Origin of the sequence: Streptomyces sp. CB01580 (genome assembly GCF_001905795.1) — a bacterium.
Lineage (GTDB): Bacteria > Actinomycetota > Actinomycetes > Streptomycetales > Streptomycetaceae > Streptomyces.
Window position 1 is genome coordinate 1 of sequence record NZ_LIXJ01000024.1, and the last position, 57150, is coordinate 57150.

The 57150-nt window shown below is 71.0% G+C and carries 49 protein-coding genes and 2 pseudogenes (1 of these 51 only partly in view); 28 read left to right on the forward strand and 23 right to left on the reverse strand.

What is annotated here, in order from left to right:
* The first annotated feature begins 340 nt into the window (after positions 1 to 340).
* The gene (locus AMK22_RS28025; RefSeq protein WP_073789564.1) at positions 341 to 1510 is read left to right on the forward strand and encodes a glutathione-independent formaldehyde dehydrogenase; all 1170 of its coding nucleotides are present in this window, start codon (positions 341 to 343) and stop codon (positions 1508 to 1510) included.
* A 178-nt stretch (positions 1511 to 1688) separates the two neighbouring features.
* Here the strand turns inward: AMK22_RS28025 and AMK22_RS28030 are convergent, their stop codons facing one another.
* The gene (locus AMK22_RS28030) at positions 1689 to 2504 is read right to left on the reverse strand and encodes a phosphotransferase (RefSeq protein ID WP_107430653.1); all 816 of its coding nucleotides are present in this window, start codon (positions 2502 to 2504) and stop codon (positions 1689 to 1691) included.
* A 127-nt stretch (positions 2505 to 2631) separates the two neighbouring features.
* Positions 2632 to 3687, reverse strand: a complete 1056-nt coding sequence (locus AMK22_RS28035; RefSeq protein WP_073789567.1) for a DUF2804 domain-containing protein — start codon at positions 3685 to 3687, stop codon at positions 2632 to 2634.
* Between the two features lie 406 nt (positions 3688 to 4093).
* Here AMK22_RS28035 and AMK22_RS28040 point away from each other — a divergent pair, with 406 nt between their 5' ends.
* The 3 genes from AMK22_RS28040 (at position 4094) to AMK22_RS28050 (ending at position 7312) form a co-directional block, all read left to right on the forward strand.
* Complete coding sequence (locus AMK22_RS28040; protein WP_199883330.1) at positions 4094 to 5461, forward strand: alpha-lytic protease prodomain-containing protein; 1368 nt, start codon at positions 4094 to 4096, stop codon at positions 5459 to 5461.
* A gap of 375 nt (positions 5462 to 5836) precedes the next feature.
* Positions 5837 to 6676: a dioxygenase family protein gene (locus tag AMK22_RS28045; protein ID WP_107430654.1), complete on the forward strand. Its 840-nt coding sequence runs from the start codon at positions 5837 to 5839 to the stop codon at positions 6674 to 6676.
* Between the two features lie 219 nt (positions 6677 to 6895).
* A complete protein-coding gene (locus AMK22_RS28050; protein ID WP_073789569.1) occupies positions 6896 to 7312 on the forward strand; it encodes a hypothetical protein in 417 nt (138 codons plus the stop codon).
* Positions 7313 to 7336: 24 nt separating this feature from the next.
* On the opposite strand, the gene AMK22_RS28055 is transcribed toward AMK22_RS28050, so the two are convergent.
* From AMK22_RS28055 to AMK22_RS28075, 5 genes and pseudogenes are all read right to left on the reverse strand, one after another.
* On the reverse strand, positions 7337 to 9088 hold the full coding sequence (locus AMK22_RS28055) for a bifunctional 3'-5' exonuclease/DNA polymerase (RefSeq protein WP_073789570.1): 1752 nt from the start codon (positions 9086 to 9088) through the stop codon (positions 7337 to 7339).
* A 172-nt stretch (positions 9089 to 9260) separates the two neighbouring features.
* Entirely contained in the window at positions 9261 to 10313 is a 1053-nt protein-coding gene (locus AMK22_RS28060) for a type III polyketide synthase (RefSeq protein WP_073789572.1), read from the reverse strand.
* Between the two features lie 816 nt (positions 10314 to 11129).
* Positions 11130 to 12335 carry a cytochrome P450 gene (locus tag AMK22_RS28065; protein ID WP_073789574.1) on the reverse strand — a complete coding sequence of 402 codons (1206 nt, stop codon included), beginning with the start codon at positions 12333 to 12335 and terminating at the stop codon, positions 11130 to 11132.
* A 350-nt stretch (positions 12336 to 12685) separates the two neighbouring features.
* Positions 12686 to 13732 (reverse strand): DUF1259 domain-containing protein, encoded by a 1047-nt coding sequence (locus AMK22_RS28070; RefSeq protein WP_073789576.1) that lies wholly within the window; start codon positions 13730 to 13732, stop codon positions 12686 to 12688.
* Between the two features lie 684 nt (positions 13733 to 14416).
* A pseudogene (locus AMK22_RS28075) lies at positions 14417 to 14551 on the reverse strand (DUF397 domain-containing protein); the annotation flags it as partial.
* A gap of 472 nt (positions 14552 to 15023) precedes the next feature.
* Between AMK22_RS28075 and AMK22_RS28080 the strand changes: the two are divergent.
* Positions 15024 to 16262 carry a DUF2786 domain-containing protein gene (locus AMK22_RS28080; protein ID WP_073789579.1) on the forward strand — a complete coding sequence of 413 codons (1239 nt, stop codon included), beginning with the start codon at positions 15024 to 15026 and terminating at the stop codon, positions 16260 to 16262.
* A 490-nt stretch (positions 16263 to 16752) separates the two neighbouring features.
* The gene (locus tag AMK22_RS28085; RefSeq protein WP_073789580.1) at positions 16753 to 18918 is read left to right on the forward strand and encodes an FUSC family protein; all 2166 of its coding nucleotides are present in this window, start codon (positions 16753 to 16755) and stop codon (positions 18916 to 18918) included.
* A 209-nt stretch (positions 18919 to 19127) separates the two neighbouring features.
* On the opposite strand, the gene AMK22_RS28090 is transcribed toward AMK22_RS28085, so the two are convergent.
* A complete protein-coding gene (locus AMK22_RS28090; RefSeq protein WP_073789675.1) occupies positions 19128 to 19679 on the reverse strand; it encodes a hypothetical protein in 552 nt (183 codons plus the stop codon).
* A 253-nt stretch (positions 19680 to 19932) separates the two neighbouring features.
* Between AMK22_RS28090 and AMK22_RS28095 the strand changes: the two genes are divergently transcribed.
* On the forward strand, positions 19933 to 20175 hold the full coding sequence (locus tag AMK22_RS28095) for a DUF397 domain-containing protein (protein WP_073789582.1): 243 nt from the start codon (positions 19933 to 19935) through the stop codon (positions 20173 to 20175).
* Between the two features lie 306 nt (positions 20176 to 20481).
* On the opposite strand, the gene AMK22_RS28100 is transcribed toward AMK22_RS28095, so the two are convergent.
* A complete protein-coding gene (locus AMK22_RS28100; RefSeq protein ID WP_073789584.1) occupies positions 20482 to 21066 on the reverse strand; it encodes an ATP-binding protein in 585 nt (194 codons plus the stop codon).
* Here AMK22_RS28100 and AMK22_RS40215 point away from each other — a divergent pair.
* The 6 genes from AMK22_RS40215 (at position 20981) to AMK22_RS28125 (ending at position 25288) form a co-directional block, all read left to right on the forward strand.
* Positions 20981 to 21298, forward strand: coding sequence for a hypothetical protein (locus tag AMK22_RS40215; RefSeq protein ID WP_199883334.1), 318 nt, complete (start codon positions 20981 to 20983; stop codon positions 21296 to 21298). The genes AMK22_RS28100 and AMK22_RS40215 overlap by 86 nt on opposite strands.
* A 73-nt stretch (positions 21299 to 21371) precedes the next feature.
* Positions 21372 to 22256, forward strand: a complete 885-nt coding sequence (locus AMK22_RS28105) for a helix-turn-helix domain-containing protein (RefSeq protein ID WP_073789585.1) — start codon at positions 21372 to 21374, stop codon at positions 22254 to 22256.
* A gap of 53 nt (positions 22257 to 22309) precedes the next feature.
* Positions 22310 to 23767, forward strand: a complete 1458-nt coding sequence (locus AMK22_RS28110; RefSeq protein WP_073789586.1) for an aldehyde dehydrogenase family protein — start codon at positions 22310 to 22312, stop codon at positions 23765 to 23767.
* A gap of 42 nt (positions 23768 to 23809) precedes the next feature.
* On the forward strand, positions 23810 to 23989 hold the full coding sequence (locus tag AMK22_RS28115; protein ID WP_073789587.1) for a hypothetical protein: 180 nt from the start codon (positions 23810 to 23812) through the stop codon (positions 23987 to 23989).
* An 87-nt stretch (positions 23990 to 24076) separates the two neighbouring features.
* Positions 24077 to 24628 (forward strand): DinB family protein, encoded by a 552-nt coding sequence (locus AMK22_RS28120; protein WP_073789677.1) that lies wholly within the window; start codon positions 24077 to 24079, stop codon positions 24626 to 24628.
* Between the two features lie 18 nt (positions 24629 to 24646).
* Positions 24647 to 25288, forward strand: coding sequence for a PadR family transcriptional regulator (locus AMK22_RS28125; RefSeq protein WP_073789588.1), 642 nt, complete (start codon positions 24647 to 24649; stop codon positions 25286 to 25288).
* Between the two features lie 96 nt (positions 25289 to 25384).
* On the opposite strand, the gene AMK22_RS28130 is transcribed toward AMK22_RS28125, so the two are convergent.
* The gene (locus tag AMK22_RS28130; RefSeq protein WP_073789589.1) at positions 25385 to 26809 is read right to left on the reverse strand and encodes a glutamate decarboxylase; all 1425 of its coding nucleotides are present in this window, start codon (positions 26807 to 26809) and stop codon (positions 25385 to 25387) included.
* A 143-nt stretch (positions 26810 to 26952) separates the two neighbouring features.
* Positions 26953 to 27165 (reverse strand): annotated as a pseudogene (locus AMK22_RS28135) (flavodoxin domain-containing protein); the annotation flags it as partial.
* Positions 27166 to 27425: 260 nt separating this feature from the next.
* On the opposite strand from AMK22_RS28135, the gene AMK22_RS28145 reads away from it, so the two are divergent.
* The gene (locus AMK22_RS28145; RefSeq protein WP_073789591.1) at positions 27426 to 28184 is read left to right on the forward strand and encodes a MerR family transcriptional regulator; all 759 of its coding nucleotides are present in this window, start codon (positions 27426 to 27428) and stop codon (positions 28182 to 28184) included.
* 197 nt (positions 28185 to 28381) lie between these two features.
* On the forward strand, positions 28382 to 29098 hold the full coding sequence (locus tag AMK22_RS28150; protein ID WP_073789592.1) for a DedA family protein: 717 nt from the start codon (positions 28382 to 28384) through the stop codon (positions 29096 to 29098).
* Between the two features lie 249 nt (positions 29099 to 29347).
* On the opposite strand, the gene AMK22_RS28155 is transcribed toward AMK22_RS28150, so the two are convergent.
* Together AMK22_RS28155 and AMK22_RS28160 are read right to left on the reverse strand one after the other, a co-directional pair.
* Entirely contained in the window at positions 29348 to 31069 is a 1722-nt protein-coding gene (locus AMK22_RS28155) for a threonine/serine ThrE exporter family protein (protein WP_073789593.1), read from the reverse strand.
* Between the two features lie 329 nt (positions 31070 to 31398).
* Positions 31399 to 31893: an inorganic diphosphatase gene (locus tag AMK22_RS28160; RefSeq protein WP_073789594.1), complete on the reverse strand. Its 495-nt coding sequence runs from the start codon at positions 31891 to 31893 to the stop codon at positions 31399 to 31401.
* 86 nt (positions 31894 to 31979) lie between these two features.
* Between AMK22_RS28160 and dacB the strand changes: the two genes are divergently transcribed.
* The 6 genes from dacB (at position 31980) to folE (ending at position 39759) form a co-directional block, all read left to right on the forward strand.
* Positions 31980 to 33503 (forward strand): D-alanyl-D-alanine carboxypeptidase/D-alanyl-D-alanine endopeptidase, encoded by a 1524-nt coding sequence (gene dacB, locus AMK22_RS28165; RefSeq protein ID WP_073789595.1) that lies wholly within the window; start codon positions 31980 to 31982, stop codon positions 33501 to 33503.
* A 126-nt stretch (positions 33504 to 33629) separates the two neighbouring features.
* Positions 33630 to 34757, forward strand: coding sequence for a zinc-dependent metalloprotease (locus tag AMK22_RS28170; protein WP_073789596.1), 1128 nt, complete (start codon positions 33630 to 33632; stop codon positions 34755 to 34757).
* Positions 34758 to 34982: 225 nt separating this feature from the next.
* Positions 34983 to 36122 (forward strand): tRNA lysidine(34) synthetase TilS, encoded by a 1140-nt coding sequence (tilS, locus tag AMK22_RS28175; protein WP_073789598.1) that lies wholly within the window; start codon positions 34983 to 34985, stop codon positions 36120 to 36122.
* Positions 36123 to 36223: 101 nt separating this feature from the next.
* A complete protein-coding gene (gene hpt, locus AMK22_RS28180; RefSeq protein WP_073789679.1) occupies positions 36224 to 36763 on the forward strand; it encodes a hypoxanthine phosphoribosyltransferase in 540 nt (179 codons plus the stop codon).
* Between the two features lie 214 nt (positions 36764 to 36977).
* Positions 36978 to 39008 (forward strand): ATP-dependent zinc metalloprotease FtsH, encoded by a 2031-nt coding sequence (ftsH, locus tag AMK22_RS28185; protein WP_073789599.1) that lies wholly within the window; start codon positions 36978 to 36980, stop codon positions 39006 to 39008.
* A gap of 145 nt (positions 39009 to 39153) precedes the next feature.
* The gene (folE, locus tag AMK22_RS28190; protein WP_073789601.1) at positions 39154 to 39759 is read left to right on the forward strand and encodes a GTP cyclohydrolase I FolE; all 606 of its coding nucleotides are present in this window, start codon (positions 39154 to 39156) and stop codon (positions 39757 to 39759) included.
* 110 nt (positions 39760 to 39869) lie between these two features.
* Here the strand turns inward: folE and AMK22_RS28195 are convergent, their stop codons facing one another.
* The 6 genes from AMK22_RS28195 to AMK22_RS28220 all read right to left on the reverse strand — a co-directional run bounded on the left by AMK22_RS28195 (position 39870) and on the right by AMK22_RS28220 (position 44891).
* Positions 39870 to 40352, reverse strand: a complete 483-nt coding sequence (locus AMK22_RS28195) for a DUF3180 domain-containing protein (protein WP_073789603.1) — start codon at positions 40350 to 40352, stop codon at positions 39870 to 39872.
* 89 nt (positions 40353 to 40441) lie between these two features.
* Entirely contained in the window at positions 40442 to 41053 is a 612-nt protein-coding gene (gene folK, locus AMK22_RS28200; protein WP_073789605.1) for a 2-amino-4-hydroxy-6-hydroxymethyldihydropteridine diphosphokinase, read from the reverse strand.
* The gene (gene folB, locus AMK22_RS28205) at positions 41050 to 41409 is read right to left on the reverse strand and encodes a dihydroneopterin aldolase (protein ID WP_073789606.1); all 360 of its coding nucleotides are present in this window, start codon (positions 41407 to 41409) and stop codon (positions 41050 to 41052) included. The genes folK and folB overlap by 4 nt, the downstream gene beginning before the upstream one ends.
* 259 nt (positions 41410 to 41668) lie before the next feature.
* A complete protein-coding gene (locus tag AMK22_RS28210; RefSeq protein WP_073789608.1) occupies positions 41669 to 42163 on the reverse strand; it encodes a nuclear transport factor 2 family protein in 495 nt (164 codons plus the stop codon).
* On the reverse strand, positions 42160 to 43017 hold the full coding sequence (folP, locus tag AMK22_RS28215) for a dihydropteroate synthase (RefSeq protein WP_073789610.1): 858 nt from the start codon (positions 43015 to 43017) through the stop codon (positions 42160 to 42162). The genes AMK22_RS28210 and folP overlap by 4 nt, the downstream gene beginning before the upstream one ends.
* 32 nt (positions 43018 to 43049) lie before the next feature.
* The gene (locus AMK22_RS28220) at positions 43050 to 44891 is read right to left on the reverse strand and encodes a phosphatidylglycerol lysyltransferase domain-containing protein (protein ID WP_073789612.1); all 1842 of its coding nucleotides are present in this window, start codon (positions 44889 to 44891) and stop codon (positions 43050 to 43052) included.
* Positions 44892 to 45038: 147 nt separating this feature from the next.
* Here AMK22_RS28220 and AMK22_RS28225 point away from each other — a divergent pair, with 147 nt between their 5' ends.
* Positions 45039 to 46160: an alpha/beta hydrolase gene (locus tag AMK22_RS28225; RefSeq protein WP_073789613.1), complete on the forward strand. Its 1122-nt coding sequence runs from the start codon at positions 45039 to 45041 to the stop codon at positions 46158 to 46160.
* On the opposite strand, the gene AMK22_RS28230 is transcribed toward AMK22_RS28225, so the two are convergent.
* Positions 46147 to 47436 (reverse strand): ABC transporter ATP-binding protein, encoded by a 1290-nt coding sequence (locus AMK22_RS28230; RefSeq protein ID WP_073789615.1) that lies wholly within the window; start codon positions 47434 to 47436, stop codon positions 46147 to 46149. The two genes, AMK22_RS28225 and AMK22_RS28230, sit on opposite strands and share 14 nt — an antisense overlap.
* A gap of 266 nt (positions 47437 to 47702) precedes the next feature.
* Between AMK22_RS28230 and AMK22_RS28235 the strand changes: the two genes are divergently transcribed.
* The 4 genes from AMK22_RS28235 to AMK22_RS28250 all read left to right on the forward strand — a co-directional run bounded on the left by AMK22_RS28235 (position 47703) and on the right by AMK22_RS28250 (position 51383).
* Positions 47703 to 48407, forward strand: a complete 705-nt coding sequence (locus tag AMK22_RS28235) for an ABC transporter permease (protein WP_073789616.1) — start codon at positions 47703 to 47705, stop codon at positions 48405 to 48407.
* 2 nt (positions 48408 to 48409) lie between these two features.
* Positions 48410 to 49084, forward strand: a complete 675-nt coding sequence (locus AMK22_RS28240; protein WP_073789618.1) for an ABC transporter permease — start codon at positions 48410 to 48412, stop codon at positions 49082 to 49084.
* Between the two features lie 172 nt (positions 49085 to 49256).
* On the forward strand, positions 49257 to 50240 hold the full coding sequence (locus AMK22_RS28245) for an ABC transporter substrate-binding protein (RefSeq protein WP_073789620.1): 984 nt from the start codon (positions 49257 to 49259) through the stop codon (positions 50238 to 50240).
* Positions 50241 to 50369: 129 nt separating this feature from the next.
* Positions 50370 to 51383 carry a hypothetical protein gene (locus AMK22_RS28250; protein WP_199883331.1) on the forward strand — a complete coding sequence of 338 codons (1014 nt, stop codon included), beginning with the start codon at positions 50370 to 50372 and terminating at the stop codon, positions 51381 to 51383.
* A 260-nt stretch (positions 51384 to 51643) separates the two neighbouring features.
* Here the strand turns inward: AMK22_RS28250 and AMK22_RS28255 are convergent, their stop codons facing one another.
* Positions 51644 to 52786, reverse strand: a complete 1143-nt coding sequence (locus AMK22_RS28255) for an NADH-quinone oxidoreductase subunit D (protein ID WP_073789622.1) — start codon at positions 52784 to 52786, stop codon at positions 51644 to 51646.
* A 225-nt stretch (positions 52787 to 53011) separates the two neighbouring features.
* The gene (locus tag AMK22_RS28260) at positions 53012 to 54067 is read right to left on the reverse strand and encodes an SAM-dependent methyltransferase (protein WP_073789683.1); all 1056 of its coding nucleotides are present in this window, start codon (positions 54065 to 54067) and stop codon (positions 53012 to 53014) included.
* A gap of 213 nt (positions 54068 to 54280) precedes the next feature.
* Between AMK22_RS28260 and AMK22_RS28265 the strand changes: the two genes are divergently transcribed.
* Positions 54281 to 55480: a sensor histidine kinase gene (locus AMK22_RS28265; RefSeq protein ID WP_073789623.1), complete on the forward strand. Its 1200-nt coding sequence runs from the start codon at positions 54281 to 54283 to the stop codon at positions 55478 to 55480.
* Between the two features lie 273 nt (positions 55481 to 55753).
* Positions 55754 to 56434 (forward strand): response regulator transcription factor, encoded by a 681-nt coding sequence (locus AMK22_RS28270; RefSeq protein ID WP_073789625.1) that lies wholly within the window; start codon positions 55754 to 55756, stop codon positions 56432 to 56434.
* Between the two features lie 47 nt (positions 56435 to 56481).
* On the opposite strand, the gene AMK22_RS28275 is transcribed toward AMK22_RS28270, so the two are convergent.
* Positions 56482 to 57150 carry the 3' portion of a DUF5937 family protein gene (locus AMK22_RS28275; protein ID WP_073789626.1) on the reverse strand. It continues 432 nt past the right edge of the window, so the window shows 669 of its 1101 coding nt (coding positions 433-1101); its start codon lies off the right edge, out of view — the gene reads right to left on this strand; it ends in the stop codon at positions 56482 to 56484.

Consider the following 57150-nt stretch of genomic DNA (forward strand, 5'->3'; position numbering starts at 1 on the left):
GCACGCCCTCCGTGCGCCGTGCGCCGTCCGGCGGGACACGATCATCGGCGGGGTCGCCGCCGTACCCGCCGGAGTCTTCCACGGCGTCGACTACGTGGCACGCCGATGCTCGCGCCGCGGTGTGGCGGGGCGGTGGTCGGGCACGGCGCGCCGGTCGCGGGACGGTGGTCACGGCCCACGTGGATCGTGCCGCGGTGGTTTCGCAAACGCCTCCGGTGCATGCCTTGTCATGGGCTGTTCCGGGAGCGCTCTGCGTTTGACATGCGGCGACCCGGTGGGACGGTTGAAGAGGCATTCCCGCCCGACGGCGTTCCCGCCCGACGAACGCGGAGGCAGTCCCATGAAGGCGTTGGTGTACGAAGGGCCACGTTCGGTGAGCGTCAAGGACGTACCGGACGCGAGGATCGAACGGCCCACGGACGTGCTCGTGAAGATCACCTCGGCGAACATCTGCGGCTCGGACCTGCACATGTACGAGGGGCGCACGGACATGGAGAAGGGGCGTGTCCTGGGCCACGAGAACATGGGCGAGGTGATCGAGGTCGGAGACGGCGTGGACCGGGTCAAGGTGGGCGACCTGGTGTGTCTGCCGTTCAACATCAGCTGCGGGTTCTGCCGCAACTGCGAGCAGGGGCTGACGGCGTTCTGCCTGACCACCCCGTCGGATCCGCGGATGGCGGGTGCCGCGTACGGGTTCGCGGGGATGGGCCCGTACAACGGCGGACAGGCGGAGTTCCTGCGGGTGCCGTACGGCGACTCCAATTGCCTGGTCCTGCCGGAGGAGGCGTGGGAGAAGCAGACCGACTACGTGATGCTGTCGGACGTCTTCCCGACCGGCTGGCACTGCACGGAACTCGCCGGGGTGCGTCCGGGCGAGACCGTGGTCATCTACGGTGCGGGTCCGGTCGGGTTGATGGCGGCGCTGTCCGCGACCCTCAAGAGCGCGGCGAAGGTCATGGTCGTCGACCGGCATCCGGACCGGCTGCGGCTGGCCGAGGAGATCGGTGCCGTCCCGATCGACGACTCCAAGGGTTCGCCGATCGACCGGGTCAACGACCTCACCGACGGACTGGGCGCGGACCGCGGCTGCGAATGCGTGGGCTACCAGGCACATGACGCCCAGGGCCACGAGCAGCCGAACCTGACTCTGAACAACCTGGTGCAGTCCGTGAAGTTCACCGGCACCATCGGCGTGGTCGGTGCCTTCGTGCCCCACGATCCCGGAAGTCCGGACAAGCTGTACAAGGACGAGGGAGAGATCGCCTTCGACTACGGCATGTACTGGTTCAAGGGCCAGTCGATGGGGACCGGTCAGGCCAACGTCAAGGCGTACAACCGCCAGTTGTGCAACCTCATCCAGCAAGGGAAGGCCAAGCCGTCCTGGATCGTCTCCCACGAACTGCCGCTGGCGGAGGCGGCGCAGGGGTACGAGCACTTCGACAACCGGGACGCGGGCTGGACGAATGTCGTCCTCCACCCCGACGGCGGGGGCCGGAGCGGCGGTCGGTAGGTGGACGGACAGACAGACAGCCGTGGTCGGTGGGTGGGGCGCGGGCGGTAGGCGGAGCCGAGCGGTGGATGGGGGCGGCGGGCAGGTGTGGCCGGGAGCCGGGGCCGGGGGCCGGGAGCGTCTGATGCGTCTCGGCTCCCGGTCCGGCGTACCGGTGTCGTGGTGTCGTGTCGTGGTGTCACATCACCTCGGTGACGAGAGCGACCGCACGGTCGAACAGGCCCGCCTCATCCCTGCTGTCGCTGTGCTCCTTGTGGCCCCTGACGTCCCCGCCCTCCTTGCCATTCCTGCCGTCCCCGCCGTCCTTGCCATCCTCGTTGTTGCTGTTGTTGCTGTTGTTGCTGTCGTGCCCCTTGTGCGCCGCACCGCCGCGCGTCGCGTCGGCGGTGCGGCGTGCGGCGGCCTCCGCGAGGTGGGCGGCGGGGATGCCGCCGGAGGCGGAGAAGTGCGGCACCAGGGCGTTCAGCAGGGCGAGGGCGCACGCCGATGCCGCGTCCCCGGCCCGGGGGTCGACCGCGGTCCGGGCCAGGATCAGAGCCGTCATGGCCCGGTCCAGGGCGGGCGCGCCCTCCGCCGTGTCGCTCCAGTCGATCACCACCGGTCCCCGGGGTGTCAGCATCACGTTGCCCGGGTGCAGGTCGAGGTGGAGGATCCGGTCCTCGGGCTGCGGGGAGAGCCGCGCCGGGACGGTGTGCAGTTCGGCGAGGAGCCCGGCCAGTACGGTGGCCGCATCGGACGCGGTGAGGTCGCCGGACTCCAGGGACGCCAGCATGGTCGGGCCGGTCAGGCGCCGCAGCACCAGGTCGCAGGGGGCCGTCGTGGCGTCGCGCGGACCGAGCCGGGGGACCGGGTAGCCGTGTGCGCTGAGGTAGGACATGACCGCCCACTCATGGGTGGCGTCCAGCCCGTCGCGATCGCGCCGCAGGACCCAGTTCTCGTCGAGCGCGTACACGTCGGCGGTGCGCCCGGCACCCAGTAGCTCACCTATTCGCATGGGACGAACCTATGGGTACGCGCGTGCGACGGGGAGTTCACCAGCGCATGCGAGTTCACCGGCGCATGTGAGTTCACCGGCGAGTGCGAGTCCATCAGGGCACGCGGCGTCACCAGTGCGTACGGCTTCACCAGCGCATGTGGACGTCCTCGGCCCAGCCCAGGAGTCGGTCCACGACGATCTCGCGCCCCTCGTCGTCGCGTACGCGGCCGGAGTAGTGACCGAAGCACTGGTCGGTGCGGTTGGCGATCAGGCCGACGTCCGTACGGGTGGAGCGGTTGTGGAACGGGACGAACGTGAGGTCCACCGCGGGCCGGTTGCCCGGCGATGTGATGGTCCACGGGGCCAGGAAGTCGTCGGACGACCAGTGCCACTCCAACTCCTCGCCGAGCTTGCTGAGCCGGCCGTCCACGCAGAGCGCGTTCTCCGTGGCGCCGGTGCCCCTGGTCCAGCGCCCGCCGAACTGCAGCCCCACCGTGTGGCCGTCGGTGCGGCCCGACGCGGCCCCCCAGTTCCAGTCGACCGAGCGCGGCCAGCGGCCCCGTCCGTGGTCGAGCACGGCCCAGGCGTCCGCGCCGAACTCCAGGTCCTCGTCCCCGATCCGGACCGTGCCGGAGGCGGGGCGGGCCGTGTGCTTCGACGTGTACTGGAAGCGGCGCTCGTCCCACGGCACGACGACGGACAGCGTCTCGTGGCCGACGGGCAGGGCGGCGAAGAGGTCGACCTCCACGGTCCGCTTCGGTGAGGACGGGGTCAGGCAACGGGCCCGCAGGCGGGTGCCTCCGTCCTCCTCGCCGATCTCGATCCTGACCTTGCCGCCCGTGGGGCGGGGCGGGCCGACCACCACGGCGGGGGAGCCGGGCGCGCCCGCGATCGTCTCCGGGAGGCGGACACCGCGACCGCCGGGCGTGATCGCCGTGCGCTCGAACTCCCGGCCACCCGGCCCGTACTCCAGCACGTACACCGTGTTCAGCGCCAGGAAGTCGAGGTCGCTCACGGTCAGTGCGACGAGATGGGTGGGCGTGGTCACGCACCAGTACTCCCAGCGCTTGGTCCGGCCCCAGCCCCGCAGATTCGACCGGTGCAGCGGCCTCCTGGACCATCCGCGGGCAGAGGGGTTCAGCCGACCGTCCGACAGGCACAGGTCGACGGGCTCGGTGATCTCATGTTCGTGGGTGGCCATGGACGGAGCCTAAGGGCTGTCCCGTAGCCCCAGACGGGCACACGACGACGGCTGCGGTACCTCGCGGTGTTGTCGGAGTCGTCCTCGTGCGTCCGGTACGAGGACGATCCTTCGCCTTGCTATCGGACGCACCGGACGGACGCCGCACGATCCGACCTCCGGCCGAACGAAGGCACTTCGACGGCACGTCCTCGCAGCGCCCCTTCTTACGACGCCTGTCCCGACGATGCCTCTCCCGACGACGCTTGCCCCGGTGACGGCGCCGGTCGTGGCGCCGACCCCGCGGCCCATGACCTCGCTGGTCACGGACCCCATAACACGAAGTGAGGGGGAGAACGGGATCTCCTTGGCCTGACGTGTACGCGGCTACCTTGGCGACAATTCCCCCGAAGTCAAGGAGAGTTCCGTGGAGAGATCCATCCTCCGCAGACGTGCTCTGGCCGCGTGTGCCGCCACCGTCGCCGTCGGCACGCTCGCGCTGGCCGGTCTGACCGGCAGCGCGTCCGCCGATCCCGCCCCCCAGGCCGCTACCCCCGCCACCGAGCAGCTTTCGCCGGGCCTGCTGAAGGCGATGCGCCGTGATCTCGGACTGACCGAGACCGAGGCGCGCGCCCGGATCGGCCAGGAGGCGCGGGCCGCGGCCGTCGCGGCCGGCCTGAAGCGTTCCCTCGGTGCGGATTTCGCCGGAGCGCGGGTGAGCGGTGACGACGCCGCCCTGACCGTCTCCACCACCGACGCCGGGCAGGCCGTCCGGATCGGCAAGGCCGGTGCGAAGGCCGTCGTCGTCGAGCACAGCCTGGCCGAACTGGACGCGGCGAAGCACGCGTTGGACCGGGTCGCACTGCGCGAGGCGCCCCGGGGCGTGCCCGTCTGGTACATCGACATCGCCACCAACCGTGTGGTCGTGCAGGCCGCCGACACCTCGGCCGCGAACACCTTCCTGGCCGCCGCCAGGATTGCACACGAGTTGGTGACGGTACGTCAGTCGACGGAACGGCCACGCACGTTCGCCGATCTGCGGGGCGGCGACGCGTACTACATGAACGGGCAGGGCCGCTGCTCCATCGGCTTCCCCGTGAAGCGCGGCACCCAGTCCGGCTTCGTCAGCGCCGGTCACTGCGGCACGCCCGGGGTGAGCACCAGCGGCTACAACCAGCAGGCCCAGGGCTCCTTCCAGGGCTCCACCTTCCCGGGACGCGACTACTCCTGGGTCGCCACCAACGCCAACTGGACGCCGCGCGCCCTGGTGAACGGGTACGGCAACGGCGACGTGACGGTCACCGGTTCCACCGAGGCCCTCGAAGGCTCCTCGGTCTGCCGCTCCGGTTCGACGACCGGCTGGCACTGCGGCACCGTCCAGCAGCGCAACACCAGCGTCACGTACCAGGAGGGCACCGTCTCCGGGGTCACCCGCACCAACGTGTGCGCCGAACCGGGCGACTCCGGCGGCTCTTTCATCTCCGGCAGCCAGGCGCAGGGGGTCACCTCCGGCGGCTCCGGCAACTGCTCCCAGGGCGGTACGACGTACTTCCAGCCGGTGAACCCGGCCCTCCAGGCGTACGGGGTCACCCTGGTCACCAGCGGCACCCCGACCGACCCGCCGGACCCGACGGACCCGCCGACCAACCCGGGCGGCACCTGGGCGGCCGGGACGAACTACGCGGCGGGCGATGTCGTGACCTACGGCTCCGACAGCTACCGCTGCCTCCAGCCCCACCTGGCCCAGTCCGGCTGGACGCCGCCGAACGTCCCGGCTCTCTGGCAGCGGATCTGACGACTCCGCAGGCTCCGGCGCGCGGGCCCCGGAGGGGCCCCGCCCGGCGGACTCCGGCAACGGGGCCGTCCGCCCGACGGATCGCGAAGCAGGGCACATCCCACGGCCGTGCCCCCGCGACGAGGTCCGTCACGGTTGCCGCGCCCGCCCGGCTCGCGCTCGCGCCTCCCTGCCGGGCGGGCGCGCGCCAGCCGTACTCACCCGCACCAGCTGCACTATCCGTGCTTCCCGCACCACCCGCGCTTCCCGCGCTTCCCGCACCAGCCGTACCGCCTGCACTTCCCGCACCACCCGCGCTTCCCGCGCTTCCCGCACTTTCCGCACTTTCCGCTCTATGTCATGCACTTGTCCTTCCCCCATACCGAGGAATCAGCCATGACTCCAGCTTCTGAGGTGCCCGAGGACTCCGGCGAGGACCGCCGGATCAGCCGCAAGTCCGTCCTCAAGGCCGCCCTGATCGCCGGCGCCGTCCCGCTGCTCGCCGGTGGTGGCGTGGCGCTGGCCCGCGACGCGGGCGGCAGCGGCAAGACCCTCGCCCCCACTCCGTACTGCGGCGACGGCGACGGCCCGACGCGCGAGCAGATCGAGGGTCCGTACTTCAAGCCCAACTCCCCGCTCCGCACCAGCCTGGTGACCTCCGGGACCCCCGGCACCCCCCTGACCGTCAGCGGCTATGTCTTCGGACGGTCCTGCAAGCCCATCCCGGGAGTGCTTCTCGACTTCTGGCAGGCCGACACCTACGGCGCGTACGACATGAACGGCTTCGCCTTCCGGGGTCACCAGTTCACCGACCAGTCCGGGGCCTTCTCCCTGACCACGATCGTGCCGGGGCTGTACCCGGGCCGTACGAGGCACATCCACGTCAAGGCACAGGCGCCCGGCTCGCGCATCCTGACGACGCAGCTCTACTTCCCGGGCGAGCCGCGCAACAACACCGACGCCATCTTCGACCCGGCGCTCCTGATGAACATCCGGAACGTCGGTTCCGGGCAACAGGGCACCTTCGACTTCGTGCTCAACGTCGACCAGGGCCCGTCCGTCCCGCCCACCGATCCGCCCACCGATCCGCCCGGCTCGACGTGGAAGGCCGGGACGTCCTACAACGCGGGTGACCGCGTCACGTACGGCGGGGTCGCGTACCGCTGTCTGCAGGCGCACTCGGCCGTGTCGGGCTGGGAACCGCCGAACGTCCCCGCATTGTGGGAACGCGGGTAGACGCGCAGCACGGCAGGGGCGTACCACCGTCCTGCGGCGTGTGCCGGGGTGTCCCTCGCGGGGTGCGCGCCGCACCCGGCCCGGACCGGAACCTCTTCCGGTCCGGGCCGTCGGCTGTCCGGGGGCGGCGGCGGGGCCGCGGAGTAGCCTGGGGATGTACGGCTTCCCGGTGAGGTGAGCCGGTCGTGTCGGCCCGCACGTCGAAGGAGGCCGTGACGCATGAACACCCTGATCAATGTCGTGGTCGTCCTGGCGATGATCGCGATCGCGGCGTTCGTCATCCACCTGCTCAACACCCGCCACCGGCATCAGCATCTGCGTCCCGCGCACTACGACCACGGCCTGGCCGGGTTCGGTGACGGCCCCGCATCGGGCCCGGCCGCCGGCACGGCTCCGGGGCGGCGGGACATGGCCGAAGGGCAGCACGTGGCCGAACGGCAGGACGTGGCCGAACGGCAGGAAGCCGACGCTTCCGGATCCGGGACAGACACCAGCACAAGTACCGGCACCGGCTTCGGTACCGGTGCCGACACCGGCCCAAGTACTGGTACCGACACCGGGCCCAGTACCGGTATCGACGCAGGGCCCAGCCCCAACCCCAATCCCAACCCGGGCCCCGGAGCAGGCTCCGGCTGATGCCGGCCGTCGGCTTGCGGGCCCCTACTTCGCGTCCGAGTAGCGCTCCACCACCGCCGTCGTGAACGGAAAACGCACCGGTGTCTCGCCGAAGACCGTTCGCCCTGCCGTGTGGCCGGCCGCCCGGATCGCCTCCACGACCGCCTCCGCCTCCTCGCGTGGACAGTGCACGATCACCTCGTCATGCTGGAAGAAGACGAGTTCGGCCCGGAGTCCGGCGGAACCGATCTCCCGGCGCAGGGCGGCCAGAAGCAGCAGCGCCCAGTCCGCGGCGCTGCCCTGCACCACGAAGTTGCGGGTGAAGCGGCCCCGCGCGCGGGCGCTGGACGACGCGTAGCCGGGCGTGAATCCGCTGCCGGCGGAACCGTCGGAGCCGTCGGCGGACCCGAGACCGGATCCGTTTCCGGCTCCGCTTGCGGAGAGGTGTGCGGGCTCCTCCTGGGGGATGCCGGCCTCGTCGTCCTCCGCCCCACCGACTGCGGGCGGGCTGGTCCGGCCCAGCCACGTCCGTACCAGGCGCCCTTCCTCGCCCGCCTTCGCGGCATCGTCGACATAGGCCACGGCCAGCGGGAACCTGCGACGCAGGGCGGCGAGGTTCTTCAGGCCATCGCCCGAGGTCTGGCCGTAGATGGCGCCGAGCAGGGCGAGCTTGGCGTGCTCCCGGTCGCCGTGGAACGCCCGGTCGGACAGGGTCGTGTAGAGATCGCCGCCGTGGCCCGCGACCTCCATCAGGCCCGGGTCGCGCGAGATCGCGGCCAGCACCCTGGGCTCCATCTGATCGGCGTCGGCCACGACGAGGCACCAGCCCTCGTCGGCGACGACCGCCCGGCGTATCACCCTGGGGATCTGCAGCGCGCCGCCGCCGTTGGTCGTCCAACGGCCGCTGACGGAGCCGCCCGGCTGGTACTCGGGGCGGAAACGGCCGTCGTGCACCCAGTCCTGGAGCCAGCTCCAGCCGTGCGCCGTCCAGACGCGGTACAGCTTCTTGTACGCGATGAGGGGTGCCACCGCCGGATGGTCCAGCTCCTCCAGCTCCCAGCGCCGCGTGGACTTCACTTTGATCCCGGCCTGCGCGAACGCCTTCACGACGTCGGCGGGGAGGTCGGGGCGGACGCGTCTGCCGAAGGCGGCCGAGACCTCGTCGGCCAGCTCGGCCAGTCTGCGGGGCTCCCCGCCGCCCGCGTAACGCTCGCCGAGCAGCTCCTGGAGCACCTCCCGGTGCACGTCGGCGCGCCAGGGCAGGCCGGCCCGGTTCATCTCGGCGGCCACCAGCATCCCGGCCGATTCGGCAGCCGTCAGCAGGCGCATCCGGCCCGGGTGCGCGGTGGCGTCGTGACGGCGGAGCTGGTCGGCGTAGACCTGGATCAGGTCCTCGAAGGGCAGGTCCGTGCCGGGGCGCGGCTCGAAGAGGGCGGACTGGGAGCCGGGCTCGGCGGCGCGGGGCGGCGGATCGGGAGGCACGGGGGCGTTGTGCAGGCGGGCGTGGGCGGCGGCAGCGGAGCGGGGTTCGCCCAGGCGGCCCTCATGGGCGAGGAGGAGGGATTCGGCGACCTCGATGTCGTAACAGCGGCCCACGGGCACGCCCGCCGCGAGCAGTCGCGGGTACGTTTCGGCGGTGGAACGCCAGACCCAGCGCGTGACCTCCGGCCGGGAGCGGACGGCCGTCACAAGGTCGGGCTCGGCCAGGACCGGTCCTGTGGGCACGCCGGAAGCGTCCAGCGGGGCGAGGAGCGCGCCGCCGTTCTCCGTGGTGGCCAGGGCCCAGCGTTCGGACATGCCGTCGAGTCTGGCACCCACCACTGACAACGGACACGGATAGTGAGCGCACTGGAAGCGTACGGTGACGGGACGGGGGTGAGGCCCAGGACCTCACCCCCGTCCCGTCACCGGCTTCCCGCACCGGAGAGGTCGACGGGGTCGGCCGACGTGGGCGGCCGACGGCGTACGGCTACGAGTCCGTCGTCCAGGTGCCCAGCGATATCTCGGCGGTGATGCCGGGCCCGAAGCCCGCCATCAGGCCGCGGTGGCCGTCCAGGGCCGATGCCTCGTCGAACATGCGACCGAGAGCGTCGATCACCACCGCGCTGGCTATGTTGCCGTACTCGGTGAGTGTCGCGCGGCTGAAGCGGAACGCCTCGGGCGGCACATCGAGGAAGCGGCTCAGGTCGTCCAGGATGCGCGGACCGCCCGCGTGGATGATGTAGAAGTCCATCTTCCCGGCGTTCCACTGGTGTTCCTCGGCGACCGCGTTCAGGGCCGGGGCGAGGGGTTCCATCGTTCCGGGCACCCGCTTGTCGAGCTGGAAGTGGAACCCGGTGGACCGCACCGCGTAGGAGATCCAGTCCTCGGTGTCCGGGATGACGTACGAGCCGTTGCGTTCCATCCGGACCCCGGTGCCGCCTCGGCCCCGGAGCACGACGGCGGCGATGCCGTCGCCGAACAGTCCGTTGGACAGCAGGGAGCCCACGCCCAGGTCGGTGGGCTGGTAGCAGAGCGAGCAGAACTCGCAGGCGACCACCAGGACGTTGCCGTCGGGGTACGCCCGGCAGAAGTCATGGGCGCGGTTGAGGGCAGCGCCGCCCGCGGCACAGCCGAGCTGGGCGATGGGCAGCTGACGCGTCTCCGGCCGGAAGCCCATCTCGCCGATGAGCCACGCCGTCGGCGGCGGCATCATGAACCCGGTGCAGGAGACGTAGACGATCAAGTCGATCTGCCGCGGCTCCAGTTCGGCCTGATCGAGCGCCCGGCGCACCACCGCCGGGACGCGTGCCTTGGTGTGCTGCTCGTACGTGACGCTGCGGGCGTCGAAGCCCGGGTGCTGGAGCACCTTGTCGATCGGCTGGATCAGGTGCCGTTTCTTCACCCCGGTGTGTTCGATCAGGCGCAGGACCAGGCCGAGCTGTGGGTGGTCGCCGTGCAGCCGTCGAGCCAGTTCGAGGGTTTCCTCGTTGGTGATGACGTACTCGGGGACCTCGATTGCCGGCTTGCAGAGAACCGCCATGGAACTCCTCCTAAGCGGACTTGGTCCACACGGCCGGGCCCGGAACGGTCGAGGAGTGTCCGCCGACGGCGGGAGACGGAGGGAGAGGACGGGATCCGCCCACCACGACCCGGCGCACCGCATCGTGCGAGGAGGACTGTGGGGGATTCCCGCGCCGGTCTCAATACCCCTGGAGCGGGCGCGGACGGGCCGACCGTCGAAGACTGGGTTCTCGCCGTTCGTGGGCGGATCCTGTGATCCGCCACGGCTTGGGTGGCCGTCGGGAACACGTTACGGCAGGCGGTTCGAAGCCGCACGTCGAGACGCCGAACGCCCTCGCCGCCCGCCGCCCGCCGTGCTGTGACGGGGCGAGGGCGGTGAGGACGAAGCCGATGGGGCGAACGGGCGGGGGCGGGGTGGGGCAGGCGCGACGGGATCGTGGAGTGGGCCCGGCATGGCTGGGGTGCTCGGCGCGGGCCCGACGTGGCTGATGCGCCTGATGTGCCCGGTGGTGCCTTGCGCGCAGGGGACCCGTTCCCGGGCCGTGTCTGTACTGGGGCCGTTCCTGGGCCCTTCCGGTTGCCGGGCGCATCGCCGGGCCGCATCATCGATGACGGTCGACGTCAGGGACGACGGCCGACAACGCCAGCGACGACGACCGACAAGCCACGAACGACGGCCGACGACGTCGGAGAAGACGCCGACGCGTCAGAGAGGACTTCGGCAACGCCAGGAACGACGGCCGACGACGTCAGGGATGACGCCGACACCAGGCCAAGGGCCGTCCGCGGTGTGCCCGGCCGACCCGTGACCGGCCGACCGGGTAGGGGTGACCGGTTACCAGGTGACGGGCAGTTCGAGGGGATAGCGCCAGATCGAGGTCTTGTTCCAGCGCACTGTCTCGGCGGGTGTCGCCAGTTTCAGTGCGGGGAAGCGCCTGAGCAGCGTTCCGATGGCGATCTCCAGTTCCGTGGCGGCCAGCGGCGCGCCGAGACAGTGGTGGCCGCCCCAGCCGAAGGTCATGTGCGACGGGCCTTCGCGCTCCAGGTCCAGCTCGTCGGGGCGGTCGAACTTCCGAGGGTCGCGGTTGGCCGTCAGATAGGAGACGTGCACGATGTCCCCGGCCCGGATCAGTACCCCGCTCAGCTCCACGTCCTCGGTGGCGACCCGGGGGATGCCGACGCCCTTGCGGAAGGGGATGAAACGCAGCAGCTCGTCAATGGCCTGCGGCAGCATCTCGGGGCGCTCGCGCAGCATGGCCAGCTCGTCGGGCCTGGTCAGCAGCGTGTAGCAGATGTTCCCGATCTCGTACGTGGTGGTGTCCTGGCCGGTGATGAGCAGGACCATGGCCATCACGGTCAGTTCCTGGTCGTTGAGGATCTCGTCCCCGTCGCGCGCCGTGGCCAGCGCGCTGATCAGGTCGTCGCCGGGGTTCGCGCGGCGCTCCGCCGTCAGCCTCTGGAAGTAGGCGCGGAGGTCGGCCTTGGACCGTACCGCGTTGTCCCGGTTCTCGACGGTGGTGTCCATCATCGTCCGGGCGTGGGCGCGCAGTTGTGCGTCGTCGCCCTCGGGGATGTCGAGCACCTCGCAGATGGTGGTCAGCGGCAGCGGCGCGGCCAGGTGCTCGAAGAGGTCCGCGGGGGCGCCGTGCTCCTCCATTTGGTCCAGCAACTCGTCCACGACGTGCTGGGTGCGTACCCGCATGCGTTCCACGTGGCGGGGGGCGAAGCCCTTGGAGATCAGGCTGCGCAGTCGGCTGCTGCCGGGCGGGTCCATCACGTTGATCGCTTCGTCCTGCACGATCGGCTCAGGTGTCATGCGCGGGAAGTTCCGGCCGATGATGGCATTCCGGCTGAAGCGCCGGTCGGTGGTCACCGTGCGCACATCGTCGTAGCCGGTGACGAGCCACGCGTCGCCGTCGCCGTGAGGCAACCGGATGCGGGAGACGGGCTCTTCGGTCATCAAGTGCCTGAGAACCGGGTCGAATTCGAGGGCCTCGGCGTAGTCGAACGGGCAGAGCCGGGCGCCGGTGGCTGGTTCCATGCGGAGCTCCAGAGGGAGAAAGGCTGACGGGGCGGTTCGAGGAGGTGGAGGAGGGACGGGTGGGCTGGACGGGACATGGGTGCCCGGTCTCCCGCAGGGGCACGCGCCGCCGGGGTCCGATTGGTCCACATATTGGTCCATATGCAGAACGGATCCCACGGCCGGGGGTGTCCGGGTTCGCTGGACCGGCGGATCCGGCGCGCGGGGCGGGTGCGGCGAAGCGGAGTGGGTCGGGGTGGAGGTCCGGTGGGCCGGGATGCGCCGGGCCGGTGCTCGCGGTGTCACGGCCGGCGGACCGGGCGCGTGTCGCGATGGCCGTACCGGCAGCGCGGGTACGGGTGCGGGGCGGCTCAGCCGATCGGGGCCGGTACGACGTTGGTCGCGTCCAGGGCCGGCCGGATCGCGCGGGCGAGCGCGACACCGTCGTCCACGGCCCAGAAGTGGGTGAAGAACAGGCGGGGTTTTTCGGCGAGATGGTGGTTGTGCAGCTCGACGAGCTTGATCCCGCCCCGCCGCAGGGCCTTCAACGCGGCCGGTGTCTCGTCGGCGAGCATGGCGCAGTCGCCGCTGAGCGCGGCCCGGCCGCCGCCCAGGGGCTGGAAGTTGAACGCGCTGGTCGAACCCAGGCCGGGCGGCAGGATCAGGTGACCGTCCGCGATCGTCTCGCGGCGGACGAAGAGGATCTTGTAGATCCCGTCCTCGACGGTTCCCTTTGTGCCGAGCACCGCCTCCATCCCGGCGGTGTCCAGGTCGACCGGGACCGACGGCCGGGGCGGCCGGGCGGGCGGGGTGCCGGTGCGGTCGAGCCCGGCGCGCAGGCCGCGGGCCATGGCGACGGGGTCGTGGCCGTGCGCGTGGACGTGGGTCCACCAGATGTCCGGGGTCTGGGCGAGCAGGTGCTTGTGAAGCGCGGTCTGCCCGATCCCGTGCGCCAGCCAGGCGTCGGTCGCCCGCTGCAACTCGTCCTCGGTGACCGCTACGTCGCCCATGAGCATGGTGCTGCCGTCGGCGTAGCGGACGAAGGCCACGTGCGTGCCGAGCGCGAGCCCCGGTGTGACGTTCACCCCCTCGGAGACCACGCGCAGGTCCCGCCGGGGGAAGCCCGTGTGATAGATCGTCCCGCGCAACATGTTGCCCGCGCGACCCAGCGCCCGTGCCACGCCGGCCCAGTCCTCCAGCGCGGTGGGCACCGGCGAGACCCGCTCGCCGTGCGGGTTGGTGCGCTCTGCGGGTTTGCTGCCAGCGGTGACGGTGGCGGTGGCGGCGGTGGCAGTGGGCGCCCCTGCGGCGGTCAGCGCCGGCGCGAGCGCCGCTGCCGCCAGCACTTGGCGTCGTGATGTGAACGCCCGTGCACTCGTGTCGTGCTGTCGGTCTCCGGTCCTGTTGTCGGTCTTCACGTGATCGCCTCCATGGCGAGATGAAAACACGTGAAACTTGGATAAAAGAATGAAAGCGGATACATCGTCAGCGGGTCGGACCGGATGGCCCAATGGCCCCACCGGACGCCCTGTCGGGGCGCGGCGACGAACGCGTGTGGCGCCCTCGCAGGCGGGAGCTGTCACAGCTGACCGAAGCTCAGAAACGGGCTGAGCGGCAGCGGGTGGCCCTCGATAGGGCCGGTAGTCGCCGAGTAGTCTCGATGCGATACGCCCACTCTTCTCGGCAGCGGGTGCTTGCGGAGTGCTGGGGCGTGGTCGCGCCGGCTCGCCAGAAGGGTGTTTTGGCCTCAATGTCGCGATCCAGGGAAGTAGGTAAAAACGGCTACCCTGCCGCCTGAACCCGCAGGTCAGGAACCTGCTCCCCGCGCACGCGGGGATGGTCCCGTCGCACCATGATCAGTCGCCGTACGCTCCTTCTGCTCCCCGCGCACGCGGGGATGGTCCCGCGCCGCGCCGAGTTGCTGAGGCAGGCGAATGCTGCTCCCCGCGCACGCGGGGATGGTCCCATCTCCCGCTCAAGTTCGGTGGTGTACATCTCCTGCTCCCCGCGCACGCGGGGATGGTCCCGGGCGCGTGCCTATGCGTTACGGCCCCGAGGACTTTTCCGTCGTCTGTTCACCGCATAGCAAAGGAGCCCCGCGCCGGGCCGTTCGGAGCTTTGGAGTCACGGACGGGGACCACGCCGCGCGGGGCGACGAGGTTGGCAGCGACCTCGATGCACTGGCCGCCGTTGGCGCTGCATGAAGACTTGAACCAGCGGCGGGATTGGGTCGCCACGGGGTGCCCTTTCGCAACCGGGTGATCACCGCTACGGATTCCGCTTGGGAGGAAGCTTCTGCCTGTAGCCCGTCGGCCGTGCCCCACCGGGCCGCGGCTCCTTCGGCGGCGGTGTGTGGCCCTCGCGGCCGTCGATGTTTCGCGGTGAAAACCGCAAGGTCAGGGGCCTCCTGCCGGTCGGGCCGTCGGACCGGCGGACCGGCGGGGCAGGGCTGGACAGGGCGGAGCAGTTGGAGTACGTGGGGCGGCGCCGCGTCCGGGGATGTGGGCGATGTGTGTGGAAGTTGAATATCCACAGGTTGTGGATGGAGGTGTGGGCAGACTGCCCCCAACCTGCCGCGGTGGTCGTGTGACCTGCCGCGGCGGCCGCGGACCGAACCCGTCCGGCACCCCGCCCGTTCGGCATCTCGCCCGTCCGGCGCTCTGCCCGTCCGGCACCCCACCCGTCCGGCGCTCTGCCTACGCTGACCTCATGGAATCGGTGATCGACCAGGCATTCGCGGCGGCCCTCTACTCGGACGGCGACGCCGGTCTCGACACCGGGGCCTCGCTCCTGGCCGCCGCACCGGCGGCCGACGCGGAGCTCGTCCGGCGCGGCGAGGAGTTCGTCCGCCGAGCCTGGGAACGCGGCTGGCAGCCTGCCGACCTCATACGTTTCATCCGTCGCGAACTCGACGATACGGCCGCCGGACTTGTCGCAGGGCTGATCGTTTCGGAGACCGGACGGTACGAGGGGCTGCCGCCCCGCTGGCAGGGGCAGATCGACAGGTTGCCCGACGCACCCGCCCGGAACCGGCCCGACCGGTTCTCCTACGCCTCCGCCCTCCTCGGGCTCTTCCGGCTGCTGCTTCGGCTCCCCGCCATCGAACCCGTCGGCCCGCCGCCCGGCACTTCCTCCCTCGTACGGCCACTGCCGCCCGCGCACGACGAACCCCGGATGCTCACCCGCATCCGTGCCCTGCTCGCCAAGGCGGAGGCGACCGGCTACCCCGAGGAAGCGGAGGCCCTGACCACCAAGGCGCAGGAGCTGATGGCCCGGCACTCCATAGATGAGGCCCTGCTCGCCGCCCGTACCCACAGTGCGGAAGCCCCCGGCGCGTGCCGCATCGGGGTCGACGCTCCGTACGAGACGGCGAAGGCGATCCTGCTCGACGCGGTTGCCTCGGCGAACCGTTGCCGCGCGGTGTGGAACGGCGACCTCGGCTTCTCCACTGTGGTCGGCTTCGAGCCGGACCTGGAAGTCGTGGAACTGCTGTACACGTCCCTGCTGGTCCAGGGCACGGCGGCGATGACGAAGGCGGAGGCCGGGCAGCGGGCCGGTGGGCGCAAGCGCACCAAGACGTTCCGGCAGTCCTTCCTCATGGCGTACGCCCAGCGGCTGGGCGAACGGCTCGCGGCCGACACCGCCCGCGTCACCGAGGCCCGGGCCGAAGCCGAAACGGAAGCCGGGACCGGAGTCGGGACCGGAGCCGGGGGTGAAGGCGCGTCGGCGGCCCGGCTGCTTCCGGTCCTCGCGGCTCGCGATGTCGCCGTCACGGAGGCCGCCGACCGGATGTTCCCGCAGACCACGACCACCAGGGTCCGCGGCGTTACCGACCTCGACGGATGGAACGACGGAACGGCCGCCGCGGACCGTGCCAGGACGGGCGGCCCGGGACCCGGCCTTCCCGACGGGCGCGGGGCGCGCCGCGGGTCGGGGAGGAGGAAGTGAGCGAGCCGGTGAACCTTCCCGGTCACAGCACTAGGGGGAGAGGCCGGGCGCGCGGCGGTGTACCTGGGCGCGGTGGTTCCAAGGCGCCGGAATGTCGGACCCTTGGACCTGTACTGAAGAAATCGGGCCACAGGGCCACAGGGCCACAGGGCCACAGGGCCACAGGGCCACAGGGCCACCGGGCCACCGGGCCACCGGGCCACGGGACCACCGGGCCATGTGGCGCCGGACCGCACGGCCTCGGACCACGAGTCGTCGAGCTGCGGGATGCCGGGTCCTCCAGCGCGTGCTGAAGCACGGGACCCGCAGGGCCGCGGAGTGCTGGACGATCGCAAGACACCGGGCTGCGGAGCGCCGGACGATCGCAGGACACCGGGCTACGGGACCGGTCCGATCGCGGGGCGCCGTGTCACGGGGCACCGGTGCGAGGGGCACGACTTCAAAGTCGGGCAACTCGGGTGAATAGGGTAATTCCGGTTACGCTCTGGGCATGAGCTGGCTCCGAGCGCTGAAGGAGACGGCCCGCTCGGGGCTGACGATCGAGCGGCGGCGTCTCGAACCGCTCATCGCGATCCGCGGTGCGGCCGGGCTCGCCCTCGTCATCGGGATCAGCCTCGTGTTCTTCGGGCCGGTCGTCGCCGCCAGCTCGGCGTTCGGCGCGTTCCAGGCCGCCATCGCCACGTTCCAGCGCAGCTGGCGACCCCGGCCCGTGCTCGCCCTGGTCTCCGGGGCAAGCCTCGCCGTGTCGACTTTTCTCGGCTACCTCACCGGTGCCCACCTGTCGCTGTTCCTGGCCCTGCTGGTGCTCTGGACCTTTCTCGCGGGCCTGGCATGGGCGGCGGGGCCGACGGGCGGGCTCATCGCGTCGTCCAACGTGGCGATCATGCTGGTGACGGTCACCCTGCCCACTTCCGTCGCGAACTCGGCCGTGCATGCCGCGGTGATCCTGTTCGGCGGCGTCGTACAGGCGACCCTGATCGTGCTGTTCCCGGTCCGCAGATGGGGTGCCCAGCGCGACGCCCTCTCCGACGCCCTGGCCGCCGAGGCCGACTACGCCCGTCGGCTGCGCCACGACCCGCTGGCCCCCTTCGACCCGGTGCCGCTGATGACCGCCCGCAATGCCGCCGCCGTCACGCCCTGGCAGGCCCGCCGCCGTCCGCCGGAGCTGCGCGGTTCGCGCGGTGTCGCCGAGCGGATCAGGCCGGTGCTCGCCTCGCTCGCGGACCCCGCGATGGGCGTACCGCCCGAGGGCCCGGAGCGGGACCGGGTCCGCGAACTTCTCGCCGCCGCCGGTTCCGTGCTCGACTCGGCGGCCCGCGCGATCCGCCACGGCGACCCGGTGAAGCTGTCCCCGTCGGCCGTCGCCGCGTTGAAGACCCCCGACACCGGCTCCCTCCTCGAAGGCCCGCCCCGCCGCGCCGCCGAGCGGCTCGACAAGTTGTTGTCCGACGTCATCGAGACCGCCGAGGGCGAAGGAACGAAGGAGGACCGGGCCCGGGCCGAGCAGGCCGTCGTGGCCCTCAGAGCGACGGGGGAGGAAGAGGCCCCGGTCTCCCCGCACCGCCCGCCCCGCCACCGTCCGACGCTGCTGCGTCTGGTCCCCGTCGTGGGGCGGGCCATGCGTGCCGAACTGCGTCCCGGCTCCCCGATCCTGCGGCACGCCGTACGGGTCGCCGTCGTCGCCGCCGTCGGCTACCTCATCGGCACCGCGCTGCCGTTCGGCCACGGATACTGGGCGCCGATGGCGGCCGTGATGACCATGCGGCCGGAGTTCTCCCAGACGTACGGGCGTGCCGTGGCCCGCTTCGGCGGCACGATCGTCGGGGTCTCGCTCGCGACGGCGATCCTCCGGACCGCCCACCCCGGTGTGACGTTCTCGGCGGTGCTCGCCGTGTGCTGCGCCCTGCTGATGTACCTGCTGATGCGCACCGGGTACGTCGTCGGCCAGGCGTGCGTCTCCGCCTACGTCGTGTTCCTGCTGGGCATGGGCGGCGACAACTGGTCGCAGACCGTGCAGGAGCGGGTGATCCTCACCCTCGTCGGCGGTCTCCTCGCGATGATCTCGTACGCCGTCTACCCGGCCTGGGAGACCCCGCGGCTGCGCGGCAGGCTCGGTGACTGGCTGAAGACGGGCGGGAAGTACGCCGCCACGGTCGTCGGCCAGTACGCCGTACCGGCCGAGCGTGGACCGGACGAGGTGCGGTCCGCCCTGCTCGACACCCGTGAGGCCCGGGTCGCCTGGCAGGAGGCGGTGGCCGCCGCCCAGCACGAACCCGTGCGCAGCCGAGGTCTCTCCCGTGCCGCCGCCGATGACGCCGAACACGCCCTGGCCGAGTTCGGGCGGGTCGCGATGCTGCTGGAGGCGCATCTCCCGTGCGGCGCCGCCACCCCCGTACCGGAGGCCGGGCCGCTGGCCGAGGCACTGCGCCGGTCCACCGAGCGGGGCGCGAAGGAGGTGCGGGAGCGGCGGGTGCCGGACTGGACGGAGGTGCGCGAGGTGCTCGCGCGGTGGGACGCGCGGCAGGAAGCGGCCGAGGGGGACGCCGACCCGGTCGTACGCAGCGGGGCGGGGCTGCTGCTCGACGCCCTGGAGGAGTTCTCGCGGGGGCTGGACGGTGTGCCGGGTGGCAACCCTCCTGGAAAGAAGGCGGGTTGACGCCCAGCGGCCGGCCTGCCGCCCAGGCATCAGGAACCCGGCAGGGCCCGGCAGGTCCGGGCAGGCCCGGTAGGTCCCAGCAGGTCCGGCAGGTCCCAGCAGGTCCGGCAGGTCTGCCAGGTCCCGCTGGTCCGGCAGGACCTACTGGGCCTGGGGGGCTTGTCCCGGCAAGTTCACCGGTGAGGCGAGTTCTACTGGTCCGGCAAGTTCTACTGGTCCGGCAGGTCGGGCAGGCCCGACGGGAGCGCCCCCGGCGCGGTCTTCGCCAGGGTGTCCTTCGTGCCGGCGGACCAGGAAACCAGGATGGTCCGGCCGTTGACGGACTCCACGGTCCCTTCGGTGCGGTCGGTGCTTCCGTCGGCGCACTTGAGTGCCAGCGTCACCCTGCCGGTGTCCCGCACCTGGCCCGTGCAGGCGCCCTGCTCGGTGATGAGCACCGCCTTCCCGGACGCGACGGACAGGACCACCGCCTTGCCGTCGGTCTTCCCGGCCCACGCCCCTTCCAGCGGCCCGGCGCCGTTGGTCGGATCGCTCCCCGAGTCACCCCCCGAGCCACTCCCCGAACCGTTGCCCGGTCCGTCCCCGGTATCGTTTCCGGAGCCGTCGCCACCGGAAGTCCGGCCGGTCTTCCCGGCGTCCTGTCTGTTGCCCGGGCCGTTCTTTCCCCCGTCACCGCCATCACCGCCGCCGCAGCCGGTCAGCGTGAGCGCGGTGAGGAGTCCGGCGGCGATCACGGCGCCGGAGCGTACGACTTTCCACATCTGGAATTCCCCCTCGTACGGCATAAAGACCGCGCCAAGCTACCAGTGCGCGGTATCGGGATGGGCGGGCCGAGGCGGGGTAGGCGAACCGAAGAGGCATCCCGGATGCCTCTTCCTGCGTCTGAGTCTGTAATCGTGGGAACACCTTGTGTGCACGTGCATCCGCTCATGCATCTGCTCATGCATGGATATCTGAACAAGGTTATGATCCGAGACAGTTGACACTTGCACCTTGTAACTCGGGGAGCGTCCTGTGCACCACGTGTACAACGGCATGGCGGCCACAGAGCTTCGCGGAGTCGTCTGGCAGAAGAGCAGATACAGCAACTCCCAAGGATCCTGCGTGGAGTTCGCGAAACTGCCCGGGGGAGATGTGGCGATGCGGAATTCGCGCCATCCCGACGGTCCGGCACTGGTCTATACGCCGGCCGAGATAGAGGCGTTGCTGCTCGGCGTGAAGGACGGCGAGTTCGACCATCTCGTCGCGGGCGGCTGACCCGCGCCATCAACTAGCCGCGCATAGAACGGAGTTCGAAGCGGAGCGGGTGTCGTACGGGCCGGCGGGGTCGGCAGTGTCACCGGCGACTGTTCACTCGATCGTCCCGACCGCCGCCCACCGGGCGATGGCCTGTCCGCCGCCGGACGGCCGGCCCCCTGCGGTCAGGTAGCCCGCCCCGATCAAGTGGCCCGTCCTGCCGGGCGGCGGCCCGCCGGTCGGCAGGACGGCGCGCCCCGTCCGTCCGACGGCCGGTAGTCAGCTGTCCGACCGACGGGCGGACAGCTGACTACCGGCCGTCGGACGTCAGCTCGTCAGCTGCCCAGCCGGTGAGCGGGTGTACGGCACTCGGGGGGCCGTCGGCGCGGCCTCCGGGCACCCGGACAGCCGGAACAGCGCCCAGACGACCTTCCCGCGCGGCATCACCCCGGCCCCGACGCCCTCCGTGCCCAGGAAGGGGGAGGGGTACCAGCCCCATGAGTCGCTGATGGACTCCACCAGGAAGAGACCGCGCCCCGACTCGGCGGAGTCCGCCGCCTCCGAGGCGATCGGGCTCTCCTGGCTGGGGTCGCGCACCGCGCACACCAGGCGCGAGCTCCAACGCATCAAGTGCAGTCGTACGGGTGGTTTCTGTGGTTCCGGCGCGATGTCCGAAGGAAGCGCGTGGCGCAGTGCGTTGGTGACGAGTTCGGAGACGACCAGGGCGACGTCGTCGAAGCGGTCGTCCAGCCCCCAGCCGGTCAGTGTCGTCCGGGTGAACCGTCGCGCCCCGCTCACGGCTTCGTAGCGGGCGGGCAAGGTGCAGGTGGCCGAGCCGGAGACGGCTGAGGGATCGATGGGTGGAAGCCCTTGCCTTAACGGCGCGAGCGTCGTCGATCCATTCGTCCCCATGCGAGGCACTCCCGGGATTCGCGGCTGTATCGGTACTACGGGGTACAGCGGCACAACACGAACGAGCACGCAGGTGCGCGATGGCCATCGTTCCGAATGCGCCGAGCAGATGCAAGGGCAGATGCACGTGCACGCGCCGGACCTGTCCGATCCCGTGCCGGTTCTTGGTCATTTCTTCCTGCGGGGATTTTCACAGCTTTACGAAGCCCTTCCCGTCTGCGTAATCGAATGAGTACGGGGCGAAGCGTTTTGGTGGCAGAATCCGGCACTTGGGGTTCTGGGGGCGGCCCCTTGTCCAGGAAGCGATGGGGAGGACCGGACCAGTGGCGGCAGGCGAGTCGAGTGGATCTGTGGTGCGGCGCATCCTGCTGGGCTCACAGCTCAGGCGATTGCGTGACTCGCGTGGGATCACCCGCGAGGCGGCCGGCTACTCCATCCGGGCATCCGAATCCAAGATCAGCCGCATGGAGTTGGGACGGGTGAGCTTCAAGGCCAGGGACGTAGAGGACCTGCTCACGCTCTACGGAGTCACGGACGAGGCGGAGCGCGAGGCCCTGCTGGGCCTGGCACGCGAGGCCAACGTGGCGGGGTGGTGGCACAGTTACGGAGACGTGCTGCCGGGGTGGTTCCAGACGTATGTCGGCCTGGAGGGCGCGGCGTCGCTCATCCGGGTGTACGAAGTCCAGTTCATCCACGGGCTGTTGCAGACCGAGGCGTACGCGCACGCGGTCGTCACCCGGGGTATGGGTGCTGACGCCCCCGCCGTCGAGGTTGAACGCCGCGTCGCGCTGCGGCTGGAACGCCAGAAGGCCCTCGTGTCCGAACGCGCGCCGCGTTTCCACGCGGTGCTGGACGAGGCGGCGCTGCGCCGCCCGTACGGGGACCGCGAAGTGATGCGCGGGCAATTGCGGCATCTCATCGAAATGTCCGAACACCCCAACATCCTGCTTCAGGTGATGCCCTTCAGTTTCGGCGGACACGCGGGAGAGGGGGGTTCATTCACCATGCTCCGATTCCCGGAATCCGATCTGTCGGACATCGTCTACTTGGAGCAGCTGACAAGTGCGCTCTATCTGGACAAGGCCGAAGAAGTCGCTCAGTACGAAAAGGCCATGACGCGGTTGCACGAGGACAGTCCGGGTCCCGAGGAGAGCCGCGATCTCCTTCGCGGTCTCCTCCAACTCGCCTGATTCATCGTTACGATGACGGTCCGATGGGAGTCTGCACCTGAGTTGGGGATCGTATGTCGTTCTTCTACGAGCTGGCCGACCAGTACATCGACGGTGAGTGGCGGACCGGAACCGGCTCGTGGGACATCATCGATTTCAATCCCTACAATGGTGAGAAACTCGCCGCGATCACCATCGCCACCGCGCGCGAGGTCGACCTGGCCTACCGCGCCGCCGAACGTGCCCAGCAGTCCTGGGCCGCCACGGGACCGTACCGACGCCGGGCAATTCTGGAACGTGCGCTGCGCATCATCGAGGAGCAGCACGAAGCGATCGTCGAGGTCGTCATCGACGAACTGGGCGGCATCCGTTCCAAGGCCGAGCAGGAGATCCACGTCGCCAAGGAATTCCTGCGCGACGCGACACGGCTGGCGCTGAGCCCCATGGGCCGCATTCTGCCCTCCCCGGCGGACGGCAAGGAGAACCGTGTCCACCGCAGGCCGATAGGCGTCGTCGGTGTCGTAAGCCCCTTCAACTTCCCTTTCCTGGTGGCGATGAAGTCCGTCGCACCGGCTCTCGCGCTCGGCAACGCCGTCGTACTCAAGCCCAACCAGAACGCCCCGGTCTCCGGCGGTGTGCTGCTGGCGAAGATCTTCGAGGATGCCGGGCTGCCCGCGGGACTCCTCAACGTGCTGATCACCGATGTCGCCGAGATCGGGGACGCGTTCATCGAACACCCCGTGCCGAAGATGATCTCCTTCGCGGGTACGGACCGGGTCGGCCGGCACGTCGGCGCCGTCGCGGCCGGACACTTCAAGCGCACGATCCTCGAACTCAGCGGCAACAGCGCCCTGGTGGTGCTGGACGACGCGGACGTCGACCACGCCGTCGACGCTGCCGTCTTCAGCCGATTCATGTATCAGGGCCAGGTCTGCATGGCCGCCAACCGCGTCCTGGTGGACCGCCGTGTCGAGCGGGAGTTCACCGAGAAGTTCACCGCCCGGGTGGCCGCGCTGCGGACCGGCGACCCCCGCGACCCGCGGACCGAGATCGGCCCGGTCATCAACACGTTCCAGGCCGACGCGCTGACCGCCTTCGTCGACCAGGCCCTCGCCGAGGGGGCCACCGCGCCCGTACGGGGCCGTACGCGCGGCAACCTCGTCGAACCGACCGTGCTCACCGGGCTGCCGGAGGACTCCCCGCTGCTGTCCCAGGAGATATTCGGCCCGGTGGCGGTCCTGATGACGTTCGACGACGAGGACGAAGCCGTACGGATCGCCAACGCCACCCCGTACGGTCTGAGCGGCGCCGTCCACACCCGTGGCATCGAGCGCGGGGTGCGGTTCGCGCGGCGCGTGGTCAGCGGGATGTTCCACGTCAACGGGCCGACCGTCCAGGACGACCCGCTGGTGGTCTTCGGTGGCGAGAAGTCCTCCGGGGTCGGCCGGCTGAACGGCGAGGCGGCCGTGGAAGCCTTCACGACCCAGACGTGGATGTCCATCCAGCACGGGCGGAGCGCGTTCCCTTTCTAGGGCGTGGTGCGAACGTAGCGTCGTCCGCCCGAAGGGCGGGGCGTGGTGCTCCTCTTCCTCGGTGCACCGTCGATCGTTGCCCACCGCAGGAGGGTGCCGCGCCTGGGAAAGGTCATCGTGGTCAACGTGATCGGCGCCTTCACCGCGGCGGATGCCTTTCTCGCTGCGGACACAGGCGCGTTCGCCCCGCTGGAAGCCCGGCGGGCGCCCGTCGCGCAATGAGGTCAGGATCTGACCTCTTGGGGTCCTAACGTGACCGGTGTCAGGAAGAACGAGCAGAATCCGGCACGGCCCCCGAAGGTGGACATCATGGTCACTCACGTTCCCGCAGAAGCTTTCGGTGACGAGCGCGGCGCGCTCCTCTCCTTCGTCGAGGCGCAGCGCGGCGCGATCCGTCGCTCGCTGATCGGTCTGACCTCGCAGCAGGCGGCGAGCCGTCCCAGTGCGAGCGAACTGTCCCTGGGCGGGCTGCTCAAGCACGTCGCCGAGACGGAGCTCAACTGGCTGCGGATGGCCCAGCAGCGGCCGAGCGAGAGCTCGCGCAACCAGGAGACCTGGGCGGACAGCTTCCGGCTCCTCGGCGACGAGACCGTGGAGGGGCTGCTGGACTTCTGGGACGACGTCGCGGTCCAGGTCGAGAAGTTCATCCGCTCGGTGCCCAGCCTGGACGACACCTTCCCGCTTCCCGAGGCGCCCTGGTTCCCCAAGGACGGGCGGGTCTCGATGCGCTGGCTGCTGGTCCACCTCGTCGAGGAGCACGCGCGTCACGCCGGACATGCCGACATCATCCGGGAGTCCCTGGACGGCAGCACCGCCCTCGAGCTGGTCGCCAAGGCGGAGGGTTACGCTGGTCAAAGTTGATCAGGAGGGGTGCGTGACATGTCCGCGATCCGGCTGCTCGTCCTGTGCGCGGTGCGTCAGCACGGGCGGGCGCACGGCTACCAGGTCCGCAACGACCTGGAGTACTGGGGCGCCCACGAGTGGTCCAACGCCAAACCCGGATCGATCTACCACGCGCTGAAGCAGATGGCGAAGCAGGGGCTGCTGGTCGCCCACGAGACCGCTCCGAGCACGGTGGGCGGCCCGCCCCGGACCGAGTACGAGATCACCGAGCGGGGGAACGAGGAGTACCTGACGCTGCTGCGCGAGGCACTGACCTCGTACGACCAGAAGCCGGACGCACTGGCGGCGGGCCTCGGCGGCATGGTCGACCTGGAGCGGTCCGAGGTGATCGGGCTGCTCAGGCGGCGGGTGGCCGGTCTCGTGGCCTGGCGGGCATCGGTCACGGAGTACTACACGCCGGAGGCCGGGCCCGAAGTGCTCGGGCACATCGGCGAGATCATGAACATGTGGGTCCACTCGGCGGATGCCGGGGCCGAGTGGACGCGCGGGCTCATCGCCCGTATCGAGGGCGGGGCGTACAGCTTCGCGGGGGAGGGCGAACCGTTCGTCGGCGTGCTCGCGGAGGGGCAGGAGAACCCGTACGCGACGGGCGTCCAGGATCCCGGCGACGACGAGTGACCGGGTGGAAGGGCGAGTGACCGGTCGGAAGTTGGTGGCGGAGGCCGGTGACGCATGTCGGCGGCGGACATCAGTGGCGGACGTCGGCGGCGGACGTCAGTGGTGGAAGGACGTCGCCGCCTGCTTGTCGTGGCTCAACGGGTGCGGCTGACGGCGTAGTTCGGGCAGGACCAGCCGCAGGTCCTCCATGAGCAGGTCGGCCAGGTCCGACGAGAAGCCGTTGCGGCACACCACCCGCAGCACGGACAGGTCCTGCCGGTTGGCCGGGAAGGTGTACGCGGGCACCAGCCAGCCGTGCTCGCGCAGTCGCCGCGACACGTCGAAGACGTCGTACGCCTCCACGTCCGGTGTGGTCGTCAGCGCGAAGACGGGCAGCTGATCGCCCCGCGTGAGCAGCCGGAAGTCCCCCAACTCCTCGATCTTTCCCGCCAGTCCGCAGGCGATGTCGCGGGACGACTGCTGGACGGCCCGGTATCCGTCCCGGCCCAGCCGCAGGAACGTGTAGTACTGCGCGACCACCTGGGAGCCGGGCCGGGAGAAGTTCAGCGCGAAGGTCGGCATGTCGCCGCCCAGGTAGTTGACCCGGAAGACCAGCTCCTCGGGAAGTTCGGCGGGCGAGCGCCACAGCGCCCAGCCGACGCCGGGGTAGACCAGTCCGTACTTGTGGCCCGAGGTGTTGATCGAGGAGACCCGGGGCAGCCGGAAGTCCCACACCAGGTCCGGGTCCAGGAACGGCGCGATCATCCCGCCGGACGCTCCGTCGACATGGACGGGGACATCGAGGCCGGTGCGTTGCTGGAGCGCGTCCAGGGCGGCGCAGAGTTCGGCGATCGGCTCGTACGAGCCGTCGAAGGTGGAGCCGACGACGCCGACGACGCCGATGGTGTTCTCGTCGCAGAGGTCGGCCGCCGCCTGCGGGTCGAGATGGAAGCGGTCGCCCTCCATCGGGACCTGCCGCGCCTCGATCTCCCAGAAGTTGCAGAACTTCTCCCAGCAGACCTGCACATTGATGCCCATGACCAGGTTCGGCCGGGCGGACGCCGGGTAGCGGTCGGCGTTCCTGGCCGCCCAGCGGCGTTTCAGCGCCATCCCCGCGAGCATGCACGCCTCGCTGGAGCCGGTCGTCGAGCAGCCCACGGCGGCCGACGGATCGGGCGCGTTCCACAGGTCGGCGAGCATCGCCACGCACCGTCGCTCCAGCTCGGCGGTGCGCGGGTACTCGTCCTTGTCGATCATGTTCTTGTCGCAGCACTCGCCCATCAGCACCCTGGCCTGGGGCTCCATCCAGGTGGTGACGAAGGTGGCGAGGTTGAGCCGCGCGTTGCCGTCCAGCATCAACTCGTCGTGAACCAGTTGGTACGCGGTCGACGGCGGCATCGGCCCGTCGGGGAGCCGGTGGCGGGGCGGCGCCGTCTCCATGCCGGCGACCGGATCGGCCTCCCCGAAGAACGGGTTGAGGGCGAGCCTGCGGCGTTCCCGGGACGGTTCCGTGCTGCTGGGCGAACCAGTGTGGAGAGACATCGGCGGACAGCCCTTCTCGGTTCTCGACGGACTCAGGACGGTGGGGGATCAACACGGACTCAGGACGGCGGGGGATCAACTCTCCGCGGCGAGGCCGTCCTTGATGGCACGGGCGAGCTTCACGACCCGCTCGGCCTGGATCCGGGCGGCGCCTCGGCGACGTCGGCGGTCGCCTTCGCGTTGGCGGCCCAGGCCGGATTGGAGTCGATGGCGGCCTGCGGGGCGAGCTCGGCGGCCTTGCGCAGCCGTACCTGTGCACCGGCCTTCTCCGCGTACTCCGCGACGGCCTTGGCCATCGCGGCGACCGTACCGGTCGAGGAGTAGTAGATGACGGCGACGTTGACGGGCGTGGGCATCGCGGAGACCTCCGGCAGGCACGAGGGAACGCATCAGAACATATCCGGACGTATCCATACGAAGGGGGCGATACGGAACGTGGAGGCATCCGGCGCGTCGGTCGGCCGCTCGGCCGAGCGGCCGACCGACCGGGTGGTGCCGCGAGGGGGCTCGGGCTTGCACCTCACGTGACGTCAGGGCGCAGGATCGGAACGTACCCGGGATTCAGGCGTCCCCCGGGCGGGAGACGCCGGGAGCGGAGAAGGGAGCGGGGAGGGTCGTGGACTACTCCGTGGGACAGGTGGCCGGCTTCGCCGGGGTCACGGTGCGCACCCTGCACCACTACGACGCCGTCGGGCTGCTCTCGCCCGGCGGGCGCAGCCACTCCGGTCACCGCCGGTACGACGACGCGGACCTGGACCGGTTGCAGCAGATCCTGTTCTACCGGGAGCTGGGCTTCCCGCTCGATGAGATCGCGGTACTGCTCGACGACCCGGACGCGGACCCGCAGGACCACCTGCGCCGCCAGCACCGACTGCTGACCGACCGGATCGCCGGGCTCCAAAGGATGGCGGACGCCGTCGAGACAGCCATGGAGGCACGGAAGATGGGCATCAACCTCACGCCGGAGGAGAAGTTCGAGGTGTTCGGGGACCAGGACCCCGAGGAGCACATGGAGGAGGCCGAACGCCGCTGGGGCGGCACCGACGCCTACGCAGAGTCGCGGCGCCGGGCCGCCCGGTACACGAAGGAGGACTGGAAGCGGATGCAGGCGGAGGTGGCCGGCTGGGACGCCGCCTACGCCGCGCTGATGGAGGCCGGCGAGCCGGCCACCGGTGCGCGCGCCATGGACCTGGTCGAGGCGTACCGGCAGCACATCATCAAGTGGTTCTACCCGTGCACGCCCGAGATGCACCGGGCGCTCGCGGAGATGTACGTGTCCGACCCGCGGTTCCACGCCCACTACGAGTCGATCCGGCCCGGCATGGCCGAGCACCTGCACGACGCCGTCGTAGCCAACGCGGAACGCCTCTCCTAGTCGCGCGCGGCCGTGCGGCGGCCTCGTGCGGCCGTGCGGCGCCGCACAAGGGAGTACTTTGTCCAGGTTGGCCCGGTCCGTGCGCCCGTGAGGGAGACTGGAACCCGACGACGGCATTCTGCGTTGATAGCTTTGGGCGGCCACGCAGTTGTCGGCGGCCACGCAGCCGCCATCGACCGACTCAGGAGCCCGGACCCTTGAATACGCTTGCGCTCGGACCGAGCTGGCTGGACCCGGACTATCTCATCAACACCTTCGGACTTCCCGGCGTCCTCCTCATCGTCTTCGCCGAGTCCGGACTGCTGATCGGCTTCTTCCTGCCCGGTGACTCCCTGCTCTTCACCACGGGCCTGCTGGTGACCACGGGCCAGCTGCGGTCCCCGCTGTGGATGGTCTGCACGCTGGTGGCCGCAGCGGCGATCATCGGTGACCAGGTGGGGTATCTCTTCGGCCGCAAGGTGGGCCCGGCGCTCTTCAGGCGCCCGGACTCCCGCCTCTTCAAGCAGGAGAACGTCGAGAAGGCGCACGACTTCTTCGAGAAGTACGGGCCGAAGTCGCTGATCCTGGCCCGCTTCGTCCCCGTGGTGCGCACGTTCACGCCGATCATCGCCGGTGTGAGCCGGATGAACTACCGCTCGTTCATCGTGTTCAACATCATCGGCGGGATCCTGTGGGGGGTCGGCGTCACGCTCCTCGGCTCCGCCCTCGGCAAGATCGAGTTCGTCCACAAGAACATCGAGGCGATACTCATCCTGATCGTGCTCATCTCGGTGGTGCCGATCGCGATCGAGTTCCTGCGGGCCCGTTCCAAGGCGAAGAAGGAAGCGGCGGCGGGTATCGCGGCTTCGGGCGACGGGGCGGCCGCCGACGGTGGCCCGGTCGCCGTCCAGCGCGGGCGCCACGCCAAGCGCTGACCGGACCCCGAGTCCCACGACACTCGCTTCCCGCGGGGGCGTACGCGTACGGCGCGTACGCCCCCGCGGCGTATCCACCGACTCTGCCCCCTTCGGGGCCGCCCCCGGCGTCGCGGGCCCGTGGTCCGGTGCCGCGGGCCCGCGACGCCCGTGCTGCGGCCATCGGCCCGGACACCCGCACCCGTAGGCCCAGAGACCGGAGACTTCGGCGAGAAGTCCGGAAACTCCGGCCCGGAGGTCGCGACCGGCTCAGAAGCCGCGCGTCCGCTTGGCCGCGCGGCGGTTCGCCCCGCCGACCTCTCCCGGCACCCGCATGAACAACCGGGAGATCTCGCTCCCCAGGTTCACCCCGATGGCGATGGCCAGCGCCGTCGCCACGGCGGTGGACAGCGACACGAGCCCGGCGTTCACGTTCCCCTGCGCCACGGCCAGCAGCCCGAAGTACGTGGCCGAACCCGGCAGCAGCGGGCCGATCGCGGCCGTGATGAAGGGGAGCGACGAGGTGTGCCGGTAACGTGAGAAGAGCTGGCCGAACAGGCCCACCAGACCGGCCGCCGTCGCCGTCGCCAGCACCGGTGAGATGTCTCCGGTACGGGCCATCGCCCCGAAGACCACCCATGCCACGGCGCCGTTGAGGGTGACCGCCAGGACCGTGGAACGGTCCTGCTGGAGCAGGATCGCGAAGGCGAAACAGAGCGCCATCGACGCCAGGATCTGCACCACGGGCCGGTCGGGGACGAAGAACCTGGTCCCCGGGTTCAGCTGTGCGCCCAGCTGGAGGCCCATGTACAGCACGAGCAGCACACCGACGACGATACCGATGAACAGGTACATGACTTCGAGCAGGCGTGCCGCCGCCGTGATGTAGAAACCGGTCAGCCCGTCCTGCACGCCCGCGACCAGGGCTCGCCCCGGCAGCAGCGCGAACAGCCCACCCGTGATGACCGCGGACGGCCGCAGGTCCGACCAGTGGGTCAGGGTCAGCGCCACGCCCATCGCGGCGGGCGGCATCGCCGCCACCACGAACTGGTAGAACTCCGGCAGCCCGCGCCCGGCGCACAACCAGGCGAGCCGGTCACCGAGCATCGCGCCGATCGCCGCCACCACGAACACCAGCGCACCACCGCCGACCAGCACCGAGGCCGCCCCCGCGAGACCGCCGCCGGCCAGCGTCAGCACCCAGCCGGAGTACGGGTGCCGGTTGCGTCGTATCTCCGCCAGGCGCCGGTAGGCGTCCTCCAGCGAGACCTCGACGTCCCCGGTGGTGATGTCGTCGATGAGCCGGAAGACGGCGGCCAGCCGGGTGTAGTCGGTGCCCCGGCGGCGTACGGTACGGCTCGCCGTCACCGGGTCGTCGACCAGCGACGGCTGGTACGAGATCGACAGCAGGGTGAAGGTGACCGTGGGCTCGCTGCGGTCCAGCCCGTAGCTGCGGGTCACCGCGAACATCGCCGCCTCGACGTCCTCGGCGCCCTCGCCACCGGCGAGCAGCAGTTCCCCGATGCGCAGCGTCAGGTCGAGCACGCGCGGCACCGCCGGGCCCGTCTCGTCGGACTTCTGCACCAGCTCGGGCGCGGGGCGCTCGGCGACCGGCATGCGCAGCATCGTGCGCATCCGGTCCTGCCAGGGAGCCTCCTTGGTCAGCCGGATCATCGGGCTGCCGTGCGCGGGAGTGAAGGCGGGAGGCGATTGGTGGGCGCGGTACGTGCTCGGTGGCGCGAAGGCGGAGCCGATCGTGTCCGAGCCCGAAGCGGAACCCGGTCCCGAGCCGGAGGCGGAACCCGAAGCGGAACCCGCCCCGGCCCCCTGGGACTCGGTCGCCAGACCGGTCGGAACAGCGAATTCCGAGGTCGGGTGGTCGTCGTCCGCGGCCGGCGCGGGCGGCTCCACCCCCGCCGGTGGTACGAAGGCGCTGCGCGCCTCGTCGGACTGGGGCTTCTGGTCCTCCGGACCGCCCGGTTCCGCCACCACTCGACCAGTTCCTCCTCGGCTGTGGGACCTCGGCTCGCGCCTCTGCATCCCAGTATGGGCACGGGCCGGGGCGGTAACGCGAGGGGCCGGACGTACGGAACGGGCGTAAGGAGCGAGCGGGCGCGGTGGGCAGACGAAACGGGCGGCACTCCGTGGGAAGGAGTGCCGCCCGTTTCCGGAACGTCAGTGTCGGCCGGGCCGCACACGGAACCGTGGGCGGGAGCCTGGAAGCGGAACCGCGGACGGAGCCGCGGGCCGGAGCGCAAACGGAACCGCGAGCGGAACCGTGAACCGGACCGCGAGCGGAACCGCGAACCGGACCGTGGACGTCAGTGCGCGCCGCCCTGCGCCTCAAGGCGCTTGTAGGACGCCTCGATCTCGGCCTCGGCCTCGGTGCGGCCCACCCAGTCGGCGCCCTCGACCGACTTGCCGGGCTCCAGGTCCTTGTAGACCTCGAAGAAGTGCTGGATCTCCAGGCGGTCGAACTCCGACACGTGGTGGATGTCGCGCAGGTGCTCCACCCGGGGGTCGGAGGCCGGCACGCACAGCAGCTTGTCGTCGCCGCCGGCCTCGTCCGTCATGCGGAACATGCCGATGGCGCGGCACTTGATGAGGCAACCGGGGAAGGTCGGCTCGTCCAGGAGGACCAGCGCGTCCAGCGGGTCGCCGTCCTCGCCGAGGGTGTTCTCGACGAAGCCGTAGTCCGCCGGGTAGCTCGTCGAGGTGAAGAGCCGACGGTCCAGACGGATCCGACCGGTCTCGTGGTCCACCTCGTACTTGTTCCGCGAACCCTTCGGAATCTCGATGGTGACGTCGAACTCCACGGGTGGCTCCTCCATGATCAAGACATACGACTGGTGATTAAGTGTCCCCCACGCAGATGTGTGCTCGCGAAAGGGGCTGGTCAACGGTGGACGAGCCGGTGAAGAGACCGTCGGTCAACCTGCTGGACAGACTGGGCGCGCTCACCCGCAGAGGCGGGGCGACCAGGCTGAAGGGACTGAGCGACCGGCAGTTCACGGCCGTCGCCGCCGGCCTCGGTCTGGTGCTCGCGGCCGGCGCCGCCCTTGCCGCCGGTCCGTGGGACTCGGGTCAGCGTAAGGCCGAGCAGGCCTGGGCCGCGGCCCGCGGCGGCACAGGTGGCGTACATCACGAAGCCGGTACGCCGTCCGGCGCGCGCCCCGCGCCCAGCGCCCCGCCCGTCCTCGCCCCCCTCTCCGCCACGGGCGGTGCCGCCGACATCGCGGACGACTCCGCCCCCGGCGCCCGCACCGCCCCCGACGGGACGGCGTCCGCCCCGACCGCCGCCCTCGGCCGGCTGCTGAAGGACCCCGCCCTGGGCACCGCGCGCGCCGCCGTCGTCATCGACACCGCCACCGGGAAGCGGCTCTATGAGCAGGGCGCCGACACGCCCATGACCCCCGCCTCCACGGTCAAGATCGCCACCTCGGCCGCCGCCCTGAGCGCGCTCGGCCCCCACCACCGCATCGCCACGACGGTCCGGGCGTCCCCCGACTTCCGCGCCGTCACCCTGGTCGGCGGCGGCGACCCCACCCTCGACAAGGCGGCCCTGCGCGCCCTGGCCGCCGACACCGCCCGCCTCCTGAAGCAGCGGGGTGTGACGAAGGTCCGCCTCGCGTACGACACCTCCCGCTACTCCGGCCCCGCACGGCATCCGATCGGCCGCAACGAGAACATCGCGCCCCTCACCGCGCTGATGACCGACGAGGGTCGGCTCGACCGCAGCGACAGCGGGCCCGCCCCGCGCAGCGACGACCCGGCCGGCGACACCGCCCGCGCCTTCGGCGAACTGCTCGACGACGCGGGGATCGCCGTCCCGTCGGGGCCGGTGCCCGGCCGCGCGCCCGCCGACTCCCGCCCGGTCGCCAGGCACCTGTCCGCCCCGCTCTCGGCCCTGGTCGAACGCGCCCTGACCAACAGCGACAACGACATCGCCGAGGCCCTCGCCCGGCAGACCGCCGTGGCCGCGGGCGAACCGGCCGACTTCGACGGCTCCCGACGCGCCGTCACCGCGCGGCTCGGCGCGCTCCAACTGCCGCTGAAGGGCGCGAACCTCGCCGACGGCAGCGGGCTGAACCGCAAGGACAAGGTCACCGCCGGACTGCTGGCCGGGCTCCTCGCCCGCGCCGCCGACCCGGCCCACCCCGAGCTGCGCCCGGTCCTCACCGGCCTTCCCGTGGCCGGGTTCACCGGCACACTCAGCGACCGCTACACCGCGAAGTCCGCGGGCACCGGCCTGATCCGTGCCAAGACCGGCACCCTGACCGGGGTGAACTCGCTCGCCGGCACGGTCGTCGACGCACGGGGCCGGCTGCTCGCCTTCGCCTTCCTGGCCTCGGGCACCACCTCCCCGTCCGAGGCGCAGTCCTCCCTCGACGCCCTCGCCACCAGCCTCGCCGCCCCCGCCCCGTGAACCGGTGCGCCCGGTGAGCCGGTGCCCCTCCCGGCACCGGTCCGCCGGGTGCCCGGACCCCGGACTTCCGCTCGTGGCCCCGTCAACACCCCGGCGCGGACGGACCCGAGCACGTACGGTTGACACATGACGAGCATCGGTGGGGCCGAGATGGTCGACTGGAATCTCGCGGTCGCGACCGCGACCCGGCTGGTCCGGCCCGGGCCGGAGGTCAGTCGTGAGGAGGCCCGCGAGGTCGTCGCGGAGCTGCGTCGGCACGCCAAGGCGTCCGAGGACCACGTCCGCTCCTTCACCCGGATGATCCCCGAGGGGACCGAACCGGAGGACACCCCGGTCCTGGTCGTGGACCGGGCGGGCTGGATCCGGGCCAACGCCGACGGCTTCCGCGAACTGCTCCGCCCGCTGCTGGGGAAGATGCGCGAGCGGCGCGGCAACGGCCCCGGGGGAGTCGTGCTCGGTGCCGTCGGAGGCAAGGTGACCGGTGTCGAGGTGGGGATGCTGCTGTCGTTCCTGGCCTCCCGGGTCCTCGGCCAGTACGAGACGTTCGCACCCGCCGGGCGCGAATTCCCGGCCGCGGCCGACGGCGGCAGGCTGCTGCTGGTCGCTCCGAACATCGTCCACGTCGAGCGCGAGCTGGCGGTCGACCCGCACGACTTCCGGCTCTGGGTCGCCCTGCACGAGGAGACCCACCGCACCCAGTTCACCGGTGTGCCCTGGCTGCGCGACCACCTCCAGGGCGAGATCCAGTCATTCCTCGAAGAGACCGACGTCGACCCGATGACCTTCCTGGAGCGGCTTCGTGAGGCCGCCCAGTCGCTGGCCGGGGGCCGCCCCGAGGGCGAGGACGGCGAGGAGGGCGGACGCAGCCTCGTCGAACTCGTCCAGACCCCCGCCCAGCGGGAGATCCTTGGCCGGCTCACCGCCGTGATGTCCCTGCTCGAAGGGCACGCCGACTACGTGATGGACGGCGTCGGACCCGAGGTCGTCTCCTCCGTCGCCGAGATCCGCGAGAAGTTCCAGCAGCGCCGGGCGCGCGGGGCGAGCCGCCTCGACCAGGCGCTGCGCAAGCTCCTCGGGCTCGACGCCAAACTGCGTCAGTACCGCGACGGCGAACAGTTCGTCCGCGCCGTGGTCGACGAGGTGGGCATGGACGGCTTCAACCGGGTCTGGACCTCGCCGAACACGCTCCCTACCAAGGCGGAGATCTCGAAGCCCGCGGACTGGATCGCGAGGGTGCACCGCAGGGCGGAGTGAGGGTGCACCGTAAGGCAGAGCCGTGACCATGGCGGCCACGACGGCGCGCGACAGGACGAGAACGCGCCGGTAATCACCCATCCGAGGGACCGTAGAGGCATGGGAAGGCGTGCAATGCTCGATGGACGGCTTGCCTCTGTCACCATCGATGCACTCTGAGTGACGGAATTCTCACTCATCCCGTCACTCCTAGGCACTCCCGACACTCCACGAAGGGCACCGGACATGGGTCCCCATCCTGCGGTCGCGGCGATACGCCTGGCGGTCCGCCGCGTACTCCACGACGTACTCACCGAACACACTCGCAACAACGCCCGCGACAGCAACCACAGCCACACCTGCGACAACGCCGGACGCGCCCGCGACGCCGGGCACCCCCGGCGCACTCCGCACCCCGGGTTCGCCGAAGCCGGCGCGGGCAGACAGCGCCCCGCACTCCCCGAACGCCCCGATACCCCACTGGTGCTCGTCGCATGCTCCGGCGGCGCCGATTCCATGGCACTCGCCTCCGCCCTCGCCTTCGAGGCGCGCAAGCTCGACGTCCGGGCCGGTGGCATCACCGTCGACCACGGCCTCCAGGACGGCTCCGAGACCCGGGCCGCCGAAGTCGTCGACCGCCTCGCCGCCATGCACCTCGATCCGGTGGAGTCCGTCGCCGTGCGCGTCGGCCACGAGGGCGGCCCCGAGGCCGCCGCCCGCGACGCCCGCTACGCCGCCCTGGACGAGGCCGCCGAACGGCACGGAGCCGCCGCCGTGCTGCTCGGCCACACCCGCGACGACCAGGCGGAAACGGTGCTGCTGGGCCTCGCCCGCGGCTCCGGCATCCGGTCCCTCTCCGGCATGGCCGCCGCGTCCGGCCCGTCCGGCCGCTACCGCCGTCCCTTCCTCCAGCTCGACCGGCAGACCGCCCGCAAGGCCTGCCTCGTCCAGTCCCTGCCCGTGTGGGACGACCCGCACAACATCGATCCCGCCTACACCCGCTCCCGGCTGCGCCACGAGGGCCTGCCCGCCCTGGAGAAGGCGCTGGGCAAGGGGGTCGTCGAGGCTCTGGCCCGTACCGCGCAGCTCTCCCGCGACGACGCCGACGCGCTCGACACCTGGGCCGCCGAGGCCGAGCGCACCGTACGGGACGAGGCGGGCCGGCTGGAGTGCGCCAAGCTGTACGTGCTGCCGCCCGCCGTACGCCGCCGGGTGCTGCGCCGGGCCGTCGTGGAGGCCGGATCCCCGGCCGGTTCGCTGTTCGCCCGGCACATCGAGGAGGTCGACCGCCTGATCACCGGCTGGCGCGGCCAGCGGGCCATCAACCTGCCCGGCCGCGTCGAGGCCATGCGCCAGGGTGGCAGACTTGTGATTCGGCAGAGCTGAAGCACGAGCGGCTGACACGCAGGCGAGAGGCCGCCGCCGGTACGGGGCGCCGCCCCGGGCCCCGGCAGGCACAGAAAGAGACGCGGGTGAACGAGAAGGACATGGGCACCGACCTCCAGTCGGTGCTCCTCACCAAAGAAGAGATCGACGCGAAGCTCGTCGAGCTGGCCGCGAAGATCGACGCGGAGTACGCGGGCAAGGACCTGCTCATCGTCGGCGTCCTCAAGGGCGCGGTGATGGTGATGGCGGACCTGGCGCGTGCGCTGTCCAACCCCGTCACCATGGACTGGATGGCCGTCTCGTCGTACGGCGCGGGCACCCAGTCCTCCGGAGTCGTCCGGATCCTGAAGGACCTGGACACCGACATCAAGGGCAAGCACGTCCTGATCGTCGAGGACATCATCGACTCGGGCCTGACCCTGTCCTGGCTGATGTCCAACCTCGGGTCGCGCGAGCCCGCCTCCCTGGAGATCTGCGCGCTGCTGCGCAAGCCGGACGCGGCCAAGGTCGCGCTCGACTGCAAGTGGGTCGGTTTCGACATCCCCAACGAATTCGTCGTCGGCTACGGGCTGGACTACGCGGAGAAGTACCGCAACCTCCCCTTCGTCGGCACGCTCGCCCCGCACGTCTACGGCGGCTGACCGCCCGGTGCCGCCTTCCGGTACGGACCAGGGCGGCGACCGACGACGGGAACCTTTTACTCGATTCCCGTCGTTGGGACATGGAAGGGCGGTTTTGACAGACGTCCCCGGCAGTCGCGGGTGACAATGCTGGGGTACCGTCCGAAGAACAATCTTTTCTCACAGCAGCATTTACCTACGGGCAGGAGGGACGGGGCGTGATCGCCCCGTATGGATGGACGTGAAGCGATACTTCCGTGGGCCGGTCATGTGGATCGTGCTGGCCGTCCTCGCCGTGGTCGTGTTGATGCAGGTCGTCGGCTCGTCGGGCGGCTACAAATCGGTGGACACCGGCAAGGTGGTCCAGGCGATCAGCAGGGACCAGGTGGCGCAGGCCAAGCTGACCACCGGTGACGAACAGATCATCAAGATCGAGCTGAAGAACGGCCAGAAGCTCTCGGGCGAGTCCGGCGGCAAGTTCCAGGCGAACTACATCGGCAACCAGGGCGTCCAGCTCGCCGACACGCTGCAGCAGAAGTTCGAGAGCGGCAAGATCGACAAGGGCTACACGGTCTCTCCGTCGAAGCAGTCCCCGTTCATCTCGATCCTCCTGTCGCTGCTGCCCTTCGTCCTGATCGTGGTCGTCTTCCTGTTCCTGATGAATCAGATGCAGGGCGGCGGCTCCCGGGTCATGCAGTTCGGGAAGTCCAAGGCCAAGCTGATCACCAAGGACACCCCGAAGACGACGTTCGCCGACGTGGCGGGCTCGGACGAGGCGGTCGAGGAGCTCCAGGAGATCAAGGAGTTCCTCCAGGAGCCGGCGAAGTTCCAGGCCGTCGGCGCCAAGATTCCCAAGGGCGTTCTGCTGTACGGGCCTCCCGGTACGGGCAAGACGCTGCTCGCGCGCGCCGTCGCGGGCGAGGCGGGCGTCCCCTTCTACTCGATCTCCGGTTCCGACTTCGTCGAGATGTTCGTCGGTGTCGGTGCCAGCCGAGTGCGTGACCTCTTCGAGCAGGCCAAGGCGAACGCCCCGGCGATCGTCTTCGTCGACGAGATCGACGCCGTCGGCCGGCACCGCGGTGCCGGGATGGGCGGCGGTCACGACGAGCGCGAGCAGACGCTGAACCAGCTGCTCGTCGAGATGGACGGCTTCGACGTGAAGGGCGGCGTCATCCTGATCGCCGCCACGAACCGGCCGGACATCCTCGACCCGGCGCTGCTGCGTCCGGGCCGTTTCGACCGGCAGATCGCGGTCGACCGGCCGGACATGCAGGGCCGCCTGGAGATCCTCAAGGTCCATCAGAAGGGCAAGCCGGTCGCGAAGGACGTCGACCTCGGCGCCGTCGCCCGGCGCACGCCCGGCTTCACCGGTGCCGACCTGTCGAACGTGCTGAACGAGGCTGCGCTCCTCACGGCGCGCAGCAACCAGAAGCTGATCGACAACAAGATGCTCGACGAGGCCATCGACCGCGTCGTGGCGGGCCCGCAGAAGCGGACCCGGATCATGTCCGAGAAGGAGAAGAAGATCACCGCGTACCACGAGGGCGGACACGCCCTGGTCGCGGCGGCTTCTCCGCAGGCGGACCCGGTCCACAAGATCACGATCCTCTCCCGCGGCCGCGCCCTCGGTTACACGATGGTGCTCCCGGAGGAGGACAAGTACTCCACGACGCGCAACGAGATGCTCGACCAGCTGGCCTACATGCTGGGCGGGCGCGCGGCCGAGGAGCTGGTCTTCCACGACCCGACCACCGGTGCGGCGAACGACATCGAGAAGGCCACGGCCACGGCCCGCGCGATGGTCACGCAGTACGGCATGACGGAGCGGCTCGGCGCGATCAAGTTCGGCGGCGACAACACCGAGCCCTTCGTGGGCCGGGAGATGGGGCACCAGCGCGACTACTCGGAAGAGGTCGCGGCCCTCGTCGACGAAGAGGTCAAGAAGCTCATCGAGACCGCCCACAACGACGCGTGGGAGATCCTCGTCGAGAACCGCGACGTGCTGGACAACCTCGTTCTCCAGCTCCTGGAGAAGGAGACGCTCGGCAAGGAGGAGATCGCCGAGATCTTCGCCCCGGTCGTGAAGCGCCCGGCCCGCCCGGCGTGGACCGGTTCCGCCCGGCGCACCCCGTCGACGCGGCCCCCGGTGCTCTCGCCGAAGGAGCTCGCGCTCACCAACGGCACCACCACGGCGAACGGCTCGGTCGTCCCGGCGGACAACGTTCCGGCGACCGAGGCGCTGCCGGAGGACCGCCCCGGGTCCTGACCTGGATGTGGTCCCTGTCACGGGGGCCGGACCGGGCTCGGAATGGATGCCGCGCCCTCGCAGGTTCTAGCCTGTGAGGGCGCGGCTTTTTCGTACGACCGTACGAGAAGTGTGTGTGGTGACAGCTCAGAGGAACGAGGCACAGATGACCGACCCGGTGACGTTGGACGGCCAGGGGCCGATCGGCGAGTTCGACGAGAAGCGGGCCGAGGCCGCCGTGCGCGAACTCCTCCTCGCCGTGGGCGAGGACCCGGACCGTGAGGGGCTGCGTGAGACGCCGAGCCGGGTGTCGCGGGCGTACAAGGAGATCCTCGCCGGGCTGCGGCAGGTGCCCGAGGACGTCCTGACCACCACGTTCGATCTGGGACACGACGAGATGGTCCTGGTGAAGGACATCGAGATCGTCAGCCTCTGCGAGCACCACCTGCTGCCGTTCCACGGGGTGGCCCACGTCGGCTACATTCCGGCGGAGAGCGGCAAGATCACGGGTCTGTCGAAGCTCGCCCGCCTGGTCGACGTGTTCGCCCGCAGGCCCCAGGTGCAGGAGCGGCTGACCACGCAGATCGCGGATTCGCTGATGCGCATCCTGGAGGCGCGCGGCGCGATCGTGGTCATCGAGGCGGAGCACATGTGCATGTCCGTCCGGGGCATCCGCAAGCCCGGTGCGAAGACGACGACCTCGGCGGTGCGCGGCCAGCTGCGCGACGCGTCCACGCGGGCCGAGGCGATGAGCCTGATACTGGCCCGCTGAGGCCCCTGCCCGGCCGGGGAGGAGCCTCGGGCCCGGTCGGGGCGCGGAGTCCTTGCTCCGGCCGGGAGACGGCGGACGGCGGGGTTCTGGCTCCGGGGCCGGTGCCGCCGTCAGGCGGACGAGCGGCTCTTGTCGCCGTCCTCGTCCTCCGGGAGCTTGCAGATGCGCTCCAGCCAGAGGGCCGCGGCGACCACCGCGATGCCGGCCAGAACCGCGAAGCCCGCGTAGATCGCCTGGTCGCGGCGGGCGGGCACGTCGAGGGAGCCGAGCAGGAAGACGCCCGTGCCGCCGTACATCCCGGAGACCAGGGCCACGACCAGCGCGCTGGCCTGGCCGAAGACGACGGCCCGTGCCGCCATCAGAGGTTCGACGCCCTTGGCTCCCGGCCGGCGCTCGCGCTGGGCGCGCAGCCGGGAACGGATGGAGAGCGCCGTCGCGAGCAGGACGGCGGCGATCACCGCGAGCACGATCGGCGCGGCGAGGGGAACGCTCGGCAGGCTGCCCAGGGAGTCCCAGAGGCGCGCACCGCCCCAGGAGAGCACCCCGGCCGCGGCGAAGAGGCCGATGAGTACCCCGAGCCGTAGTTGCTTCACCGAGTGATCCGCCCTTCGCCGCCCATGATCGTGTCCGTCCGGTCCTGCCCGGTCGTGTCCGGCCGGATTCCGTCCGTCGAGCCTAACGACTACTCGGGCAGACGGAGTTCCAGGTCGGCGCGGGGCTGTATGCCGTCGCGCCCCACATCGGCCAGCAGCTCCGCGACGGGACCGGCGCCCGGCAACTGGGCGTCGGGCTCGATGTCGTGCCACGGGGCGAGGACGAAGGCCCGCTCATGGGCTCGGGGGTGGGGGAGGGTGAGCTCCGGGTCGTCGGACACGACGTCCGCGTACGCCACGATGTCGACGTCGATGGTGCGCGGGCCGAAGCGCTCCTCGCGGACCCGCTCGAACGCCTCCTCGATGGCCTGGCCGCGCTCCAGGAGCGAGGACGGGGGGAGCGTCGTCTTCACCACGACCACCGCGTTGAAGTACGAGGGCTGGGAGCCGGGGGCGACGCCCCAGGGCTCCGTCTCGTACACCGGTGAGACGGCCTTGACCCGCAGGCCCGGGGTGTCCTCCAGCGCGTCTATGGCGCCCTGGAGGGTCTCCAGCCGGTTGCCGAGATTGGACCCCAGGGAGAGCACGGCGCGTTTGGGGTTGGAGAGGGTGCTGTCCGCGGCGTCCACCTGCGCGACCACGGAGGCGGGGACCGGCTGTACGGTCGGGTCGCTCTGCCCCTTGGTGGAAAAAGCAGTCATACTCGGCTCCGTGTGATGGTGATGGTGACATCGTCGAAGGGGACGGTGATCGGCGCGTCCGGTTTGTGCACCACCACCTCCACCTCCTCGACTCCTTCGTGCTTGAGGCATTTCTGGGCGATGCGCTCCGCGAGCGTCTCGATCAGATCGACCGGTTCTCCCTGCACGACCTCGACGACCTCCTCGGCGACGATGCCGTAGTGCACCGTCTTGGTCAGGTCGTCGGTGGCTGCCGCGGGGCGGGTGTCCAGGCCGAGCACCAGGTCCACGATGAAGGTCTGGCCCTCTTCCCGTTCCCGGGGGAAGACGCCGTGATGTCCACGGGCCTTGAGGCCGCGCAGCGCGACACGATCCACGCGAATCACTCCTGCTGTCGTTGGGCGTAGAGACACGGGGCCGCGTGCGGACGGCGAGGTGCTCTCTTTCGAATCTACCTTCGAGCACCGACAGTGCTCCCCCGTGGGGGCTATGGACAGGACCTCACGGGACTGGTAGCCGCTACTACCCGCAGACGTGAATTCCAACCCTCCCAGGAGGCGAACTTTCCGGTCGGGAGACGGCTTCCGGACGATCAGGAAAGGGCTCGTTCCCGCTCAGGAGATGGCTTTCGGCCGGTCAGGACGCGCCTTCGCCGTTTCCGTTCTCGTTCTCGTCGTCGTCGGACTCGGTCAGTACAGGCGAGCCGTGGTGGGACCAGAGCTTCCAGCCGTCGGGGGTGCGCCAGAACACGTTGGTGGCCACGACGAGCTGGCCGACGAGCGGTCCGAGCGCGTTGCCGTCCTCGGCGGGCCCGCCGCTGAGGATGTTCTCCGTACAGGTCACCAGGGCCGTGTCGCCGGTCATCGAGACCGAGACGTCGGTCAGGAAGAACTGGATGTACTCGGTGTTGGCCATGATCAGGGCGTAACTGCGCAGCACCTCGCCGCGACCGCTGAGCACCGGCCAGCCGGGGTGGACGCAGGAGACGGTGAGGTCCTCGCCCGGAAGCCACAGTCCGGACAGTTCGTCGAGGTCGCCGCGCTCCATCGCCTCGTAGAAGGCGGTGTTGGCCTGCTCGACGGCCGCGATGTCGGCGGCGGCCTCCGCGTGCTCGTCGCGCGGCCCGCTCACGCGGCGCCCTCGACGGCGCGGGCGACCCGGACGGCGTCGGCGGTGGCGCGCACCTCGTGGACCCGGACGGCCCAGGCGCCCGCGTGGGCGGAGAGCGCGGAGATCGCCGCGGTGGCGGCGTCGCGTTCCCGGGCGGGCGGCGGCGCGCCCTCACCGGCCAGCACATGGCCGAGGAAGCGCTTGCGGGAGGCGGCGACCAGCAGCGGGCGGCCCAGGGCGTGCAGATCGTCGAGGTGGGCGACCAGGGTGAGATCGTGGGCGGCGTCCTTGGCGAAGCCGAGGCCGGGGTCGATGACGATCCGTTCCGGGTGGACGCCGTCGGCGACCACGGCGTCCATCCGCTCTCGCAACTCCCGGACGACCTCGGCGACGACGTCCTCGTACACCGCGCGGCTGTTCATCGACTCGCTGAAACCGCGCCAGTGCATGACGACGAACGGCACTCCGGCGTCGGCGACGACCCCGACCATGGCCGGGTCGGCGAGGCCACCGCTCACGTCGTTGACCAGGACGGCCCCGGCCGCGACGGCCTCCTCGGCGACCCCGGCCCGCATGGTGTCCACGGAGACCGTGACGCCCTCGGCGGCCAGGCCCCGGACCACCGGGACCACGCGTCGCAGCTCCTCCGACGCGTCCACCCGGCTGGCGCCGGGCCGGGTCGACTCGCCGCCGACGTCGATCAGATCGGCGCCCTGCGCAACCAGGTCGAGACCGTGTTTGATCGCGGCCGTGGTGTCGAACCAGCGGCCCCCGTCGGAGAAGGAGTCCGGGGTCACATTGACGACACCCATGACCGCACAGCGGTCCCACTCCGGCAGGCCCTGGACCGTGCCTCGTCCACGCAACGTACTCATGCGACCAGCGTAGGCCCCGTACGGTGTGCCGGTTACGCGGCGCGGGCGTGCTGCTCGCGGTCCGTGGCCGGAGTGTGGGCGCAGGGGCGGGGCTGGGAGCGGGGGAACCGGCGGGCGAACGGGCGGGGCAGGGCGAGGTTCACGAAGCCCTCCGCCCGCATGGCGGCCAGGGAGATCCGGGGCAGGTCCCGGGCGGTGCGGTAGACCACGAAGCGGGGCTCCCAGCGGGGCCGGAACTTGGCGTTGAACTTGTACAGCGACTCGATCTGGAACCAGCGCGAGAGGAAGATCAGCAGCCCGCGCCAGAGCCGCAGCACCGGTCCCGCGCCCAGCTTCTCGCCGCGGGCGAGGGCGGAGCGGAACATGGCGAAGTTCAGCGAGACCCGGCCGACGGACAGCCGGGGAGCGGCCTGGAGGGCGGCGACGATCAGCAGCTCGTTCATGCCGGGATCGGCGGAGCGGTCGCGGCGCATGAGGTCGAGGGACATGCCGTCGTGGCCCCACGGGACGAAGTGGAGCACGGCCTTCAGGTCGCCGTAGGGGGACTCGGCACCCGGTTCGTCGGCCTTGTGGGCGGTGGCGATGACGCAGTCCCCGTCGGCCGGGTCGCCGATCCGGCCGAGCGCCATGGAGAAGCCGCGCTCGGTGTCGGTGCCGCGCCAGTCGTCGGCCGCCCGGCGGATGCGGGCCAGTTCGTCCTCGCCGATGTCGCGTGCGCGCCGGACCCGGGTCTCGTAGCCCAGGCGTTCAATGCGCTTCACCATCTGGCGTACGTTGCGCATCGGGCGCCCGGCGAGCGAGAAATCCGCGACGTCCACCACCGCCTCGTCGCCGAGTTCCAGCGCGTCGAGCCCGGTCTCGCGGGTCCAGACCTCGCCGCCGGTCTCGCTGCAGCCCATCACGGCGGGGGTCCAGGAGTGGGCCCTGGCCTCGTCCATGAAGCGTTCGATGGCGCCGGGCCATGCCTCCACGTCGCCGATCGGGTCGCCGCTCGCCAGCATCACCCCGGACACGACCCGGTAGCAGACGGCCGCCTTGCCGCTCGGGGAGAAGACGACGGCCTTGTCGCGGCGGAGCGCGAAGTGGCCGAGCGAGTCCCGGCCGCCGTGCTTCTCCAGCAGGGCGCGCAGTTGGGCCTCGTCGTCCCCGGTGAGGCGCGCGGCCGGGTGTTCGGGACGGAAGGCCAGGTAGATGGTGGTGACGGCGGTCAGCAGGCCGAGGGCGCCGAGCGAGTACCCCACGGTCCAGGAGGTGTTCCCGCCGTAGTCCACGGGGCCCTCCACACCGAACAGCCCGTACAGCACGTGCTGGAGCCGGTCGGCGATACTGGGGCTGCCCACGATCCGCCGGGGATGGGAGCTGACGATGACGAGGCCCAGGCCCATCGAACCCGCACCGAGCACCACGAAGTTGGCCAGTGCCCGCCAGCGGCTCCTCGGGTCGGGGAGCGCGGAGAATTCACCGCGGTGACGGACCAGCAGCGCGCAGAGGGCCAGCGAGACGAGCATGCCGGTGATCGAGTGCCGGTAGAGGAACTGCGCCAGCGCCCCGGCCGGCAGCAGGACGACGACGGCCCGCCAGGCCCGCCGCTTGCGCCGCTTGAGGCCGTGGGCGAGGAGCAGCAGCAGGACGCCCGCGCTCAGGGAGAGAGCGGCGGCGAACGGTCCGAACGCGCCCGGCAGCACCTCGGCGAGCGCATGCATCCGGCTGTGCCGGAAGCGCGGGAAGACGCCCGCGGCGACGTCGATCAGGCCGACGACGGTGCAGGCGGTACCGATCAGCGTCGGGACGGTCTCGGGGCGCGGGCCCCGTACGAACTTGCGTACGGGACTCGGAACCGATCCTGATTTATCCCCATCTAGCGTGACAGACATCGCTTCCCGTGGCTCCGCGAGAGATTCCTGAGTTTCCTGAGTCCTTCGTCCGAGAGCTTTCGGACGATGTGCGAACTGTAGGACGAGGCTTCCGCGCGAAGGGTTTATCCGCGCACCGGAATTTTCCAGACAAGAAAGCTCACCCCCATGGGTCTTACCAGCACGACGCTTCTGGTCGCGGCCATCGCGCTGGGCGTGGTCTCCTTCGCCGCCACGGTCTGGTTCTGGCCGCGGCTGGCCCGGCAAGGCGTCTCCGTGGTGTTCGGGCGGGTCGGGCTGTTGCTCGTGACCCAGGTGATGCTGTTCGTCTCGGTCGCCCTGGCGGCCAACAACTCGTTCCTCTTCTACGGTTCCTGGGCGGATCTGTTCGGCCAGGAGCAGGAACAGGGCGTGGTCACCGACCACGCGGACGGGGCATCGGCCTCCAGGAACATCGTCCGGGTCGGGACGCAGCACTCGGGGGTGGCGGGCGCGCCGCGCCCCGCCGTGTCCGGGCGGATAGACAAGGTCGTGATCGCGGGCCGGAAGTCGGGGATAGAGAGTTCGGCGTACGTGTACCTCCCGCCGGAGTACTTCCGGCCCGAGTTCGCCCGCCGGAAGTTCCCCGCGGTCGTCGTCCTGACGGGTTATCCGGGCGTGTCGGAGAACCTCCTCAAGGGCCTGAGGTACCCCCAGACGGCACACGCGCGGGTGAAGGCCGGGCGCGCGCAGCCGATGATCCTGGTGATGCTGCGGCCCACGGTGGCGCCGCCGAGGGACACCGAATGCGTGGACATCAAGGGCGGACCGCAGACGGAGACGTTCTTCGCCGAGGACCTGCCGCGGGCGATCTCGGAGGCCTACCGGGTCGGGACCCGGGCCCGCAACTGGGGCATCATGGGCAACTCGACCGGGGGTTACTGCGCGCTGAAGATAGGTCTCCACCACGCGGACCGGTTCGCCGCGAGCGCGGGACTCTCCGCGTACTACAAGGCGGCCGAGGACCCGACGACCGGCGATCTCTTCCACGGCGACCAGCGGGCGCGCGACCGGGCGAACCTGATGTGGAGTCTGGACCACCTGCCGCAGCCCGACGCGTCCTTCCTCGTCACGACCTCCAGGCAGGGCGAGGGGAACTACCGGTCCACGCAGAAGTTCATCGCGAAGGTGAAGGCGCCCGCCCAGGTCTCGTCGATCGTGCTCGACAGCGGCGGCCACAACTTCAACACCTGGCGGCGGGAGATCCCCCCGGCCCTGGACTGGATGAGCAGCCGGCTCAGCGAGAACTGAGCGGCCCGGCCAGGCTCTCCACGGACTCGACGGCCACCTCGGCGCGCGGCACGTCCTGGGCGTCGGCGTCGATGGAGCGGCGCAGCGCCTCGTGGAGCCGTGCCGGGGTGAGCACGCCGAGGAACCGGCCGTTCGCCTCCTCGTCGATGACGGCGATCCAGCCCGCGTCGTGCTGGAGCATGGTGGCGAACGCCTGCTTGAGCGGGGCGCCGACCGGAAGCCATGCCTCCATCCGCCGGGCGTGGGCGCGGACCGTGCCGCCGGAGGCGGCCGGGGAAGCGGGGCCGGTTTTCGAACCGGCAGCGGACCGGGGCACGGGGGCGGCTTTTGAACCGGCGGGCCGGGGCGCGGGCCCGGCGGTGTGCGCGGTGGCGGGAGGGCCGGCCGGGATCCAGCCGTGCAGATTGTCCTCGCCGTCCAGGACGACCGCCCAGCGCGCCCCCTCGGCCCGCAGCCGTTCGGTCGCCCGCTCCAGGGAGTCGTCGAGATGGACGACGGGAGGCTGGTCGAGGTCGCCCGCCTCGATGGGGGTCACGGAGAGCCGCTTGAGACCGCGGTCGGCGCCGACGAAGTCCGCGACATAGGGGGTGGCGGGCGCGCCGAGCACGGTCGCCGGGGAGTCGAACTGCTCGATGGCGCCCTGCCCGTAGACGGCGATCCGGTCGCCGAGCCGGACGGCTTCCTCGATGTCGTGCGTGACGAACAGCACGGTTTTGCGGACCTGCGCCTGGAGTTTCAGGAATTCGTTCTGCAGCCGTTCCCGTACGACCGGGTCGACCGCACCGAAAGGCTCGTCCATCAGCAGCACTGGTGGGTCCGCGGCCAGCGCCCTCGCCACTCCCACGCGTTGGCGCTGGCCGCCGGAGAGCTGTTCCGGATAGCGGTCGCCATAAACGGAAGGGTCGAGCCCGACGAGGTCGAGGAGTTCCGCCGCGCGTGCGCGCGCCTTTCCCCGTTTCCAGCCCAGGAGATGAGGGACCGTCGTGGTGTTTTCCAGGATCGTACGGTGCGGGAACAGGCCCACCTGCTGGATCACGTACCCGATACGACGGCGCAGCCGGACGGGGTCGATGGCGGATATGTCGTCACCGTCGAGGAATATCCGGCCCTCGGTCGGTTCGATCAGCCGGTTCACCATCTTCATGGTGGTCGTCTTGCCACAGCCCGACGGTCCGACGAGCGTGACCAGTTCACCCTCGGCGACCTCGAAGGAAAGGTCGTCGACGGCGGTGGTGCCGTCCGCGTACCGCTTGGTGACGTGCTCGAAACGGATCATGGTTCCCCATTGTCGCGGGTGTTGTGTGGAGGTCATGTTGCTGGAATACGACGGTCTCGGCGAGTGTCAGTGGTCGGGGATAGGGTCTCGGAACACCGGCGCTTCGGTGCGTCGAGTGCTTTGATGCTCCGGTACTGCGGTGCGTCGAGTGCTCCGGTGCTCGGAGTACTTCGGGCACTTCGGTGCTTCGACGTACGGGACGGTCCGGCGTCGTACGCGGTATCCCGGCGTTTCGGCGCGAGGCGGCAAAAGGGAGGTGGGGGCGGATGGCTGCCGTGCAGAACTGCATGGTGACGAATGACTGGATCTGCGGGGAGTATCTCCGTTCCCGCAGCGAGGAGCTGACGGACGCGACGGTCCAGCACATCTGGATCACGGCGGTATCGGTGCTGATCGGGCTGCTCGTGGCATTTCCGCTGGCGCTGCTCGCCCGCCGCGGTCCTCGTTTCGCCGGTCCGGTCCTCGGCCTGACGACGGTGCTCTACACCGTGCCCTCGCTGGCCATGTTCTCGCTGCTGCTGCCGTTCTTCGGGCTGTCCGCCGCGCTGGTGGTCACCGGCCTGGTGCTGTATTCGCTGACCATCCTCGTACGGAACATCCTGGCGGGTCTCGAAGCCGTTCCGCAGGAGGCCAGGGAAGCCGCGAAGGGCATGGGGTACGGGCCGGTCCGGCTGCTCTGGGAGGTCGAACTCCCGCTCGCGATGCCCGCGGTGATGGCAGGCGTGCGGATCGCCACCGTCTCGACGATCGCCCTGACGACGGTCGGGTCGATCATCGGCAGGGGCGGCCTCGGCAATCTGATCGCGGACGCCCTGCCCAGCTTCTTCAAGGCGCAGGTGCTTACCGCCTCGGTCCTGTGCGTGCTGCTCGCGGTCGTCGCCGATCTGCTGCTGCTGGGGCTCCAGCGCCTGCTGACCCCCTGGACCCGAATACGCGCCACTCCCTCACGCACCACGGCGAAGGCGGTCTGACCATGGGTGTTCTCGGTCAGGCGTGGGCCTGGCTCACCACCGGGGCGAACTGGACGGGGGAGAACGGGGCGGCCCACCGGCTCGTCGAGCACCTCTGGGTCAGCGGGGTCGCGCTCGCCGCCGCCTGCGCGATCGCGCTGCCGGTCGCGCTGTATCTGGGCCACATCGGGAAGGGGGGTGCGCCGGCCGTCAACCTCTCCAACGTGGGGCGGGCGGTCCCGGTCTTCGCGGTGCTGGCCCTCTTCATGGTCTCGCCGCTGCGCAACGCCGGGTACGTGCCGACGATCGTCGCGCTGGTGCTGTTCGCCGTGCCACCGCTGCTCACCAACGCCTATGTGGGGATGGCGGAGGTGGACCGTTCGGTGACCGAGGCGGCGCGGGGCATGGGGATGTCCGGCGGGCAGTTGTTCGTACGGGTCGAGCTCCCGCTGGCCTACCCGATGATCATGACCGGGCTGCGCTCGGCGGCGGTCCAGGTGGTCGCCACGGCGACGATCGCGGCGATGGTCGGCCAGGGCGGTCTCGGCCGGATCATCACGGCCGGTTTCAACACGTACGACACTGCGCAGGTCGTCGCGGGGGCGGTGCTGGTCGCGTCGCTCGCCCTGCTGGTGGAGGCGGTGCTGGTGGTGCTCGGACGGGTGCTCTCGCCGCTGCGCCGCCGCGGGACGGCATGAGGGCCCGCATGAGACCCGGCACAAGGGGCCCGCACGAGGGCCGGTGCGAGGGGGCCCGTCGCCCGTGCCCGGAGCGGGGGAGCGCGCGCCGCCCACCGAGGCGTGCCCCGACCCGGACAGTCCTGATCCATTTCGTACTCGAACAGCCCTGGCGCTGTGGACGGAGAACACGATGAGCAAGACCTCGCGCATAGCCGGCGCGGTCATCGGCATGGTCGCGCTGGCGGGCTCGCTCGCCGCGTGCGGCGGCGACAGCCTGGAGAAGAACAAGGACGGCTCGGCGTCCTCCGGCGGATCCGGCGGCGGCGAGAAGGGCCCGCTCGTCGTCGGCGCGGCCTCCTTCACCGAGTCCAAGGTGCTCGCGGAGCTCTACGCGCAGATCCTGGGCGACGCCGGATACCGCACCTCGGTCACCACCGTGGCCAACCGGGAACTCTACGAACCTTCCCTGGAGAAGGGCGAGATCGACGTCGTTCCCGAATATGCCGCGACGATCGCGGAATTCCTCAACGCCAAGGCGAACGGCGCGAAGGAGGCCGCGAAGAAGCCGGTGGCCTCGGGCGACACCGCCGCCACGGTCGCAGCGCTGGAGAAGCTCGCCGCCCCGCGCGGACTGAAGGTGCTCCCGGCCGGCGCGGCCGTTGACCAGAACGCCTTCGCGGTGACCGAGGAATTCGCCGCCGAACACAAGCTCAAGTCGCTTTCGGATCTCGGCAGATCGAAGGTCGCGGTGAAGATCGCCGCAGGTGACGAGTGCGAGGTGCGGCCGTTCTGCGCGCCGGGTCTGAAAAAGACGTACGGCATCGATGTCACCGGCATCGACCCCAAGGGAGTCGGCACTCCGCAGTCCAAGCAGGCGGTCAAGGACGGCAAGGACCAACTGGTCCTCACGACCACCACGGACGCGGTGCTCGACAGCTACGGCCTGGTGTTCCTGGAGGACGACAAGAAGCTCCAGAACGCCGACAACGTACTGCCGGTCGTCAATGCGAAGGACGCGGGTTCGCAGGACGTCGCCGACGCGCTCGGCAAGATCACCAAGGCGCTGACCACCGAGGATCTCGCGGAACTGAACCGCAAGGTCGACGCGGAGCGCGCAAAGCCCGCCGATGTGGCCAAGGACTATCTGCGGTCGAAGGGTCTCATCCGGAAGTAGGGGCGGAAGCAGGAAGAGGTGGAGAAGCAAGGCGGGATTCGGGACGGGAAGGGGCCGTCAGGTAACCGGCCGGGAACAGATTGCCGGGCGGCCCCCCAAGTTCCTCCTACACACGGTAAATTTCAGGCCATGCCACGTGGACGTCATCGCCATTCGACACCGCTGCACAGAATCCTTCCGCCCTCGGCCGTCGCCGGGGTCTCGGTCCTCTGCGCCGCGGGCGCCTGGCTGCTCGCCGAACCCCTGGTCCTGCGCGGTCTGGTGGCCGCCGCGGCGGCCGCCGCGGTGACCGGCGCGTATCTGATGCGCAGCTGGGACCGGGAGGCCGGCCGTCGGGTCGCGGAGCTGAAGCGTGCCCGCGCCGGTGACGAGTGGCGGGCCGAGGAACGCGTGGCCGAGCTGGAGTCCGACCTGGAGGAGGCACGCGAGCTGCGGACCCGGCTGGAGACGAAGCTGCGGCGCAAGCGGGTGGAGCTGGCCAATCTGCGCGGGGAGCACGCCGCGTTGTTGCGCCGGTACGCCAACGCCGAGACGGGGCGCGCCAGCGCGCTGGAGGGCCGCAGGCGGCTCGCGCTCGAAGCCGGGGCCCCCAGGGAGCTGCCGGCCGCGCGCAGCACCCCGACCCCGGCCGCCTATCTGCGTGCCGCTCAGGCGCTGGAGGACCTGCCGCGCAACAGGGCGCTCCAGGAGGCCCGGCGCAATGCCGAGGAGGCCCGGAAGCGGGACCTCGCCGAGCGGGACCCGAAGACGGAGGAGCGGCCGGGCAGGCACACGGCGGCCGAGGACGACGCCTCCCCGGCGCGTCAGCCGCGTCCGACGACCGCCCTTCCCGCGTCCCGGCCGTCCGCCGCGCTGCTCCCGGCGCGTCCGGTGCCGGCCGCCAGCACGGTCGCCCCGGGGGCGGCGCCCCGCCGCCAGCAGGTGCCGCAGGGCAGCTTCGACTTCTTCGGCACGCAGAAGACGCGCACCGCGATCGAGTCCGTGCAGAACGAGGACCTCGCGGACGTGGTGGGCGAGGAGGCGCTGGCCGCCCACCGCACGGGCACGGCGGAGAACGGCGCCGTCGGCAAGGTCATCGACCTGACCGCGCACGACGAGACGGAGCAGATGGACATGGTGGAGCTGCGCACCGCGATCTCGTAGTCGCCTGCTCGCGCCGTTCTCCCGGGCCGCCCGTCGTTCGCGTACGGGCGGCCCGGACCGTTGTTCGCGTACGGGCGGCCCGGACCGTTGTTCCGTGTGTTCGCGTGCGGGGGCCCGATCGTTGTCCGCGAAATAGTGCGAGGACGGTCCGGACCGTTGTCCGCGAAGTGGTGCGCGGGCGGTCCGGACCGTTGTCCGCGAAGTGGTGCGCGGGCGGTCCGGACCGTGTTCGTGCGGACGGCCGGGGCATCGGCCGTCGGCTACTTGTCGATGTCTCCGACGACGAAGAAGAGCGAGCCCAGGATCGCCACCATGTCGGCGACCAGGGTGCCCGGCAGCAGCTCGCCGAGCACCTGGATGTTGTTGTACGAGGCGGCGCGGAGCTTCAGCCGGTACGGGGTCTTCTCGCCCTTGGACACCAGGTAGTAGCCGTTGATGCCGAGCGGGTTCTCGGTCCAGGCGTAGGTGTGGCCCTCGGGGGCCTTCAGCACCTTGGGCAGGCGCTGGTTGATCGGGCCGGGCGCCAGGCCGGCCATCCGGTCCAGGCAGGCGTCCGCCAGGTCCAGGGAGTTGTGCGTCTGTTCCAGCAGGCACTCGAAGCGGGCCAGGCAGTCGCCCTCGGTGCGCGTGACGACCTTCAGGGTGTCGCCCAGTTCCCCGTACGCGAGGTACGGCTCGTCGCGCCGCAGGTCGAAGTCGACGCCCGAGGCGCGGGCGATCGGCCCGGACACCCCGTACGCGTGCACGGTCGCGGCCGGCAGCACCCCGACTCCCCGGGTGCGGCCCCTGAAGATCTCGTTGCCGAGCACCAGGTCGTCGTACACGTCCATCCGGGCCCGGACCGCCGCGACGGCGTCCCTGGCACGGCCGAGCCAGCCCGCGGGGAGGTCCTCCTTGAGCCCGCCGACCCGGTTGAACATGTAGTGCATCCGGCCGCCGGAGACCTCCTCCATCACGGCCTGGAGCTCCTCGCGCTCGCGGAACGCGTGGAACACAGGGGTGATCCCGCCGAGTTCGAGCGGGTACGAGCCGAGGAACATCAGATGGTTCAGGATCCGGTTCAGCTCGGCGAGCAGGGTGCGTGTCCAGACCGCCCGCTCCGGGACCTCCATGCCGAGCATCCGCTCCACGGCCATGACGACGCCCAGTTCGTTGGAGAACGCCGACAGCCAGTCGTGGCGGTTGGCGAGCATCACGATCTGCCGGTAGTCGCGGGCCTCGAACAGCTTCTCCGCGCCACGGTGCATGTAGCCGATGACCGGCTCGGCGTGCTGGACGCGTTCGCCGTCGAGGACGATGCGCAGTCGGAGCACGCCGTGGGTGGAGGGGTGCTGAGGGCCGATGTTGAGCACCATGTCGGTGCTCTCCGCCGCGCCGCCGATGCCGACCGTCGTCTCCGTCATGCGGCCAGTATTCCTGAACGGGGAGGTGGTGGGGCGGTGGGGCGGTGAGGTGACGGGGCGGTGATGCCGCGGGGCACCGGCACGGGTCACAAGACGCGAGGGCACGGGTCGCTGGTACGCGGGTCACGGGCCCGGGGGGCGCACGTGCGCGTACGGGGCGCGTACGGCCACGGGGCGCGGTTTCCGCGGCGCCGCCCGGCGCATATGTGCCTCGGGCACCGGCCGTCATACGCGCCGCATCAGCCATCCGAAGTCGCCCAGCCCGCCCCGGGCCGTCAGCTCCGCCGCCTCGCCCGCCGAGGCCAGGGCCCGTACGTACCCGGCCGGATCGGCCGACGCCAGGGACAGGGGCGGGCGGGCGCCGTCGACACCGAGCCGGTGCAGCGCCTCGCGCTGCGTCAGCACCTCCGACGCCGGCTCGGACGCCATGACGTTCCCGGAGCCGGTCGCCGCGCCGGTCCCCGGGACGGCGACGGCGTCCACCGCCGCCGCGCACGCGTCCAGCGCCACGTGCGAGGTGAGGTCGCAGCTGCCGTCCGGCACCGGCCGTACCTCGCGGCCCGACCGGAAGCCGGTGAGCGTGCCGAAGGGCGGTCGCGCCCCGCGCGCGTGGGTGTAGTCCACGGCCACCGCGAGCCCGCCGCCGAGCGTGGACACCGCCCGCGCCCACGCCTCGTCGCGCGGGCGCCCGATCTCCGCCCGGCAGCCCGGCCCGGCCGACGGCCACCAGCGGCGCAGCCACGCCGCGTCGGGCCCGGTCACCGGCTCGCCCAGCCGCTCTTCCCCGTCCGAGGCCCGGACCAGGACGTACCGGTCGACGCCGTCCGCGTCGGTCTCCGCGACGTCGGTCGGCACGTTGTCCAGCCACTCGTTGGCGAACAGCAGGCCGCAGACCCCCGACGGCGGTTCCGCGCACCACTCGATCCGGGGATCGAGACCGTCCGGGCGGGCGGCGACCTCCACCGCGTACGCCCGTACGACGAGCCCGTCGGCGTCCTCGGCCGGCAGCGCCGCCAGCACCCCCGTCAGCAGTTCGCCGCGCCCCGCCCCGAGGTCCACCAGGTCGACCTCGTCGGTGCCCAGGTCGCGGGCCGTCCGCACCAGCAGCCGGGCCACGGCGGAGGCGAACAGCGGGGACGCGTGGACGGAGGTACGGAAGTGACCGGCCGGCCCCTCGGGCCTCCGGTAGAACCCCCCGTCCCCGTACAGAGCGGTCTGCGCCGCCTCACGCCACCCACGCCACTCGTCCGTCGCGCCCGTCGTACCCGTCACGTCCGCCATGTCCGCCGTGCCCATCCTGACCGTCACGTTCTCCGTGTCCGCCATGCCTGCCGTGCCCGTCCCGGCCGTCACGTCCGCCGTGCCCGGCATGCCCGTCACGACCTTCCCGACCGTCACGATTTCCAAGTCTCCACCTTGGGGAGTACGGTCCCGCAGGTCGGATCGGCCCTTCGGCTGACCCGGGCACCTTCCGCCTTCCCTACGCTGGATCACGTGCAGCGCCTCTACGCCTTCCTCCGCAGACACCCGACGGGCGTCGACACCTTCTGGGCTGTCTTCCTCCTCGGGCTCTCCGGACTGTCGGCGCGGACAGTGGAGAACGGCAGGGGACTGCTGGCCGCCGCGCTGATCGTCACCGGCCTGAGCACCGTCGTCGCGCTGCGCCGACGCGCCCCGGAGAAGATGCTGCTGCTGGCCATCGCGATGGGTGTGGCGCAAGTGCTGACCGGGGTCGTGCCGGGCCCCGCCAACTTCGCGATGCTGGTGATCGTGTTCACCGTGGCGACGGTGGGGGAGCGCTGGGCCTCGCGGCTCGCGCTGGTGTGCAGCCTGGGTGCGGCGGGGCTCGCCCAGCTGCGCTGGCCCGCGGAGACGGGGCAGTCCGGCTGGTTCCAGCAGGTCTTCGTCGCCATCGTGATGACCGTGCCGTTCGTGCTGGCCTGGGTGCTCGGCGACTCGATGCGGACCCGGCGCGCCTATTTCAATCAGCTGGAGGAGCGGGCGGCCCGGCTGGAGCGGGAGCGCGAGGCGCAGTCGAAGGTCGCGGTGGCCGCCGAGCGGGCCCGTATCGCCCGCGAACTCCACGACGTCGTCGCGCACAACGTGTCGGTGATGGTGGTGCAGGCCGACGGGGCGGCGTACGTCATGGACGCGGCGCCCGACCAGGCCAAGCAGGCCCTGGAGACCATCTCCAGCACCGGCAGGCAGGCCCTCGCCGAGATGCGGCGGCTGCTCGGGGTGCTGCGGACCGGGGACGCGGAGGAGAGCGGGGAGTACGTCCCGCAGCCCGACGTCGGCCAGATCGAGGACCTGGTCGAACAGGTGCGGCAGACCGGTCTGACCGTCGACTTCAAGATCGAGGGAACGCCGCGCCCGCTGCCCAGCGGGGTCGAGCTGACCGCGTACCGCATCGTGCAGGAGGCGCTGACCAACACCCGCAAGCACGGCGGCCCGGACGCCGGGGCCAGCGTGCGGCTGGTCTACTTCGACGACGGGCTCGGGCTGCTGGTCGAGGACGACGGACGGGGCGCCGCGCACGAGATGTACGAGGACGGGGGCGCCGACGGCGGGGGCCACGGGATGATCGGGATGCGCGAGCGGGTCGGCATGGTCGGCGGAACGCTGGACGCCGGGCCGCGCCCGGGCGGCGGCTTCCGGATCAGCGCGCTGCTGCCGCTCAAACCGGCCCGCTGATGCTCCGGACCCGGACCGGGGCGAGGATCGTGTGCGGGCTCGTTCGGGGCCGGGACCCCGAGCGGGGTCGCGGCCGGGTCGGGACGACGGATCCGGAGCAGGCCGGGACCGGGTCCGGATCGGGCCGGAACCGAAACCGGATCGGGTCCGGGCCCCGGCCGCCTGCCGGACCCGTCGGCCCACCAGACGTGCCGGACCCGGCCGCCGTGCCGCCCACCGGCCCACCCACACCTTCGCCCCGGATGATGCGGGACAGACAGGAGACAGACCCCCATGGCGATCCGCGTGATGCTCGTCGACGACCAGGTGCTGCTGCGCACCGGCTTCCGGATGGTGCTCGCCGCCCAGCCGGACATGGAGGTCGTGGCCGAGGCCGGTGACGGCGCCGAGGCGATCGACGTGCTGCGCTCCACCGCCGTCGACGTGGTGCTGATGGACGTCCGGATGCCGAGGCTGGACGGCGTGGAGGCCACCCGGCGCATCTGCGCGCAGCAGGGCGCGCCCAAGGTGCTCATCCTGACCACGTTCGACCTGGACGAGTACGCCTTCTCCGGGCTGAAGGCCGGGGCCAGCGGCTTCATGCTCAAGGACGTCCCGCCCGCCGAACTGCTCAGCGCCATCCGCGCCGTGCACAGCGGCGACGCCGTCGTCGCGCCGTCCACCACCCGCCGTCTGCTCGACCGCTTCTCGCCGATGCTGCCGGGTGGTACGAGCGAACCGAAGCACCAGGGCGTCGCCAAGCTCACCGAACGCGAGCGCGAGGTGATGCTGCTGGTCGCACAGGGACTGTCGAACGGCGAGATCGCGGCACGCCTGGTGCTCTCCGAGGCCACCGTGAAGACGCACGTGGGCCGCATCCTCACGAAGCTGAACCTGCGCGACCGGGTGCAGGTCGTCGTCCTCGCGTACGAGACGGGTCTGGTCCGGGCCGGCGGCGGGGCCGGGGCGAGCTGACCGGCGGGGACGAGGGGGCGGCCGGTCCGGGCGTTCCGTCGGCCGGTTCAGCGCAGGATGCCCTCCAGGAAGTCGCTGCCGAGCCGGGCCACCGTGGTCAGGTCCAGCTGGTGCAGCACGTAACGGCCGCGTCGGCGGGTGGTGACCAGGCCCGCCTTCTTCAGCACCGCGAGATGCCGGGAGACCTCGGGGGCCGTGATGCCGTGCGTATCGGCGAGTTCGCCGGTCGTGTGCGCGGAACGGGCGAGGTGGCGGCACAGACGCATCCGCATGGGGTGGGCCAGTGCCTCCAGCCGTAGCTGGAGCAGCTCCACGGAGGCGGGGGAGGGCAGCTCGGGCTGGTGCACCGGGTAGTGGATCACCGGCCGCCAGCCCGGCGCGTGCAGCAGGTTGAGGTGCGGCCAGCCGAAGGTGGACGGGATGAGGGTGAGCCCGGGGCCGGCCGCGCTGGCCCGGCCGTCGGACAGCTTGTCCGCACTGATCAGGGTCCTCGCCTCGTCGAGGGCCAGCGCCGGGGACACCGCCTTCAGCGCCTCGCCGAGCCCCTTGCGGCGCAGCAGGTCCGTCTTGTGCCGGGCGTCGGCGACCAGCTGGACCCGAACCCGCTGCCAGGTCTCGGCGAAGAACGCCTGGTCGCAGTCCTCGAAGAGGCGCCGCACCCAGCGGCGCACGGGCGCGGGGTCGGCCAGCAGCTGCTGGGTGAACTCCACCTGGCG

What these genes read in the sequence shown, in the direction of transcription:
- AMK22_RS28035 (WP_073789567.1), bottom strand. Translation starts at nt 3,687, where the DNA reads ATGGCCACCCACGAACATGAGATCACCGAGCCCGTCGACCTGTGCCTG.
- AMK22_RS28225 (WP_073789613.1), top strand. Translation starts at nt 45,039, where the DNA reads ATGGGTCTTACCAGCACGACGCTTCTGGTCGCGGCCATCGCGCTGGGC.
- AMK22_RS28060 (WP_073789572.1), bottom strand. Translation starts at nt 10,313, where the DNA reads ATGGCGGTTCTCTGCAAGCCGGCAATCGAGGTCCCCGAGTACGTCATC.
- AMK22_RS28125 (WP_073789588.1), top strand. Translation starts at nt 24,647, where the DNA reads ATGTCCGCGATCCGGCTGCTCGTCCTGTGCGCGGTGCGTCAGCACGGG.
- AMK22_RS28090 (WP_073789675.1), bottom strand. Translation starts at nt 19,679, where the DNA reads ATGTGGAAAGTCGTACGCTCCGGCGCCGTGATCGCCGCCGGACTCCTC.
- AMK22_RS28055 (WP_073789570.1), bottom strand. Translation starts at nt 9,088, where the DNA reads ATGTCCGAACGCTGGGCCCTGGCCACCACGGAGAACGGCGGCGCGCTC.
- AMK22_RS28105 (WP_073789585.1), top strand. Translation starts at nt 21,372, where the DNA reads ATGGGGAGGACCGGACCAGTGGCGGCAGGCGAGTCGAGTGGATCTGTG.
- AMK22_RS28030 (WP_107430653.1), bottom strand. Translation starts at nt 2,504, where the DNA reads ATGCGAATAGGTGAGCTACTGGGTGCCGGGCGCACCGCCGACGTGTAC.
- AMK22_RS28170 (WP_073789596.1), top strand. Translation starts at nt 33,630, where the DNA reads ATGACGAGCATCGGTGGGGCCGAGATGGTCGACTGGAATCTCGCGGTC.
- AMK22_RS28130 (WP_073789589.1), bottom strand. Translation starts at nt 26,809, where the DNA reads ATGTCTCTCCACACTGGTTCGCCCAGCAGCACGGAACCGTCCCGGGAA.
- AMK22_RS28065 (WP_073789574.1), bottom strand. Translation starts at nt 12,335, where the DNA reads ATGGAACCAGCCACCGGCGCCCGGCTCTGCCCGTTCGACTACGCCGAG.
- hpt (WP_073789679.1), top strand. Translation starts at nt 36,224, where the DNA reads ATGGGCACCGACCTCCAGTCGGTGCTCCTCACCAAAGAAGAGATCGAC.
- AMK22_RS28045 (WP_107430654.1), top strand. Translation starts at nt 5,837, where the DNA reads ATGACTCCAGCTTCTGAGGTGCCCGAGGACTCCGGCGAGGACCGCCGG.
- AMK22_RS28240 (WP_073789618.1), top strand. Translation starts at nt 48,410, where the DNA reads ATGGGTGTTCTCGGTCAGGCGTGGGCCTGGCTCACCACCGGGGCGAAC.
- AMK22_RS28110 (WP_073789586.1), top strand. Translation starts at nt 22,310, where the DNA reads ATGTCGTTCTTCTACGAGCTGGCCGACCAGTACATCGACGGTGAGTGG.
- AMK22_RS28235 (WP_073789616.1), top strand. Translation starts at nt 47,703, where the DNA reads ATGGCTGCCGTGCAGAACTGCATGGTGACGAATGACTGGATCTGCGGG.
- AMK22_RS28080 (WP_073789579.1), top strand. Translation starts at nt 15,024, where the DNA reads ATGGAATCGGTGATCGACCAGGCATTCGCGGCGGCCCTCTACTCGGAC.
- AMK22_RS28120 (WP_073789677.1), top strand. Translation starts at nt 24,077, where the DNA reads ATGGTCACTCACGTTCCCGCAGAAGCTTTCGGTGACGAGCGCGGCGCG.
- tilS (WP_073789598.1), top strand. Translation starts at nt 34,983, where the DNA reads ATGGGTCCCCATCCTGCGGTCGCGGCGATACGCCTGGCGGTCCGCCGC.
- folK (WP_073789605.1), bottom strand. Translation starts at nt 41,053, where the DNA reads ATGACTGCTTTTTCCACCAAGGGGCAGAGCGACCCGACCGTACAGCCG.
- AMK22_RS28220 (WP_073789612.1), bottom strand. Translation starts at nt 44,891, where the DNA reads ATGTCTGTCACGCTAGATGGGGATAAATCAGGATCGGTTCCGAGTCCC.
- AMK22_RS28230 (WP_073789615.1), bottom strand. Translation starts at nt 47,436, where the DNA reads ATGATCCGTTTCGAGCACGTCACCAAGCGGTACGCGGACGGCACCACC.
- AMK22_RS28250 (WP_199883331.1), top strand. Translation starts at nt 50,370, where the DNA reads ATGCCACGTGGACGTCATCGCCATTCGACACCGCTGCACAGAATCCTT.
- AMK22_RS28050 (WP_073789569.1), top strand. Translation starts at nt 6,896, where the DNA reads ATGAACACCCTGATCAATGTCGTGGTCGTCCTGGCGATGATCGCGATC.
- AMK22_RS28025 (WP_073789564.1), top strand. Translation starts at nt 341, where the DNA reads ATGAAGGCGTTGGTGTACGAAGGGCCACGTTCGGTGAGCGTCAAGGAC.
- AMK22_RS28255 (WP_073789622.1), bottom strand. Translation starts at nt 52,786, where the DNA reads ATGACGGAGACGACGGTCGGCATCGGCGGCGCGGCGGAGAGCACCGAC.
- AMK22_RS28245 (WP_073789620.1), top strand. Translation starts at nt 49,257, where the DNA reads ATGAGCAAGACCTCGCGCATAGCCGGCGCGGTCATCGGCATGGTCGCG.
- AMK22_RS28085 (WP_073789580.1), top strand. Translation starts at nt 16,753, where the DNA reads ATGAGCTGGCTCCGAGCGCTGAAGGAGACGGCCCGCTCGGGGCTGACG.
- folP (WP_073789610.1), bottom strand. Translation starts at nt 43,017, where the DNA reads ATGAGTACGTTGCGTGGACGAGGCACGGTCCAGGGCCTGCCGGAGTGG.
- AMK22_RS28100 (WP_073789584.1), bottom strand. Translation starts at nt 21,066, where the DNA reads ATGGGGACGAATGGATCGACGACGCTCGCGCCGTTAAGGCAAGGGCTT.
- AMK22_RS28270 (WP_073789625.1), top strand. Translation starts at nt 55,754, where the DNA reads ATGGCGATCCGCGTGATGCTCGTCGACGACCAGGTGCTGCTGCGCACC.
- folE (WP_073789601.1), top strand. Translation starts at nt 39,154, where the DNA reads ATGACCGACCCGGTGACGTTGGACGGCCAGGGGCCGATCGGCGAGTTC.
- AMK22_RS28260 (WP_073789683.1), bottom strand. Translation starts at nt 54,067, where the DNA reads ATGGCGGACGTGACGGGTACGACGGGCGCGACGGACGAGTGGCGTGGG.
- ftsH (WP_073789599.1), top strand. Translation starts at nt 36,978, where the DNA reads ATGGACGTGAAGCGATACTTCCGTGGGCCGGTCATGTGGATCGTGCTG.